Annotated in this window: 47 protein-coding genes and 12 tRNA genes; 17 read left to right on the forward strand and 42 right to left on the reverse strand. The window is 52.3% G+C overall.

The genetic code is table 11. The features are described from left to right. Both ACYP03_RS22880 and ACYP03_RS22885 read left to right on the forward strand, forming a co-directional pair. Positions 1-77: transfer RNA gene (locus ACYP03_RS22880), tRNA-Trp, on the forward strand. A 364-nt stretch (positions 78-441) separates the two neighbouring features. Further along, positions 442-1,281, forward strand: coding sequence for an endonuclease/exonuclease/phosphatase family protein (locus tag ACYP03_RS22885; protein WP_459782246.1), 840 nt, complete (start codon positions 442-444; stop codon positions 1,279-1,281). Here ACYP03_RS22885 and ACYP03_RS22890 read toward each other — a convergent pair. The 3 genes from ACYP03_RS22890 to gloB form a co-directional block, all read right to left on the reverse strand. Next, positions 1,265-1,954, reverse strand: coding sequence for a YIP1 family protein (locus tag ACYP03_RS22890; protein WP_459782247.1), 690 nt, complete (start codon positions 1,952-1,954; stop codon positions 1,265-1,267). The two genes, ACYP03_RS22885 and ACYP03_RS22890, sit on opposite strands and share 17 nt — an antisense overlap. Beyond that, entirely contained in the window at positions 1,951-3,555 is a 1,605-nt protein-coding gene (locus ACYP03_RS22895) for a LysM peptidoglycan-binding domain-containing protein (protein ID WP_248143389.1), read from the reverse strand. The genes ACYP03_RS22890 and ACYP03_RS22895 overlap by 4 nt, the downstream gene beginning before the upstream one ends. A gap of 71 nt (positions 3,556-3,626) precedes the next feature. Further along, complete coding sequence (gene gloB, locus ACYP03_RS22900; protein ID WP_248143390.1) at positions 3,627-4,385, reverse strand: hydroxyacylglutathione hydrolase; 759 nt, start codon at positions 4,383-4,385, stop codon at positions 3,627-3,629. A 39-nt stretch (positions 4,386-4,424) separates the two neighbouring features. Between gloB and ACYP03_RS22905 the strand changes: the two genes are divergently transcribed. Then, on the forward strand, positions 4,425-5,168 hold the full coding sequence (locus ACYP03_RS22905; protein ID WP_459782248.1) for a methyltransferase domain-containing protein: 744 nt from the start codon (positions 4,425-4,427) through the stop codon (positions 5,166-5,168). 11 nt (positions 5,169-5,179) lie between these two features. On the opposite strand, the gene rnhA is transcribed toward ACYP03_RS22905, so the two are convergent. Then, complete coding sequence (gene rnhA, locus ACYP03_RS22910; RefSeq protein ID WP_248143392.1) at positions 5,180-5,647, reverse strand: ribonuclease HI; 468 nt, start codon at positions 5,645-5,647, stop codon at positions 5,180-5,182. A gap of 53 nt (positions 5,648-5,700) precedes the next feature. Here rnhA and dnaQ point away from each other — a divergent pair, with 53 nt between their 5' ends. Together dnaQ and ACYP03_RS22920 are read left to right on the forward strand one after the other, a co-directional pair. Beyond that, positions 5,701-6,432 carry a DNA polymerase III subunit epsilon gene (gene dnaQ / locus ACYP03_RS22915; protein ID WP_330961932.1) on the forward strand — a complete coding sequence of 244 codons (732 nt, stop codon included), beginning with the start codon at positions 5,701-5,703 and terminating at the stop codon, positions 6,430-6,432. Positions 6,433-6,439: 7 nt separating this feature from the next. Continuing rightward, the gene (locus ACYP03_RS22920; RefSeq protein ID WP_459782249.1) at positions 6,440-7,696 is read left to right on the forward strand and encodes a TIGR03503 family protein; all 1,257 of its coding nucleotides are present in this window, start codon (positions 6,440-6,442) and stop codon (positions 7,694-7,696) included. A gap of 100 nt (positions 7,697-7,796) precedes the next feature. Here the strand turns inward: ACYP03_RS22920 and fadE are convergent, their stop codons facing one another. Then, the gene (gene fadE, locus ACYP03_RS22925) at positions 7,797-10,250 is read right to left on the reverse strand and encodes an acyl-CoA dehydrogenase FadE (RefSeq protein ID WP_248143395.1); all 2,454 of its coding nucleotides are present in this window, start codon (positions 10,248-10,250) and stop codon (positions 7,797-7,799) included. 345 nt (positions 10,251-10,595) lie between these two features. Between fadE and lpcA the strand changes: the two genes are divergently transcribed. Continuing rightward, positions 10,596-11,180: a D-sedoheptulose 7-phosphate isomerase gene (gene lpcA / locus ACYP03_RS22930; protein WP_248143396.1), complete on the forward strand. Its 585-nt coding sequence runs from the start codon at positions 10,596-10,598 to the stop codon at positions 11,178-11,180. A gap of 29 nt (positions 11,181-11,209) precedes the next feature. Next, on the forward strand, positions 11,210-12,028 hold the full coding sequence (locus ACYP03_RS22935) for a class II glutamine amidotransferase (protein ID WP_459782250.1): 819 nt from the start codon (positions 11,210-11,212) through the stop codon (positions 12,026-12,028). 77 nt (positions 12,029-12,105) lie between these two features. Here the strand turns inward: ACYP03_RS22935 and purN are convergent, their stop codons facing one another. Next, a complete protein-coding gene (gene purN, locus ACYP03_RS22940; RefSeq protein WP_248143399.1) occupies positions 12,106-12,750 on the reverse strand; it encodes a phosphoribosylglycinamide formyltransferase in 645 nt (214 codons plus the stop codon). 3 nt (positions 12,751-12,753) lie between these two features. After that, on the reverse strand, positions 12,754-13,794 hold the full coding sequence (gene purM / locus ACYP03_RS22945; RefSeq protein WP_330961928.1) for a phosphoribosylformylglycinamidine cyclo-ligase: 1,041 nt from the start codon (positions 13,792-13,794) through the stop codon (positions 12,754-12,756). Positions 13,795-13,988: 194 nt separating this feature from the next. Here purM and upp point away from each other — a divergent pair, with 194 nt between their 5' ends. After that, the gene (gene upp, locus ACYP03_RS22950) at positions 13,989-14,615 is read left to right on the forward strand and encodes a uracil phosphoribosyltransferase (RefSeq protein WP_036753143.1); all 627 of its coding nucleotides are present in this window, start codon (positions 13,989-13,991) and stop codon (positions 14,613-14,615) included. Positions 14,616-14,677: 62 nt separating this feature from the next. Here upp and ACYP03_RS22955 read toward each other — a convergent pair whose 3' ends face one another. After that, on the reverse strand, positions 14,678-15,928 hold the full coding sequence (locus tag ACYP03_RS22955) for a uracil-xanthine permease family protein (protein WP_459782251.1): 1,251 nt from the start codon (positions 15,926-15,928) through the stop codon (positions 14,678-14,680). A gap of 37 nt (positions 15,929-15,965) precedes the next feature. On the opposite strand from ACYP03_RS22955, the gene ACYP03_RS22960 reads away from it, so the two are divergent. After that, complete coding sequence (locus ACYP03_RS22960) at positions 15,966-16,205, forward strand: hypothetical protein (RefSeq protein WP_459782252.1); 240 nt, start codon at positions 15,966-15,968, stop codon at positions 16,203-16,205. A gap of 121 nt (positions 16,206-16,326) precedes the next feature. Then, complete coding sequence (locus ACYP03_RS22965; RefSeq protein ID WP_459782253.1) at positions 16,327-17,508, forward strand: DUF2066 domain-containing protein; 1,182 nt, start codon at positions 16,327-16,329, stop codon at positions 17,506-17,508. A gap of 74 nt (positions 17,509-17,582) precedes the next feature. Here the strand turns inward: ACYP03_RS22965 and ACYP03_RS22970 are convergent, their stop codons facing one another. From ACYP03_RS22970 to bepA, 4 genes are all read right to left on the reverse strand, one after another. After that, positions 17,583-18,008, reverse strand: coding sequence for a DUF2069 domain-containing protein (locus ACYP03_RS22970; RefSeq protein ID WP_248143408.1), 426 nt, complete (start codon positions 18,006-18,008; stop codon positions 17,583-17,585). Positions 18,009-18,047: 39 nt separating this feature from the next. After that, positions 18,048-18,620 (reverse strand): NAD(P)H:quinone oxidoreductase, encoded by a 573-nt coding sequence (gene wrbA, locus ACYP03_RS22975; protein ID WP_248143410.1) that lies wholly within the window; start codon positions 18,618-18,620, stop codon positions 18,048-18,050. Beyond that, positions 18,620-18,970: an arsenate reductase (glutaredoxin) gene (gene arsC, locus ACYP03_RS22980; protein WP_330961923.1), complete on the reverse strand. Its 351-nt coding sequence runs from the start codon at positions 18,968-18,970 to the stop codon at positions 18,620-18,622. The genes wrbA and arsC overlap by 1 nt, the downstream gene beginning before the upstream one ends. A gap of 144 nt (positions 18,971-19,114) precedes the next feature. Then, on the reverse strand, positions 19,115-20,575 hold the full coding sequence (gene bepA / locus ACYP03_RS22985; RefSeq protein WP_459782254.1) for a beta-barrel assembly-enhancing protease: 1,461 nt from the start codon (positions 20,573-20,575) through the stop codon (positions 19,115-19,117). A gap of 174 nt (positions 20,576-20,749) precedes the next feature. Between bepA and ACYP03_RS22990 the strand changes: the two genes are divergently transcribed. Genes ACYP03_RS22990 through ACYP03_RS23000 form a run of 3 tightly spaced genes read left to right on the forward strand, consistent with a single transcriptional unit; the run spans position 20,750 to position 22,961 of the window. Next, positions 20,750-20,977, forward strand: coding sequence for a sulfurtransferase TusA family protein (locus tag ACYP03_RS22990; RefSeq protein ID WP_248143415.1), 228 nt, complete (start codon positions 20,750-20,752; stop codon positions 20,975-20,977). A 7-nt stretch (positions 20,978-20,984) separates the two neighbouring features. Next, positions 20,985-22,052, forward strand: coding sequence for an AI-2E family transporter (locus ACYP03_RS22995; protein ID WP_248143417.1), 1,068 nt, complete (start codon positions 20,985-20,987; stop codon positions 22,050-22,052). A 27-nt stretch (positions 22,053-22,079) separates the two neighbouring features. Next, entirely contained in the window at positions 22,080-22,961 is an 882-nt protein-coding gene (locus ACYP03_RS23000; RefSeq protein ID WP_459782255.1) for a DMT family transporter, read from the forward strand. Between the two features lie 37 nt (positions 22,962-22,998). Here the strand turns inward: ACYP03_RS23000 and bcp are convergent, their stop codons facing one another. Further along, the gene (gene bcp, locus ACYP03_RS23005; RefSeq protein ID WP_330961919.1) at positions 22,999-23,475 is read right to left on the reverse strand and encodes a thioredoxin-dependent thiol peroxidase; all 477 of its coding nucleotides are present in this window, start codon (positions 23,473-23,475) and stop codon (positions 22,999-23,001) included. Positions 23,476-23,485: 10 nt separating this feature from the next. After that, positions 23,486-24,034 (reverse strand): glycine cleavage system transcriptional repressor, encoded by a 549-nt coding sequence (locus ACYP03_RS23010; protein WP_248143423.1) that lies wholly within the window; start codon positions 24,032-24,034, stop codon positions 23,486-23,488. 289 nt (positions 24,035-24,323) lie between these two features. On the opposite strand from ACYP03_RS23010, the gene dapA reads away from it, so the two are divergent. Both dapA and bamC read left to right on the forward strand, forming a co-directional pair. Then, a complete protein-coding gene (dapA, locus tag ACYP03_RS23015) occupies positions 24,324-25,220 on the forward strand; it encodes a 4-hydroxy-tetrahydrodipicolinate synthase (protein ID WP_330961918.1) in 897 nt (298 codons plus the stop codon). A gap of 17 nt (positions 25,221-25,237) precedes the next feature. Continuing rightward, entirely contained in the window at positions 25,238-26,269 is a 1,032-nt protein-coding gene (bamC, locus tag ACYP03_RS23020; RefSeq protein ID WP_459782256.1) for an outer membrane protein assembly factor BamC, read from the forward strand. Positions 26,270-26,424: 155 nt separating this feature from the next. On the opposite strand, the gene lipA is transcribed toward bamC, so the two are convergent. From lipA to leuS, 12 genes are all read right to left on the reverse strand, one after another. Continuing rightward, positions 26,425-27,396 carry a lipoyl synthase gene (gene lipA / locus ACYP03_RS23025; protein WP_248143427.1) on the reverse strand — a complete coding sequence of 324 codons (972 nt, stop codon included), beginning with the start codon at positions 27,394-27,396 and terminating at the stop codon, positions 26,425-26,427. Between the two features lie 2 nt (positions 27,397-27,398). After that, positions 27,399-28,043: a lipoyl(octanoyl) transferase LipB gene (lipB, locus tag ACYP03_RS23030; RefSeq protein ID WP_248143832.1), complete on the reverse strand. Its 645-nt coding sequence runs from the start codon at positions 28,041-28,043 to the stop codon at positions 27,399-27,401. 116 nt (positions 28,044-28,159) lie between these two features. Then, on the reverse strand, positions 28,160-28,435 hold the full coding sequence (gene ybeD, locus ACYP03_RS23035; RefSeq protein WP_248143428.1) for a DUF493 family protein YbeD: 276 nt from the start codon (positions 28,433-28,435) through the stop codon (positions 28,160-28,162). Positions 28,436-28,603: 168 nt separating this feature from the next. After that, positions 28,604-29,779 (reverse strand): serine hydrolase, encoded by a 1,176-nt coding sequence (locus tag ACYP03_RS23040; protein ID WP_248143429.1) that lies wholly within the window; start codon positions 29,777-29,779, stop codon positions 28,604-28,606. Between the two features lie 150 nt (positions 29,780-29,929). Then, positions 29,930-30,742 (reverse strand): septal ring lytic transglycosylase RlpA family protein, encoded by an 813-nt coding sequence (locus ACYP03_RS23045; RefSeq protein ID WP_248143430.1) that lies wholly within the window; start codon positions 30,740-30,742, stop codon positions 29,930-29,932. Further along, positions 30,742-31,863, reverse strand: a complete 1,122-nt coding sequence (mrdB, locus tag ACYP03_RS23050) for a peptidoglycan glycosyltransferase MrdB (protein WP_248143431.1) — start codon at positions 31,861-31,863, stop codon at positions 30,742-30,744. Before mrdB ends, ACYP03_RS23045 begins: the two co-directional genes overlap by 1 nt. Beyond that, positions 31,860-33,806, reverse strand: a complete 1,947-nt coding sequence (gene mrdA, locus ACYP03_RS23055) for a penicillin-binding protein 2 (protein WP_248143432.1) — start codon at positions 33,804-33,806, stop codon at positions 31,860-31,862. Before mrdA ends, mrdB begins: the two co-directional genes overlap by 4 nt. 6 nt (positions 33,807-33,812) lie before the next feature. Further along, positions 33,813-34,283, reverse strand: a complete 471-nt coding sequence (gene rlmH / locus ACYP03_RS23060) for a 23S rRNA (pseudouridine(1915)-N(3))-methyltransferase RlmH (RefSeq protein WP_330961916.1) — start codon at positions 34,281-34,283, stop codon at positions 33,813-33,815. Positions 34,284-34,290: 7 nt separating this feature from the next. Then, positions 34,291-34,608 (reverse strand): ribosome silencing factor, encoded by a 318-nt coding sequence (rsfS, locus tag ACYP03_RS23065; RefSeq protein WP_248143435.1) that lies wholly within the window; start codon positions 34,606-34,608, stop codon positions 34,291-34,293. 185 nt (positions 34,609-34,793) lie between these two features. Further along, positions 34,794-35,819 carry a DNA polymerase III subunit delta gene (gene holA / locus ACYP03_RS23070; RefSeq protein WP_459782257.1) on the reverse strand — a complete coding sequence of 342 codons (1,026 nt, stop codon included), beginning with the start codon at positions 35,817-35,819 and terminating at the stop codon, positions 34,794-34,796. Continuing rightward, positions 35,816-36,445, reverse strand: coding sequence for an LPS-assembly lipoprotein LptE (locus ACYP03_RS23075; RefSeq protein ID WP_459782258.1), 630 nt, complete (start codon positions 36,443-36,445; stop codon positions 35,816-35,818). Before ACYP03_RS23075 ends, holA begins: the two co-directional genes overlap by 4 nt. A gap of 82 nt (positions 36,446-36,527) precedes the next feature. Continuing rightward, positions 36,528-39,104 (reverse strand): leucine--tRNA ligase, encoded by a 2,577-nt coding sequence (gene leuS, locus ACYP03_RS23080; RefSeq protein WP_459782260.1) that lies wholly within the window; start codon positions 39,102-39,104, stop codon positions 36,528-36,530. A gap of 172 nt (positions 39,105-39,276) precedes the next feature. Here leuS and ACYP03_RS23085 point away from each other — a divergent pair, with 172 nt between their 5' ends. Beyond that, the gene (locus tag ACYP03_RS23085) at positions 39,277-39,759 is read left to right on the forward strand and encodes a zinc ribbon-containing protein (protein WP_248143438.1); all 483 of its coding nucleotides are present in this window, start codon (positions 39,277-39,279) and stop codon (positions 39,757-39,759) included. A 147-nt stretch (positions 39,760-39,906) separates the two neighbouring features. Here the strand turns inward: ACYP03_RS23085 and lnt are convergent, their stop codons facing one another. The 5 genes from lnt to miaB form a co-directional block, all read right to left on the reverse strand. Next, positions 39,907-41,466 (reverse strand): apolipoprotein N-acyltransferase, encoded by a 1,560-nt coding sequence (gene lnt / locus ACYP03_RS23090; protein ID WP_459782261.1) that lies wholly within the window; start codon positions 41,464-41,466, stop codon positions 39,907-39,909. Next, complete coding sequence (gene corC, locus ACYP03_RS23095; protein ID WP_248143440.1) at positions 41,466-42,338, reverse strand: CNNM family magnesium/cobalt transport protein CorC; 873 nt, start codon at positions 42,336-42,338, stop codon at positions 41,466-41,468. Before corC ends, lnt begins: the two co-directional genes overlap by 1 nt. A 93-nt stretch (positions 42,339-42,431) precedes the next feature. After that, positions 42,432-42,896, reverse strand: a complete 465-nt coding sequence (gene ybeY, locus ACYP03_RS23100; RefSeq protein WP_459782262.1) for an rRNA maturation RNase YbeY — start codon at positions 42,894-42,896, stop codon at positions 42,432-42,434. Positions 42,897-42,904: 8 nt separating this feature from the next. Continuing rightward, a complete protein-coding gene (locus ACYP03_RS23105; protein WP_248143834.1) occupies positions 42,905-43,969 on the reverse strand; it encodes a PhoH family protein in 1,065 nt (354 codons plus the stop codon). Between the two features lie 75 nt (positions 43,970-44,044). After that, positions 44,045-45,469 carry a tRNA (N6-isopentenyl adenosine(37)-C2)-methylthiotransferase MiaB gene (gene miaB / locus ACYP03_RS23110; protein WP_330961912.1) on the reverse strand — a complete coding sequence of 475 codons (1,425 nt, stop codon included), beginning with the start codon at positions 45,467-45,469 and terminating at the stop codon, positions 44,045-44,047. Positions 45,470-45,795: 326 nt separating this feature from the next. On the opposite strand from miaB, the gene ACYP03_RS23115 reads away from it, so the two are divergent. Then, complete coding sequence (locus tag ACYP03_RS23115; protein ID WP_459782263.1) at positions 45,796-46,956, forward strand: 2-octaprenyl-3-methyl-6-methoxy-1,4-benzoquinol hydroxylase; 1,161 nt, start codon at positions 45,796-45,798, stop codon at positions 46,954-46,956. A 168-nt stretch (positions 46,957-47,124) separates the two neighbouring features. On the opposite strand, the gene ACYP03_RS23120 is transcribed toward ACYP03_RS23115, so the two are convergent. From ACYP03_RS23120 to ACYP03_RS23170, 11 genes are all read right to left on the reverse strand, one after another. Continuing rightward, positions 47,125-47,211, reverse strand: a tRNA-Leu gene (locus ACYP03_RS23120). Between the two features lie 64 nt (positions 47,212-47,275). Further along, a tRNA-Gln gene (locus ACYP03_RS23125) sits at positions 47,276-47,350 on the reverse strand. A 30-nt stretch (positions 47,351-47,380) separates the two neighbouring features. Next, positions 47,381-47,467: transfer RNA gene (locus tag ACYP03_RS23130), tRNA-Leu, on the reverse strand. Between the two features lie 44 nt (positions 47,468-47,511). After that, a tRNA-Met gene (locus tag ACYP03_RS23135) sits at positions 47,512-47,588 on the reverse strand. A gap of 30 nt (positions 47,589-47,618) precedes the next feature. Continuing rightward, positions 47,619-47,693 (reverse strand) — tRNA-Gln (locus tag ACYP03_RS23140). Between the two features lie 27 nt (positions 47,694-47,720). Further along, a tRNA-Leu gene (locus ACYP03_RS23145) sits at positions 47,721-47,807 on the reverse strand. A 64-nt stretch (positions 47,808-47,871) separates the two neighbouring features. After that, positions 47,872-47,946: transfer RNA gene (locus tag ACYP03_RS23150), tRNA-Gln, on the reverse strand. A gap of 3 nt (positions 47,947-47,949) precedes the next feature. Next, positions 47,950-48,034: transfer RNA gene (locus ACYP03_RS23155), tRNA-Leu, on the reverse strand. A gap of 35 nt (positions 48,035-48,069) precedes the next feature. Continuing rightward, positions 48,070-48,156, reverse strand: a tRNA-Leu gene (locus ACYP03_RS23160). Positions 48,157-48,253: 97 nt separating this feature from the next. Further along, a tRNA-Gln gene (locus ACYP03_RS23165) sits at positions 48,254-48,328 on the reverse strand. Between the two features lie 3 nt (positions 48,329-48,331). Continuing rightward, positions 48,332-48,416: transfer RNA gene (locus tag ACYP03_RS23170), tRNA-Leu, on the reverse strand. Positions 48,417-48,524 lie beyond the last annotated feature (108 nt).

Below are 48,524 nucleotides of genomic sequence, written 5' to 3' on the forward strand. Positions count from 1 at the left end.
AGGGGTGTAGCTCCAATTGGCAGAGCAGCGGATTCCAAATCCGCGTGTTGGGAGTTCGAATCTCTCCACCCCTGCCACCTTCGAAAGCCTCAGCAGTTATGCTGAGGCTTTTTTGTATTTGCTGTTTGGCTGGCTAGCAAAGCAACACGCCACAGATCCGCGCTTCGTAAATTGTGCTGCTGATGACTGAGTTCTGAAAGGTAGGCGCTCATCGTGAATTCAAATTTTCAGCCTTCTTTGCTCCAAGATCTTCGGAGGAAACAGAGCCTCAGGGAGTTAATCCGTACATCTCATGGTGATAAGATGCGCAGATGATTGTGCAGGAGAAAACGCAGCGCTGTCTTTATGAGCCATTCTTGTGAAAAGAATCTTTTTCAGGTGAAACAGAGGCTGCGACGGAATCCTGTAAGCTGGATCTAGGAATAAAGAAAGGAAGAGTGAATGCTCAGACGCTTGATATTGTTGATGGGAATTGCAGCTATTTTGTCCGGAGGCGGAGCCTACTTTTCATTTCATGTGCCGCCGCAGCCGGAGTTAACTGTTGGTTCTGACATTGACCGTGCAGAGGTTCGCTGTTACGAAGCTGAGCCTGAAGCGTTCATCGATCGACAGGGTCAGTTGCAAGTGACTGTCTGGAATATTTATAAAGAGCAGCGGGAGAACTGGCGAACGGCATTAGATGCTTTCAGTGATGGAAGTGATATTGTGCTGTTGCAGGAGTCGAGTCTGACAGCTGATTTTCACCAATACCTCAGAGAGGCTCAGTGGCAGGTCGTCATGGCGAACGCCTTCTCATTCTTGGATACACAAGCCGGCGTAATGAATTTATCACGGAACCCGGCAAAAACGACGTGTGCTTATTTGGCGATGGAGCCCTGGCTGCGTTTGCCAAAATCGGCTTTACTGGCAACCTTTCCTCTTTCTGACGGGACAACTTTGACGGTCGTGAACCTGCATGGAATTAACTTTGCCTGGGGAATTGAGGAATATGAGGCGCAATTTGAAGCCTTAGCGGATGAACTGGAAAAAGCGAAGGGGCCAGTGCTGTTGGCTGGAGATTTCAATACCTGGCGACAGGAAAGAATGGATGTGCTCGCCCGGTTTGTTGAACTGCTGGGATTGCACGAAGTAACGTTAGAGCAGGATCTGAGGGTCAGAGTGTTAGGATGGCCGTTGGATCACTTATTTTATCGCGGTATGCGGCTGGAAAAAGCAGAGGCGCCTGTCACGGACGCCTCAGATCATCATCCAATCATTGCCCGCTTCAGGTTGTCAGAATAAGCAGTGGCCAGACAACCAGCACTAACAGCCAGGGCAGTGCAGCGATGACAATAGCCTTGGCGCGATCAATCCCGCACCACAAGCTGACCACAATATAGGTCAGGGCAATATACCAGGGAGCCAGCAGCGGAATACTGGATGCTAATGCAGCCCAGGGGTTATCCATGGGCAATTTCAGGAATGCATTCAGGCTGTTCAGGTCGGCCGTGTTCGGCAAAGCCTGGGTCGGGTTGAACAGGATGTTCAGATAGCTCGCGAGATCGCCAATCAGTCCGGGAAGCATGATAAAACAGCTTGCCGCCAGCCATTTCCCAAAGGTCTGAGGGGCGCTGCTGTTTTTGGTCGCCAGGTTCAGCCATAATGCCAGCAGGAGCAGGTTGGCAGTGCGGCCGAAAATGTCACTGAAAATCTCACCGGCCAGTAAGACTTCTTTCGTTAACCATTGCAGCTGACTCTCGTCAGCCAACACTGAAAGCTGGCTGCGAAGGGTTTCCTGCAACCATGCCATATCAACCTGGTTAAAATAGCTGCCCCAGAGGCCGAAAGGCGCCATGATGAGCAGTAAGTAGGGCATCAGCGCCCATTTGGGGCGCTGATGAACGGCTGTGAAACAGTCTACCGGTGAACGGAAGACATCCAGCATGGCAATGAATGGGTTTGCTGAGGGTGTCATACACTTACCTTGGTCACGTCAACAAACAGTTTGAGTTTCTGACCCGGCTGCAGATACTTTTTGTCACCGAGCTGGTTCCATTTGATCACATCGGCCAGTTTCACTTTGAACTTATCTGCAATGACGCTGAGGTTATCGCCTGAACGGACTTCGTAATACACAGTCCGGATGACGCCCCCATTTTTACTGGTTTTCCAGATATTCAGCTTCTGACCAATTTGTAGCGTAGACTTTTTGCTCAGCCCATTCCACTTCATGATCTCTTTAATACTGACTTTTTGTTTCTTCGCGATGGTCCACAGATTATCACCGGATTCAACTTTGTAAATTGTGCGATAGCCGCCCCCATGACTGACCTGAGAGCGAACTTCGCTGGTCAGGCTCGGGAATGCATTTTCGCCGTTCATCGCCACTGGGATCAGGATATATTTACCGGCACGAATACTTGAACCATCGATTTTGTTTGCCCGTTGAATCAGATCAACTGAAGTATGGTGGGTTTTCGCCAGCACACTCAGGCTGTCTCCTGATTTGATCTGATAACGGATCACTTTCATGCCCTGACGGCCGCTTTTTTCAAAAGCCTGATTGAATGTATCGACTTTATCCGCTGGTAGCAGCAGGTGGGTCTGATCATCAGGTGACGTTGCCCACTGGTTATAGGCCGGGTTCAGCGCTTTCAGCTCAGACAGAGAAATCTCTGCGTATTTCGCTGCCATTGCCAGATCCATCTGGGTCTTGGGATCGACAGTTTCAACGGCAGGTTCATTGGCAATGAAAGGAACGTCGACACCATATTTTTCCTGGTTCTTAATGATGTCAGCTACTGCCAGTAATTTCGGCACATAGCCACTGGTTTCCTGAGGTAAATCCAGTGCCCAGAAGTCAGTCGGCTTTCCGGCTTTTTTATTTTCACGAATCGCCCGGAAAACACGCCCCTCACCAGAGTTATAAGCAGCTAGTGCATGAAGCCAGTTTCCGTCGAAACGGCGATTGAGGTATGCCAGCAAATCTAATGCGGCCTCGGTAGACTGCACGACATCACGACGGCCGTCATACCACCAGTTTTGCTTCAGGCCAAACTGTCGGCCCGTTCCCGGGATAATTTGCCACAGTCCGGCCGCGCGGCCATGGGAGTATGCGAACTGGTCGAAAGAGCTTTCTACAATTGGCAGCAGGGCCAGCTCAAGGGGCATATCACGTTTTTCGACAGCTTCAGTGATGTAGTAAAGGAAAGGCTCAGCACGGGAAGAAACAATGGAGAAATGACCTGGATGTTTCAGGTACCAGTTTCGATAATAATTCACCTGCTTATTATCTGGTACATCAATACGCAACTGCATTGCAACACGCTGCCAGACGTCATCCTGTTCCTGCGGGGTGACCACGGGCACAGGTTCTTCTGCTGCGACTTGGGGTTGTGTCGATGTGACAAGCGGAGAGGCACCATCGGTGTCATTCTGTGTGATAGTCGAATGACTGTCATCTTGCGCAGTGGCTGCACTTTCTTGATTGGTTGCCACAGATTCTTGTTGTGAATTTTCTGTGATCTGACAACCCGCCAACAGCAGCGCACTTGCTAAAAAAAATCGGGATTTCATGTAACCTGCCTTTAGCCAAAATCGCAGGTGATAATACTTGGCGGAAGGTACAGGTTACAAGTGACAGTCCTTCAAAAATTGTCCTTCCATCGGCGCAGAGCGGCGAAGGTCTCGAGGTCGCTGTCATTAACCGCCTTATCTGCAACTGCTTTTTTGATACTCGGCTGGTCACAGCGCAGGAACGGATTCACTCGTTTTTCCAGCCCCATGCTGGATGGAATGGTACTGATTCCGCGCGCACGGCGCAGACTGACGTCTTCCCGGTAACGCTGCAGGTGAGGATTGTCCTGCTCGGCAACTAAGGCAAAGGCCAGATTGCTGCTGGTGTATTCGTGTGCACAAAAAACTTCAGTTTCATCGGGCAGGGCTGCTAATTTTTGTAACGAATTGTACATTTGAGCAGGCGTACCCTCAAAAAGGCGACCACACCCGGCGGAAAATAAAGTATCGCCGCAGAAAAGCTTTTCATCACCCACATATGCAATATGGCCGGCTGTATGGCCCGGGACACTTAACACCATAAAGCGCTCTCCGAATATGTCGATCTGGTCGCCATCTTCAACAGATTGCGTTAAGCCGGGGATCGCTTCGCTGCCAGGGCCTACAATATTGCAAGAAGGGAAAGCGCGTTTGAGCTCGCTGATTCCGCCGACATGATCATGATGATGGTGGGTGATCAGAATGGCCTCCAGAGTCAGTGACTCTTCGTGAAGTCGGGCCAGGACTGGCGTGGCATCCCCGGGGTCAACGACAACACAGCGGTTATCCGGCCCTTGGATCAGCCAGATGTAATTGTCGTGAAATGCAGGTATGCTCTTCATCGTTAACATAAAATTGTCTCCAGTCCTTGATGTGGTGAATCATCATTTATGAAGCCAGCCCGCACGATAAAATACATCGACACACCCTATTCCTGGTCTCAGCTGGTACAGGGAGAATGGGCGGCACAACTGCTGCAGGCCCAGCTGGACGAGTGGTGGCCGAGATTGTTTGGCTACCATTTGCTGAAACTGGGCGGCCTGAGCTGCGAACTCGTCAGTGGCCATTGTAACATCCGGCATCAGGTTTGTATTGATCGCGATAATCCGCTTCGGAATCTGGAGGCGGATCCGATGGCATTGCCGTTTCTGGAAAAATCTTTTGATGCCTGTGTCTTAGCGCATCAGCTGGATTTTTGCCGGGATCCGCACAACCTGCTGCGGGAAGTCGACCGGGTGCTGGTCGATGACGGTTACCTGTTGATCAGCGGTTATAATCCGCTCAGTCTGCATGGTTTACGGGGGCTGTTTCCCTGGAACCGGAAGCGGGCGCCATGGTCTGGCCGGATGTTCATGCCGATGCGGGTGAAAGACTGGCTGGGCGTACTGAACTATGAAGTGGTCTTTCATGAAAATCTGGCGATACTGCCGCCGACCCGGTCTCCGGCATTTTCCGCCTGGGCGGAAAGCATGCTTTCCGGCACCTTATCCGGCATCGGCGGAATGTACCTGATTGTGGCCAGAAAACGTACTTTTCCGCTCAAGCCCATTAAACCGAGCTGGAAACTGAGACGGCAGTTGACACCAATCAGTGTGAACTGCCGTACCCGGGCCAGTGAAAAGCAGTCAGGTTAAACCGAAACGAATTATCCGGCTTCCTGATAACCATGGTCATCTTTGACCGGGGATTCTGCAGCCTGTCGTGCCAGCTCGTCACAACGTTCATTCTCAGGGTGACCAGCATGGCCTTTTACCCAATGCCAGCGGACCTGGTGGCGCTGCGTTTCTTTATCCAGCTGCTGCCAGAGATCCGCATTTTTGACCGGCTTTTTGTCGGCAGTTTTCCAGCCGCGTTTTTTCCAGTTATGAATCCACTGGGTGATGCCCTGACGGACGTACTGACTGTCCGTTGTCAAATCAACGCTGCATGACTCTTTCAAACTCGCCAGTCCGACAATGGCTGCCAGCAGCTCCATCCGGTTGTTGGTTGTCATGAAAAAGCCGTCGCTCAGTTCTTTGACATGGCCTTTATACCGCAAAATTGTGCCATAACCACCCGGGCCCGGGTTGCCGAGGCAAGAACCGTCGGTGAAAATTTCTACCTGCTTGGTCATCTTTGGTAGTATTCGTCTTAAGATAAAAAACTTAGTCTGACATAACCAATACTATGAATGCCACCAATGAACGCATAATTGTATTCGATACCGAAACAACCGGTATGAATATGACCGGCCCTCACTACGAAGGGCATCGCATTGTGGAAATCGGTGCGGTGGAAATTATCAATCGTAAATTCACCGGCCGGACCTTCCATGTGTATATCAAACCCGATCGGCCGATTGATGCCGAAGCGGTTGCGGTCCACGGGATTACGGATGAATTCCTGCGTGATAAGCCAACTTACGCGGAAATTCATCACGAGTTCATGGACTTTATCCGCGGGGCGGAGCTGGTTGCTCATAACGCGCCCTTCGATATCGGGTTTATGGACTATGAATTCCGCAAGCTTGACCCGTCGATAGGGAAGACCACGGATTACTGTTCCGTAACCGATACCCTGGAAATGGCGAAAAAGATTTTCCCGGGGAAACGGAACAACCTGGACGTGCTTTGTTCGCGTTACGGGATTGATAACTCGCACCGAACGCTCCACGGGGCCTTGCTCGATGCCGAAATTCTGGCCGATGTTTATCTGATGATGACCGGCGGCCAGACGTCGCTGGCACTGCATGCAACCGGAGAAGATAGTGACAGTGGTGCAGAAAGTGGCATACGACGTCTGACCAGCGGACGGAAAACATTAAAGGTTATCCGGGCTTCTGCCGATGAACTAGAAGCGCACGAAGCGCGTTTAGATATCATTGAGAAAAAAGGCGACGTCACACTCTGGCGTCAATAGGAGAACTATGCGAAGGCTAGCGTTACTGTCTACATTGATTCCGGCGCTGCTTGGCACGCAAAGTGTTCAGGCTGCGTCTTGGCTGGATAACCGCTTCAGGGTTGATCCAACCGTCAAACAGGTGGCCTTCGTGGTGGAACGGGAAACCAAGAACCAGAATGTGGTTCTGGTGAGGCCTGACGGGGTGAAATATTACCCATGGCGGCATCCGGACAATGTGGCCTGGCACGAAGAGTCAGGTATGGACATTATTACCATTGAAAATCCAATGCCCGGCCCGTGGCAGGCTGTCGGCAGGGTCAGTCAGCACAATCAGGTTAAAGTTCTTTCAAACCTGAAACTGGATGTGGCCCCTTTGCCTGAGCGGCTTTATCAGAACGAAAGCTACAAATTCACAGCGCGGCTGACCCAGGATGGTGAGCTGCTGAAGGAACGTGATTTTCTTGACCGGGTCAAAATGTCGGTTAATTTCTACGAATATGTGGATCAGCCGGAAACGCTGGCTGAGGATTCGCTGCCGACGCCTCTGTCGCTGGGGGAGTTTGCGGATGACGGACTGGGGCTGGATGAAGCTCCGGGTGACGGGGTCTTTACCGTAGCGCTCCCGGTGGATATTCAGCCCGGCCGATATCGGGTGAAAATCACTTCCGGCAATGGCATTTTCCTGCGCACTTACGAGCAGGAGGTTCTGGTGTATCCGCCGCCGTTGTTATCTGCGTTTATTCAGGCCAGAACCGCGGAAGAATCTCATCAGCTGGTGGTGACCTCTGATGAAGGTATGATCGTACCGGGCTCGCTGTCGGCGCATGTTGAACAGGAAGCCCCGGATGGCAGTGTGACGGTCAGTCAGGATCAGGCAGAGCCAGAAGCGACAAGCCTGGAAATTACAGTGCCAAATCTGCAAAAGCCCGGGAGCTATGCCTGGTCGGGCTGGCTGTATGCCACCGATACATTCCAGCAGCGTCCGCTGGTCTTTCCGTTACAGAAGAGCCATTTTGCGATTACATCCGTCCTGCAGCTGGATAAAAATCTCGAAGAGTTTAAGGCTCGTCAGGAAGAGAAAGCGCGGCTAGAGGAAGAAAAGCGCCGGTTGGAAGAACAGATAGCGGCCAGAAGCCAGGTGTGGAAGCTGATTCTGGGCGGAAATGGTGTGATTGTACTGATTGCTGCGGTCTGGGTTCTGCTCAGAAGAAGAAGGAACAAGCCTGCTGTGCCTGAATCTGATTCAACGAAGCTGGAAATTCCACCGGACATGAAAGTGTAAGCGGGAACATTGAAGGCTTTTGGGTCACAGCAAATAAAAAGGGAAGCATTGCGCTTCCCTTTTTTGTTGATATCGTTGTTTTCATTGTGGTGTCAGCAGATTACGCTGCGTCCTCAATGTCTTTTTGCATGTCGGAAACACCGGCGATTAGACGCTGGGGATCAAAGTCATCAACGTTGATAGTGCGCAGGCGGCCTGCCTCAGCGCGGCGCAGCAGTGCGGCTTCATCTTCATTAATGGCTTTCAGTTCCAGCCCGGTTTCAGCAACCAAGTCCAGTTGCATGAACGGCAGTTTCTTGCCTGCTGCCTGACAGACACGGTCATACAGGGGTTCTGCAGCCAGAATGTCTTTCAGTGCAGCTTCCATCATACCCACCGGATTGCTCTCAATCGCTTCCAGGAACTGACCACGACCCAGACGGTCACGGGTTTCACATGGCGTTTGCAGCATCATGGCCAGCTTGTGATCCAGTTTGTCGCTTGGCTGAACGCGGGACAGGCCAAGTGGCAGGATCATGACACGTAACAGACCTGCAACGATACGGCTCGGGAAGTTACGCAGGAACTGGTCGATTGCCTGCTCAGACTGATACAGCGCGTCCTGTAAACCCCAGTGAACCAGCGGCAGATCTTCCTGCTTGCAGCCATCATCGGCATAGCGCTTCAGGGTAGCTGACGCCAGATACAGTTGGCTCAGGATGTCACCCAGACGAGCGGACAGGCGCTCTCTGCGTTTGAGTGAGCCGCCCAGCACAGCCATCGACATGTCAGACAGCAGGGCCATGTTGGCACTGTAGCGGTTCAGTTGCTGGTAGTAGCGTTTGGTTGCATCTTTGCGTGGTGCAGATGAGCCGCGACCGTCGGTCAGACCCAGCCAGAAAGAACGGACCAGATTACTGATGACAAAGCCCACGTGGCCAAACAACGCACCGTCGAAGTCGGTCAGTGCCTGACGCTGATCTTCGTTGTATGCAGCGTTCATTTCAGCCAGGACGTACGGATGGCAGCGGATCGCACCCTGACCATAGATGATCATAGAACGGGTCAGAATGTTGGCACCCTCAACCGTGATAGCAATCGGCGCGCCCTGATAACCACGAGCCAGGAAGTTGTTCGGACCCAGACAGATCCCTTTACCGCCAATGATATCCATAGCATCGATGATGCCGCGCTGGCTGCGATGGGTACAGTGATACTTCACAATCGCGGAGATCACAGATGGTTTCTCACCCAGGTCAATCCCGGAGACGGTCAGCGCACTGGCTGCATCCAGAACATAGGCGTTACCCGCAATGCGAGCCAGTGGCTCTTCAATCCCTTCCATCTTGCCGATTGGCAGTTTGAACTGACGGCGGATACGAGCGTAAGCACCTGTTGCCAGGGCGGTGGTTTTCAGGCCGCCTGTGGTGTTTGACGGCAACGTAATGCCGCGGCCAACCGACAGACATTCAACCAGCATACGCCAGCCCTGACCGGCCATGTCCTGACCACCAATGATGAAGCTCAGTGGCACGAAAATCTTGTCACCTTGTGTCGGACCATTCTGGAACGGTACGTTCAGCGGGAAGTGGCGACGGCCGATTTTCACGCCTTCCAGATCGGTTGGAATTAGTGCACAGGTGATGCCCAGCTCTTCTTCGTCACCCAGCAGATGCTCAGGGTCGTACAGTTTAAAGGCCAGACCCAGCACGGTGGCGACAGGAGCAAGCGTGATATAACGCTTGTTCCAGGTCAGTTCCATTCCCAGAACTTCTTCGCCCTGCCACTGGCCTTTTTTCACGATACCAAAGTCAGGAATTGAGCCTGCGTCAGAGCCGGCTTCAGGACTGGTCAGTGCAAAACAAGGAATTTCCTTACCGGCAGCCAGACGCGGCAGGTAATGGTTTTTCTGATCTTCAGTACCATAGTGTTGCAGCAGTTCGCCCGGACCTAAAGAGTTCGGTACACCTACGGTAGAAGACAGCACCATTGAGACACTGGACAGTTTTTGCAGGACCAGTGACTGGGCATACGCTGAAAACTCCAGACCACCATATTCTTTTTTGATGATCATGGCGAAGAATTTGTTGTCTTTCAGGTATTGCCAGATCTCAGGTGGCAGGTCAGCCAGATCATGGGTGATTTCGAAGTCGTCGACCATGCGGCAGACTTCGTTGACCGGACCGTCCAGAAACGCTTTTTCTTCAGCACTCAGGCGAGGAGCCGGAATGTCATGTAGTTTGTTCCAGTCTGGCGCACCACGGAACAGATCGGCTTCCCACCAGACTGTACCGGCATCAATCGCTTCTTTTTCAGTGCGCGACATTTCAGGCATCACACCTTTGAAGGCTTTGAGTGCTGGTTTACTCAGCAGTTTCTGACGAAGCGCCTGCAGGTTCAGCGGTAAGGCAATGATCAGGAAAGCCAGCCAGCTGTATTCGCCTGTGATATCCAGCAGTGTGCCGGCTGCCAGAGCGGCCGCAAAAACCAGGGTAAAGGTTCGCAGACCGGCCCGGTGATAAGCGAGCAGTCCGGTTATCCCCAGTAACCCCAGCAAGTACACGAGTGTAGCCATTCTATCTTCTCCTTAATCAGGAATATTCTCTTAGGGTATTTAATGTTTTATTGAATGAATAGGTAAGAGGTCATACCACTTGGTTTAAGTGTAAGATGAAGTTTGCCGAAATGTAAAAACTTTTTTTGTGATTTGAGGAGTAAGTTCGCATTGCGGTTTGATGAATAAGGCGACAAAAGGGATGAAAAAAAGGCGGGAAAACGGTTTCCTTACTGGCTTAGCAACTGATATTGGGCGTAAATCACTGGTTTTGCCGTACAGCGAGTCGACACTTCCTAGGGTTTGTAGGTAAACTGCCAGCCAGGGCATATCCTTGCATCATCAATCATTCACAGAGAAAAGCCTATGTACCAAGATCTCATTCGTTCCGAGCTGACTGAAGCGGCTGATGTACTGAATCGATTTATCAGCGATGAAAAGAATCTGGCAGATATTGAAGCGGCAGCCAAGCTGCTGGCCGAATCATTCAAGCAGGGTGGTAAAGTACTGTCATGCGGGAATGGGGGTTCACACTGTGATGCCATGCATTTTGCTGAAGAGCTGACTGGCCGTTATCGCGATAACCGTCCGGGCTATCCTGGGATTGCGATTTCAGATCCGAGTCATCTGTCTTGTGTCAGTAATGATTTTGGTTATGAATATGTCTTTTCACGTTATCTGGAAGCGGTCGGCGCAAAAGGCGACGTGTTGTTCGGTCTGTCGACCTCGGGGAATTCCGGCAATATTCTCAAAGCGATTGAAGCGGCTAAAGCGAAAGGCATGAAAGTGATTGCGCTGACGGGGAAAGACGGCGGCAAAATGGCCGGACTGGCCGATGTGGAAATTCGTGTGCCGCATTTCGGCTATGCTGATCGTATTCAGGAAGTACACATCAAGATCATTCACATTCTGATTATGCTGGTTGAAAAGGAAATGGCGGGTGCTGAGTAAATCAGCATTGTACTGAGGAAGACGGTAACATGTGTGAATTGCTTGGCATGAGTGCCAACGTGCCAACGGACATTTGCTTCAGCTTTACTGGCCTGATGCAGCGGGGTGGCCGGACCGGTCCGCATGCAGATGGCTGGGGGATCACTTTCTATGAAGGAAAGGGATTTCGTACTTTCAAAGATCCGAAGCCCAGCTGTCATTCGAAGATTGCAGAGCTGGTTCAACAGTATCCGATTAAAAGCTGCGCAGTGATCAGCCATATCCGCCAAGCCAACCGGGGCGGGGTGTGCCTGGAAAATACACATCCGTTTACTCGCGAGTTGTGGGGGCGTTACTGGACTTTTGCCCATAATGGCCAGTTGTCTGGGTATGAATCGCTGGAAACCGGTCGTTATCAGCCTGTGGGGGATACCGACAGTGAAATCGCTTTTTGCTGGTTGTTGAACCAGATTGATTCACACTTTCCTCAGCCGCCGGAAGACTGGAGCCAGATATTTCAGTTGATAGCTGAGCGCTGTGACGACCTGCGAAAGCTCGGTGTATACAACATGCTGTTGAGCGACGGAGAGTTCGTCCTGACATACTGTTCCAATAATCTTCACTGGATCACCCGAAGGGCGCCTTTCGGGAAAGCATCGCTGATTGATGAAGATGTGACGATAGATTTTCAGCAGGAAACCACACCCAATGATGTGGTGACGGTCATTGCGACCCAGCCGCTGACCAATGATGAGCGTTGGCACAAAATGGCAACCGGAGAATTTGCCGTTTTCCATTATGGGGAGCTGATCTTCAATCGGAAACTGGCAGTGCCGGAAGCGCCACCGCCATTCCCCGGCCAGAGTTAATCTGTTTTGAAACCATAAAAAAAGCGGCTGTGAAAGCCGCTTTTTTGTATCTCTTGTAACTACATCTTATGGGGCAATTATTCGTCAGCAGCGTAACCATGCTGTGCCAGACGAGCGCCATCCAGATAAGCTGCGTCATCCTGCATGACCGCCCGGCCTTCCAGGAACCACTGACAGACCAGCGGGTAAATGCGGTGTTCCTGCTGCTGTACTCGGGCCATCACTTCGTCGGCAGTATCGCCCTCGAAGATTGGGACTTTGGCTTGCAGGATGACAGGTCCGCCGTCCAGTTCTTCAGTAACGAAATGGACACTGGTACCGTGCTCGGTATCACCGGCATCCAGCGCTCGCTGGTGGGTATGCAGGCCGGTATATTTCGGCAGCAGAGACGGGTGGATGTTCAGCATCCGGCCTTCATAGTGACGGACGAATTCGCTGCTCAGGATCCGCATATAACCGGCCAAAACGACCAGATCCGGCTGATATCCGTCGATGATTTCAGCCAGTGCCCGATCGAAAGTGTCACGATCAGCATAATCTTTCGCGGCCAGATGGGCTGTTGCAATGCCGGCATTACGGGCTCGTTCCAGACCATAAGCATCAGCTTTGTTCGAAACCACGGCAGCTATGCGGCCGTGTGTGATGACATCACTTTCACAGGCATCAATAATAGCCTGCAAGTTCGAGCCGCTGCCGGAAATCAGGACAACAATGTTTTTCATTGTTTAGTTGATCTCCACCTGGGCTTCACCCTCGGCAGCCTGTGCAATGGTACCTAGCAGCCAGGCGTTTTCGCCCTCAGCGTTGAGCAGTTCGACCGCTTGTGCTGCCTGAGCCTGAGGCAGAGCAATGACCAGACCAACGCCGCAGTTGAATGTGCGGTACATTTCATGGGTTTCTACGTTACCAGCCTGCTGCAGCCAGTTGAACACTGCTGGCCATTCCCAGCTTTTACCGTCGATGACCGCTTTGGTGCCTTCTGGCAGGACGCGTGGAATGTTTTCCCAGAAACCGCCGCCGGTAATGTGCGAAATTGCGTGCAGTTCGCAGCTTTCCATCAGTTTCAGAACTGATTTGACATAAATACGGGTGGGCTCCAGCAGGTGTTCTGCCAGAGATTTGCCTTCGAGGTCTTTGCTCAAATCGGCCTGAGAGACTTCGATGATTTTACGGATCAGTGAATAACCGTTGGAGTGAGGGCCGCTGGAAGCAACAGCAATCAGGGCATCACCTGCCTGAACTTTGGTGCCGTCGATAATTTCAGACTTTTCAACCACGCCCACACAGAATCCTGCGACATCGTAATCTTCGCCGTGGTACATGCCCGGCATTTCAGCAGTCTCGCCGCCAATCAGAGCACAACCGGCCTGTACGCAACCTTCACCAATCCCGCTGACAACACTGGCTGCGGTATCGACATCCAGTTTGCCGGTGGCGTAGTAGTCGAGGAAAAACAGCGGTTCACCACCCTGTACAATCAGGTCATTGACACACATCGCGACCAGATCGATTCCAATGGTGTCATGTTTCTTCAGATCCATCGCCAGACGCAGCTTTGTACCGACACCGTCAGTCCCGGAGACCAGCACTGGCTCTTTGTATTTGGTCGGTAGTGAGCACAAGGCACCAAAACCACCCAGACCGCCCATCACTTCAGGACGTGTCGTGCGTTTGACCACCCCTTTGATTCGATCAACCAGGGCATTCCCTGCATCAATATCGACACCTGCATCTTTGTAACTTAGAGAAGAATGATTACCGCTCACAACAGATCCTCACCGGTTAAATCGTAAAATCCGCAGTATGATAACAGTAGTCAGGACGGAAAGGAAAACGTTTGCGTCAAATATTCCTGGTGACGGAAACCTGACCAGACAAGTCGCTATTTCCTACCTGTATGAGGATGGTCTAGTGTATAATGGATCGATTTTTTTGAAACTTTGTTGTGTAGGAGTCCAAGATGAAAGTCGTTGAGGTAAAACACCCGCTGGTGAAGCATAAAATTGGTCTGATGCGTGAAGGTGACATCAGCACCAAGCGTTTCCGCGAGCTGGCGACGGAAGTGGGTAGCCTGCTGACTTATGAAGCGACGTCTGACTTCGAAACAGAAACCATCACGATTGAAGGCTGGAACGGCCCGGTTCAGGTAGAACAGATCAAAGGGAAGAAAGTGACTGTTGTACCGATTCTGCGTGCAGGTCTGGGCATGATGGATGGTGTGCTGGAGCACATGCCAAGCGCCCGTATCAGTACGGTCGGTATCTATCGTGATGAAGAAACACTGGAGCCTGTCCCTTATTTCCATAAGCTGGCTTCCAACATTGATGAGCGTATGGCGCTGGTGGTTGACCCGATGCTGGCAACCGGTGGTTCTATGATTGCGACGATCGATCTGCTGAAAGAGCACGGTTGCAGCTCCATTAAGGTGCTGGTTCTGGTCGCTGCTCCTGAAGGTATCGCTGCACTGGAGAAAGCACATCCGGATGTTGAGCTGTACACCGCAGCAATTGACGAGAAGCTGAATGACAAGGGCTACATCGTTCCGGGTCTGGGTGATGCAGGTGACAAGATCTTCGGCACCAAATAATTCATCAGATGAACAAAAAAACCGGCATTGCGCCGGTTTTTTTGTTTCTGAAGCAAGAAAGTTTATGTGTCAGATGATTCTATTTGGGCGTTGTCGACAACCTTACTTTCACCCAGATCTTTTGGCAGGACCAGGTTCAGGACAATCGCAACGATACCGCACAGGCTGACGCCCTGCAGACTGAACTCGCCAATCCCGAAGGCCATGCCGCCAATCCCGAACACCAGCGTGACAGCAACAATGACCAGGTTACGGGATTTATGCAGGTCAACCTGATTTTTGATCAGGGTATTCAGGCCGACAGTCGCAATTGAGCCGAACAGCAGGATCATGATCCCGCCCATGACAGGGACAGGGATGGTCTGCAGTGTGGCACCCAGTTTACCGACAAAGGCCAGCACAATTGCGGTAACTGCACTCCAGGTCATGATGGCCGGATTGAAGGCTTTCGTCAGCATGACCGCACCAGTTACTTCAGAATATGTCGTATTCGGTGGCGCACCGACCAGAGAGGCCGCAATGGTTGCTACGCCGTCGCCGGCCATGGTGCGATGCAGGCCCGGTTTTTTCAGGTAGTCTTTACCGGTGACATTGGAAATCGCCAGCATGTCGCCGACGTGCTCAACAGCTGGTGCAATCGCAACCGGAATCATGAACAGCACGGCATTGATGTTGAATTCAGGCATGGTGAAGTTCGGCATGGCGAACCAGCTGGCTTCCTGTACCGCCGTGAAATCGACGACGCCAAAGAACAAACTGGTTCCGTAACCAGCCAGGATGCCCGCGATGATAGGGACCAGTCTGAAAATCCCATTTGCGAACACGCTGACCAGAATGGTGACCAGCAGAGAGATGCAGGCAATCCACAGCGCGGCATCACCGTTGACGATCTGGATTGAACCGTCACCGCTTTTTCCCAGGGCCATATTCACTGCGGCTGGCGCCAGGCCAAGACCAATCACCATGATGACCGGACCAACCACGACTGGAGGCAACAACTTATGGATGATGCCAACACCGCGAACTTTGATGATTGTGGCCATCAGCAGGTAAACCACACCGGCCATCATCAGACCACCGAGCGTTGCGGGAATACCCCAGGCTTGCACACCGTAAAGAATGGGAGCGATAAAAGCAAAAGAGGAGGCAAGGAAGATAGGAACGCTGCGTTTCGTGATGACTTGAAAAAGAAGAGTACCAATACCGGCACCAAAGAGGGCAACATTGGGGTCCAGACCGGTTAACAGCGGGACCAGAACCAGAGCGCCAAATGCTACAAACAGCATTTGTACCCCTTGTAATATCTGCATCATTGTCACAATTCTCCCTTGGTATAAAAAAAATCGCGCAATGCTAGCACAAGAGCAAACGTTTCCCCAGTGTTCCGGCACATTAATTTATGATCTTGTCATTGATGGCGCAGGGCGTGTGAATTCACCCGAACAAGCTGCGATTTTCTGCTGTGTTTCAGGAGATAAAATTGCGGTTTGGTTTGAAGCGGCTGTTGGCAGACATGCCGTTTTTTGTTCAGAACGCCAACGTCTGCCCGTTTTTGGTATTTTTTTATGGCAAATAACGTTATTTGTCTGAGCCTGAGGTATAGTTAGGCCTGTCAGCGAGTCTGGCCATGGAATGGCAGGCTGCGATGGATAAAAACGAATTACGGGATGTCTGACATCCTTGGCTAACACTGAAATTCTACGAGTGATTTATGTGGCGTTTTGCTTTTTTCTTTGGAGCGCTGATGGCGTTGCCGCTTCAGGCTGCAACGGTTGAAACTTTATATCAGGCGCAGGTTTCCCTGCCGGATACAGACAGCCAGACGGCTCAGACTGCAAGAGCAACAGCTTTGCAGCAGGTGTTGGTGAAGGTCTCAGGCCAGAGCAATATTGCCGACAATGAAGTGATTCAGAAAGCACTGGAAAATAACAGCGCTTACGTCAGTCAATTGGGCCGCGGCAGCGTGAATGGCCAGCCGATGCTGGATGTCAGCTTCGATCGCGAGAAAATCCGTACGCTGCTGACTCAGGCGAATGCGACCTTCTGGTCAGAACAGCGTCCGACCATTCTGGTCTGGCTGATTGAGGACAAGAGCCGTGATCGCACAATTGTGTTCGATCAGTCCGGGAATGCACTGCAAAGTCCCCTGAATCAGGCGGCTGCACTGCGGGGCTTGCCACTATTGCTGCCGATTGGAGATTTTGAAGATGTGACGGCAATCAGTGTACCGGATCTCTGGGGCGGATTTGCACAGCCAATTGCGAAGGCGAGTTCCCGTTACCAGCCTGATGCTGTGATGGTTGTTCGCGTGAAGGGTAGTGGTGAGAAAACACAGCTCAACTGGCAGCTGTTCCCGGATTCTCCGGCAGCGATGCTGGACGGGAAAGCAGAGCCGGTTGAGGGGCGTATCAGCGGCCCGGCGGCAATCCAGGAGATGATGAATACGGTGGCCGATAATCTGGCTGCGCGGTATGCCATTCAGCTGGGTGGGGCAACTGAGGGTGGATTTGCGATTGAAGTGGCAAATATCCGTCATGTCGAAGATTTCTTCCAGCTGGAATCGTTGCTGAAAACGATGAGCTCAGTGGCTGAAGTGAACGCGACCCATCTGCAGGGCGACCGGGTTCGTTTTTCAATCCGGTTGCTGAGTAACGAGCAGGCGTTTGCCCGTGAGCTGAGTATGGAACCTCGTCTTCAGTCGCAGCCGGTGACTTCTTTGGTGCGTGAGCTGCCAGCAGAGGGTTCATCAGCCGGTGCAGCACCCGAAGGTATCATTGTTCCGACATCCCGTGAGGGTTCGGCCTCTGAGCCGCTGCCTCAGCTCGATGTGTCTGCCACCCGCAGTTCAGTGGCATCCGGAATCGGCCAGTATTACTGGAATCCCAATGCCTGAACGCAGACAGCAGTTAAATGATTGAAAAAAGAACCCCGGCCAGACAGCCGGGGTTCTTTTTTACTTAACGACAATTATTTATCGCCGTGAGCTTCGCGCTCTTCACGTTCGACCTGAGACAGTTTCTTCAGCTTGTTGCCGAGTTCCCGTCCGCGTGCCCGGGCAAACAGAATGTTGCCGAAGAAAGCAGCAATGGTCAGTCCCAGTTCGACCAGAGCCAGCCAGCGCTCACCGCCATCGACCCACAACAGAGTCAGGGCATGAAGGAAGTAAAACATCAGGATGAAGTTGGCCCAGGCGTGCGTGTAAGGTTTCCCCTCCAGAATCCCTTTCATCGGCAACAGCAAGGGCAGTATCCACATCCCAGCAACAACATAGTTGTTCAGGTGCGGGTGCGGGGAAATCACGCTTTGCCAGAGTGCAACCCATAGCAGCAGTGACAGGTTCGCGGTCAGCGCAAAGTAGCGCAGATTCTGGGTCGAGGGGCTCATTGGTTTCATGATCAAATCCTTTCGCTGCGATTTCACGCAGGACGTCACTTATTGCAACTTAAGGGCTGTCTGTGCCAGCCTTTTTCCTAATGCCTGTGCCAGAGCGGCTTCATCTTCAGTCAGACCGCCCTGCTGATTCAGGTGAGATGCCCCGTAAGGGGTACCTCCGGATTGTGTCGTATGCAGGAGCGGCTCAGAGTAGGGCAGACCCAGCACCAGCATGCCATGATGCAGCAGTGGCAGTAACATTGACTGTAACGTTGTTTCCTGCCCGCCATGCATGGAAGATGACGCTGTAAACACACAGGCTGGTTTGCCAATCAGGCTGCCGGACAGCCATTGTGCACTGGTGCTGTCGATAAAGTGCTTCAGTGGTGCAGCCATGTTGCCAAAGCGCACCGGACTCCCTAAAGCCAGCCCCTGACAGGTATCGAGATCGGCCTGAGTGACAAAAGGGTCACCGTCAGAGACAGCTTCCTGCTCACCGCTTGCCCGGATATCCGGCACGGTGCGCAGGATGGCTTCACAGCCAGCGACTTGTCCGATCCCCCGGGCGATCTGGCGTGCCAGCTGCCGGGTGCTGCCGTGCCTGCTGTAGTACAGCACCAGAACAGGCAGCATTACAGAATATCCAGCACTTGTTCCGGCGGACGGCCCAGCGCGGCTTTGTCACCATTGACGACAATCGGGCGTTCAATCAGTTTCGGGTTGGCTGCCATAGCGTCCAGCAGAGCCTGCTCCGACACGGACGCATCGCCAAGGTTCAGGGACTGATAAATATCTTCTTTTGTCCGCATCATCTGACGGGCAGAGTCAAAGCCAAGTTTACGTTGCAGTTCTGCGAGTTGGGTTGCAGACGGGGTTTCTTCCAGATACTTGATGATTTCCGGTTCAATCCCTTTACTTTCCAGCAGGTTCAGCGTTTCACGGCTCTTGGAGCAGCGTGGATTGTGATAAATCGTGATAGACATAGTTTCTCCTGAGAGCATCAGAATGGTCATGCCCGCCGGATTCGGCGGGCTAAATGACTGATATTGTAGTGGACTGTCCGGCAACAGGAAAAGAGAATCCCCTGAGTCTGTTAGCCGGATCTGCTTTGTGAGGGTCGGACGGGGCTACAAATCGGCAAATCGGGCCCGCGCCAGGCGTAACTGGTCGATACGGGCATCGTATCGGGCCTGATCCAGTGAGCCGACTTCCACGATCTGGCTGGCCTGAATGTAGTTCTGGATTGCTTTTTCCCAGTCGCCGCGGAGGGCCATCACTTCGGCCCGCGCAGCCAGCTCACCATCCCGGCGGCCGGTTCCGGCATAGGCTTCGGCCAGCATGTTCCAGCCGTTGATATCATCAGGGTTGTCGTAGGTAAATCGGCTGAGTAATGTCAGACAATCTTTTGCCCGCCCGGCTTTCAGAAGCGTATGCGCCAGATTCAGCCTCAGCACTGCATTGGCTGGGTTGGATTTCAGTGCCTGTTGCAGTCGGTTGATGGCATTGTCGTAGCGTTTCAGGAACAGATCCAGGTCGGTTGCTGAATCGATGAAGAAACGGTTGCCGGGTTCTGCTTTGAGCAAAGGCATCAGCAATGCTTCTGCTTCTTTGTATTTGCCGCTGTCCATCAGTACCAGCGCTTTTCCGTAGTCGACGGCCATTTTTTCGGCCCCATGGGCTTTTTTGTCTTTGCGTTCAAACCAGTCCAGCGCATTCCGGCTGTCGAGGTTGGCATAGCGTGCAATCACTCTGGCCTGTGCCAGCAGATAGTTTTCGGAAATCTGAACCCGGTGCGGCGGATATTGCGCAGCACGGTTGCGGGTATCTGCGATACGGGATTCCGGCAGCGGGTGAGTCAGCAGCATGGCAGGCGGGGTGCTGGCATAGCGGTACTGATCGGCCAGACGACCAAAAAAGGTTGGCATAGCCTGAACGTCGAAACCCGATTTTGCCAGAGTCGCGATACCAATCCGGTCAGCTTCCATTTCATTGCTGCGGGTATAGTTGATCTGCCCCTGCACCGAAGCCGCGGTGGTGGCCTGGATGGCTGCAATACCGGCCTCCGGTGAGGCAATGGCTAACATCAGGGAACCAATCAGTGCGGCCATCGTCGCCGGTGATTTCTTCGCCTGATCTTCCATGCTCCGTGCCAGATGGCGCTGGGTGATGTGGGCGATTTCGTGTGCCATGACTGAGGCCAGTTCACTCTCACTCTGGGCATGAAGGAAAAGACCGGAGTGCAGCGCGACGTGGCCGCCAAAGAAAGCAAAGGCGTTCACTTCGCGGTTCTGGATCAGGAAAAACTCAAAGGGGGTGCGTACATCCTGTGCATTGGCAACCAACTTATGCCCCAGATCCTGCACGTATTCAGAGAGCAGCGGGTCATTGATAATCGGCTTGCTGGCCCGCAGCATGCGCATGTAGGCATCGCCGTATTCCAGTTCTTTTTCGATGGTCAGTGTTGAGGCCGCAGTGGTTCCGATCTCAGGAAGATCTTCCGGAGACGCTTCTGCCTGAGTTATTGTCGGGGCTGAACTCAGCAGTGCACAGAGCAGCAGGCAAACTGGCTTTTTGGTCAATCGAAGCATAGAAATGATGGTCGCCTTCATTACAGGTTGTTGTTATTTCGATTATGAAGCCGATAGCAGTCAAATAATCGATGTATTAACTGATATGACAACAAAATATCCAGGCTGTTTCTTTCTTGTCGCCATCATGTTATTTACAATAACCTGTTGGATAATAACCGCCAGTGCACAAGAATGGAAATACCCAAGCTGGATTTAACTGATGCCCGCTGTCCGCTGGCGTTACTGATTGCGAAACGGGCCTGCCATGGACTGGATGTCGGATACTCCCTGGACATTCATGTTTGTGACACGGGCGCCCGGCAGGATATACCCCGCTATCTGCGGCATCAGGGCTTTGACGTCCGGGTGCAGTCAGATGACCCACAATTACTTGTGATTACCGTTACTAAAAGGTTGTGACGCTTTTATGCTGGAAATGATAAGTCGCTGGTATCAGCGCAGGTTTTCTGACCCTCACGCGGTCAGTCTGGTGGCGATTCTCTTGGTGGGCTTCATCACCATTTATTTTTTCGGCAACCTGATCGCGCCTTTACTGGTCGCTATCGTACTGGCTTATTTACTTGAGTGGCCGGTCATGTATCTGACCCGGCTCCGGGTTCCCCGTACCTTAGCGGTTACGCTGGTCCTGTTGCTGTTTACCAGTCTGATGGTGATGGCGGTCTTTGGCCTGATCCCGATGATCTGGCATCAGATCAGCAATCTGCTTTCAGATGTTCCCAGCATGTTTAATGATCTGCAGCGTTATGTCTCCAGCCTGCCAGAACGATATCCTGAACTGGTTCAGCCGGAGCAGATCACCACAGTGATGAACAGTATGCGAACCAAAGTGCTGGGGATGGGGGAAACCGCTCTGAAAGGTTCGGTGGCCTCGTTGCTGAGCCTGGCGACGCTGGCAGTCTATTTGATTTTGGTGCCGCTGCTGGTCTTCTTCCTGCTGAAAGATAAAGATGAAATGCTCAGTACACTGGGCCGGCTGTTACCGAGAAACCGTCGTCTCGCCAGTAAAGTCGGCGAGGAGATGAACGAGCAAATCTCAAACTATATTCGCGGTAAAGTTACGGAAATCATTATCGTCGGTGTTGCCAGCTATATTACGTTTGCTCTGCTTGACCTGCGTTACTCTCTGCTGCTGGCGGTATTGGTGGGGCTTTCCGTTCTGATCCCTTATATCGGTGCTGCGGCCGTGACGGTGCCTGTTGCCATGGTTGGTTTGTTTCAGTGGGGGCTGACACCGGATTTCTGGTGGCTGCTGGTGGCGTACGGCATTATTCAGGCACTGGACGGGAATGTCCTGGTTCCGGTGCTGTTTTCAGAAGCGGTGAACCTCCATCCGGTCGCGATTATTGTATCGGTGCTGGTTTTTGGTGGCTTATGGGGTTTCTGGGGTGTCTTTTTCGCGATCCCATTGGCTACACTGGTAAAAGCGGTCTGGCATGCTCTGCCAGCCACTGACCATGCTGAAGATACGCCATAACTGACGATTAAATCACGGGAGGGGAGCATGCCGATACCTTTCAGAGTATTGATGTTCACCTCCCTGGCCATGCTTGCTTTTGCGGCCAACTCTCTTCTCAACAGAATTGCTCTGTCTGAAACTGACATCGATCCCGCGAGTTTTACCCTGATCCGGTTAGCATCGGGTGCGGTTTTGCTGTGGTTGCTTCATGCGCTGAAAACACCGGCACATACACTCAGCGCCAGACCGGCAGGCAGCTGGATCTCTGCTTTTTCTCTGTTTATCTATGCAGCCGGTTTCTCTTTTGCCTATCTGAGCCTGACGGCGGCAACCGGTGCATTGCTGTTATTTGCCGCAGTTCAGATCACCATGATGGCCGTCGCGTTATGGCGCGGAGAAAGAATGACAATCTGGCAATTGGCGGGCTTTGTGCTGGCACTGGCTGGTCTGGTCGTCCTTTTGCTCCCCGGCGTATCTGCGCCTTCCTGGCAGGGGGCAATCCTCATGCTGACGGCCGGAGGCGCATGGGGAATCTATACCCTCAGAGGAAAAGGGGCGAAAGACCCCCTGCAAATTACGGCTGGAAATTTTCTGCGGGCGGTGCCGATGGCTGTAGTTTGTTGTCTGATTGCCGGGGGGACGCATCTTGATCGGCTTGGCGTGATATATGCCATCCTGTCTGGTGGAATTGCATCCGGTGTCGGATATGCCGTCTGGTACAGTGTTCTGCCTCTGCTGACAGCAATGAGTGCGGCAACCGTTCAGCTCAGTGTGCCTGTGCTGGCTGCAATGGGCGGGGTTATTTTTCTGTCGGAGTCAGTGAGCTCCCGGCTGTTGATTGCCTCAGCAGCAATATTAGGCGGTATTGCGGTGGTGTTGTGGTTTAAGCCTGTCCCGCAACCCGAACAAAACCGGGGCAGGCAATGAAAAAGACCGCATCATGCGGCCTTGTGACAGACAGAAATCAAATGGAATTGTTTTCTTTCAGGTAGTTCAGCACGACTTCGTGGTGATCTTTGGTCTTAAACTTATTGAAGACATGTTCAATCACACCGTCTTCGTTGATCAGGAAGCTGATGCGATGGAGGCCATCGTAGATTTTCCCCATGAATTTCTTCTCGCCCCAGACACCGAATTGCTCAGCAACAGCATGGTCTTCGTCTGACAGCAGGGTAAAATTCAGCTTGTCGCGCTCGATAAATTTCGGCAGACGTTTCACCGGATCAATGCTGATTCCCAGAACCACCACATTATGCGCATCAAGCTCGGTTTTGCTGTCGCGTAATCCGCAAGCCTGGACGGTGCAGCCCGGTGTCATGGCTTTGGGATAGAAATAAGCGAGAACCTTTTTCCCTTTGAAATCGTTCAGGCTGACAGGTGCACCATTCTGATCCAGAAGCGTGAATTCAGGTGCGGGAGTTCCTGCAGTCAGGGTTTGCATGTGTTGTTCCTTATTTTTCTTTCGGATTATGGCCGGTAAATGTCACTGTGCCCGTGACTTGTACGGTCTGGCACAAATCTTCAAATTCTTCCTGTAAAGACATCAGGTTGCAACCTTCCGGCAGGTTGGTACTCAGTTGCAGGGTCAGTTGGTCTTCCCCGCTGTTGTCATCTTCTTCCTGAGAATGGGCACTGAGCGCCGAGATGTCTATCTGGCGTGTGGCACAGAAATGGGTGAACTTCTCAATGAGTCCCGGGGCATCGTTTCCCTCGACATGGAATTCAGCCGTATAAGGGTAAAAACGGTGTTCGTGCCGGGTTGTCCGCTTCATCATGGTCAGCAAATCGAGTTGCTGGGCCCGCATTGGGAGCGTTGCCTCGACCCGCGAAATAGACGCGGCCGTACCTGACAAAAGCAGGATAAAAGTGAATTCGCTGCCGAAAATCGCCAGCCTGCTGTCTTCAATATTGCAACCGCTCAGGGAGATATGCCGGGTGATTTCATCGGTAATGCCCGGCCGGTCAGTGCCAATCGCGGTAATAACGAGGTAGTGTTCCATACAGTTTCACATTGATGACATTCATGCTTGCATGGTAGCACAGCAAACTTATCTCCTGCCATGAAGTTACAGGGACAAATGATGATATGGTGAGGAAAGATATATTTTGTTGCGTAATGCGCTGCAACTGGCGTAACTCACTGGTTTAATCGACTTTTGACAGGGGATCACAGGCTGGGCAATGAAGGATACATTCTGGCCATCTATGACAGCTATTTTACATTCTGCTCGCTTGTGTTTACTGTCACTGAAAAGTACCATGAGAAATCAATAAAAAAGGGAGATCGACATGTTTACTGGTAGCATGGTAGCGCTAGTTACGCCCTTGGATGAAGTCGGTGAAGTAGATTACGCCAGCCTGAAATCCTTGGTTGAATATCATATTGCAGCAGGCACAGATGCTCTGGTTGCTGTAGGAACCACAGGCGAGTCCGCCACGCTGACTGTGGAAGAGCACGTGAAAGTGGTGCTGAAGACAGTCGATTTTGCTCAGGGCCGTATCCCTGTCATTGCCGGTACAGGCGCCAATGCCACCCATGAAGCCATCACTTTCAGTAAACTTTTCTCCGGTACGGGTGTTGCCGCTTGCCTGACAGTGACTCCTTACTATAACAAACCGACGCAGGAAGGCTTGTATCAGCACTTCAAGGCGATTTCTGAAGCCACAGACCTGCCGCAAATTCTGTACAACGTACCGGGTCGTACTTCTGTCGATATGCTGCCGGAAACTGTGGCACGCCTGTCTAAGCTGGATAACATCATCGGAATTAAAGATGCGACCGGCGATTTGTCCCGTGTAGCAAAAACTCGGGAACTTTGCGGCGAAGATTTCCTCCAATTCAGCGGTGATGATGCAACAGGTCTGGAATTTGTCGCGCTTGGCGGACATGGCGTCATTTCAGTGACGGCAAATATTGCTGCTCAGGATATGGCAACGATGTTCCGACTGGCACTGAATGGCGAGATTGAAGCTGCGAAAGCCATTGACGCGAAATTAATGCCATTGCACAAGAACCTGTTTGTTGAGTCCAATCCCATTCCGGTGAAATGGGCAGCACACAAAATGGGGCTGATCCAGCACGGTACATTACGTCTGCCGTTGACGCCGCTGAGCAAAGAGGCTGAACCTGTTGTGTTGCAAGCGTTGAAAGATGCGAAACTGCTGCCTTCACTGGCCACCGCATAGGAACGTAAGAGCTCTACATGAATGTGAATTACAGGCTGGCAGTTACGGCTGTCATGGTCGCTATACTGGCTGGCTGTTCGGGTGGTGCTGAGCGCCGCCGTCAGGCAAATCAGGACTTTAATTATCTGGAAACTGTACCGCTCAGCAGCTGGAACAGCCCGAGCAGCGGTGCGGCGACGGTGTCTGGCGAGTATGCCATTCCGGCTGCCGGCTATTCTGGCGCCATTGGTAAAGCGGTCGATATCCGTCCACCGCAACAGGTACTCGCGCTCATTCCGGGCGCCAGAACTGTCCATAATTCCGATGGTACAGTGAGCCTGCAACTGGTTAAAGCTGAAGAATTGAATGAACTCTGGACCCTGACCAAACGTCTCGGGAAAGAGCGGAATATTCCATTTGATGTTGATACCGCGCAGACCCTGGAAACCAGTTGGGTTCAGTGGAACAATGAGGATGAAGACACTGAAATCAGCAGCCGGTACCGGATTACCCGTTCCAGCGAGAATGGCCAGAACCTGTATACCATTAAACTGCTGGACTGGCGTGAAGCGGGTGTCGACAAGACGGTGAGTCTCGGGAATCAGGAACGTTACAGTATTCTGATGACGAATCTGGTCATGGCGAAGTACGACGCATATGAGCGTGAGAAAGCCCGTGTGCGGGCGCAGGAACTGGTCAAGCAAATCCCAATCAGTATGGGCCGTGATCGCAGCGATTTACCTGTGATTATTGCGCGTGCGCCTTACAATGTTTTCTGGGAACGCTTGCCAAGCCTCCTGCAGGCGCTGGGTTTCACCGTTGATGGCAGAAACCGTTCTCAGGGAACAGTTGACGTTTCTTTCCGTTCACCGGGTGATGATTTCTGGACCGAACTCGGTATTCAGCCGCTTCAGCTGTCGAATCGTGATTATGATTTGCAGCTGGGTGATCTGGGGAACCGGACCTCAATTACCGTCACAGATGAAGATGGTAAGCCGATCACTGAGGAAGCGCTGGAAAGTTTAGCGCTGGTACTGGCAGCTGTGATTGATAAAGAGAATCAGCGCTGACAGTGCAGCGAACAGTACAGTTACAGAACTGAGTTCAAAAATAAAAACGCTTCGGTATGTCACAGACTCCGAAGCGTTTTTTTATGGGATCCAACTGGGGACGAAGCACGGGAATCAGAGGCGTCATGTCACCATACGATTCCCGACTTGTGTGATTATTTCACTTCTTCGCCTTTTGCCTGCAGGTCGGCATGGTAAGACGAGCGGACAAATGGACCACAGGCCGCATGGGTAAAGCCCAGCTCCAGTGCGATTTCTTTGAGCTCATCAAACTCTGATGGCGGCACATAACGTTCAACAGGCAAGTGGTGGCGGCTTGGAGCAAGGTACTGACCTAAGGTCAGCATCGTCACGCCGTGTGCACGCAGATCCTTGAGGACTTCAATGATCTCTTCTTTGGTTTCACCCAGACCCATCATCAGGCCGGATTTTGTCGGAACGTTCGGATGCATTTCACCGAATTTCTTCAGCAGATCCAGCGACCACTGGTAGTTCGCACCCGGACGGGCCTTGCGGTATAAGCGTGGCGCAGTTTCCAGGTTATGGTTGAAGACATCCGGCGGATTATCACGCAGGATTTCCAGCGCACGATCCATCCGGCCACGGAAATCAGGGACCAGGGTTTCGATCTTGATTTCAGGGCTCTTCACGCGAATTTCACGGATACAGTCAGCAAAGTGCTGTGCACCGCCGTCACGCAGATCATCGCGGTCAACGGATGTGACAACCACGTAGCGCAGCTTCATATCAGCGATGGTCTGAGCCAAATGAACCGGCTCTTCGGCACTTGGCGGCAGCGGACGGCCATGGGCAACGTCACAGAACGGGCATCGACGGGTACAGATGGCACCCAGAATCATGAAGGTGGCCGTACCGTGACTGAAGCATTCTGCCAGGTTCGGGCAGGATGCCTCTTCACAGACCGAGTGCAGGTTGTTCTTACGCATCGCGTCCTTGATGTCCCGGATACGTTGGGTATCCGCCGGCAGTTTGATTTTCATCCACTCCGGTTTACGCAGCATTTCACGGGGTTTTTCTTCCGCTTCCATGTTACGTACTGGGATCAGGGCCATTTTGTCGGCGTCACGATATTTGACACCTGGTTCTATTACGATCGGTTTGCTCATGATTAATTGCTTTCCGTTATCCACTCTATGCTCTGGTAATCGAGCAAATTCACTAACTCATCGACAAGTATAGGTTGCACATCAGCCAGTTCTGTAGGGCCATTGAACATAGCCAGCTGAGTCATTTCCATACCCGCATAGCCACAGGGATTGATGCGCATGAAAGGCGATAAATCCATGTTGACGTTGAGGGCCAGGCCATGAAAAGAACAGCCGCGACGGATACGTAGACCGAGTGAGCAGATTTTTTTGCCGTCGACATAGACACCAGGGGCGTCCGGACGGGCATTAGAGGTTACCCCGAAACGGGATAGCGTGTTGATTACTGTGTTTTCAATGTGCGTGACCAGCTCACGGACGCCCAGTTTGAGGCGGCGCAGATCGAGCAGAAGATACATCATTTGCTGCCCCGGGCCATGATAGGTCACTTGTCCACCGCGATCACTCTGAAAAATAGGGATATCACCAGGATTCAGCACGTGCTCGGCTTTGCCGGCCTGGCCCTGAGTAAAAACGGGAAGGTGCTCAACCAGCCAGATCTCATCGACGGTGTCGTCATCGCGATCGGCGGTAAAATCATGCATGGCCTCATAAGTGACAGAATAGTCTTTCAGGCCCAGGTTGCGGACAATGAGATTTCTTTGCACATTCACACCCATGTTGTCTGTCGGGATCTGCTGCGATTCAGAAGATACCAATAATGGTGCATTATAAAACTTGGCGGCTGAAATTTCAGCCGCCAATTGCTCGGTAGGACCAGGTCTCAGAGGACGACACGGACAATCTCGATCTCGCCCAGTTCCTTATAAAGCGTTTCAACCTGCTCAATGTGAGTCGCTGTGATTGTAATTGAAACGGCACTGTAAGTGCCTTTGCCGCTTGGTTTCACCAACGGCGTGTAGTCACCCGGCGCATGGCGTTGAATCACTTCTACCACCAGGTCCGGCAGTTCAGGCTTATTAAAGCCCATTACCTTGTAGGTAAACTGACAAGGGAACTCGAGTAAATCTTTAAGTTTTGGCTGTTCTTGCTGTTGCATGCTGAACTCCCGGAAATGTATGCGGTGTATCACAATTAAGGGCAGCATATTAATGGCTCGCCGTCCATAACACAAGTCATGCAAAGGGAACGGAACAGTACAAACGATGCCATCATCGGGTTAAAAAGAAAAAGGACAGCGAGGCTGTCCTTTTTCATGCGGAAGCGATTAGCTCAGCCAGCCCTTAAACAACAAGACGATATAATCAATCAGACGGCTGAAAATGCCTCCCTGATTGACATCGTTCAGGGCCAGCAGCGGGTATTCAGCAACATCGTCATCGCCCAGGCGGTAGTACAGTTTACCGACAACATCGCCTTTGTGGATTGGCGCTTTCAACTCTTTTTCCAGCACAAAGTTGGCTTTCAGATCTTTGACCGAACCACGCGGCAGCGTGACGAAAGTATCCTGACTGACACCCAGTGAGACTTCATCCGTGTCACCCATCCAGACTTTTTCAGTCACGAAGGTCTCGTTGGCTTTATGCGGAGAAACGGTTTCGAAAAAGCGGAAACCGTAGTTCAGCAGCTTTTTACTTTCAGCTTTACGGGCGTTGGCATTTTTGGTGCCCATCACAACAGCGATCAGACGCATCTGACCTTCGGTTGCGGTACTGACCAGGCTGTATCCTGCGTTATCCGTATGGCCGGTTTTCAGACCGTCCACATTGAGGCTCTTGTCCCACAGCAGGCTGTTTCGGTTGAACTGCTCAATGCCGTTATAGCGGAAAGATTTTTCCTTATAGATTGCGAACTCGTCCGGCACGTCACGGATCAGGCCCTGTGCCAGCAGCGCCATGTCATAAGGGGTGGTGAACAGATTGGCATTATCCAGGCCGTGTACGTTGGCAAAATGGGTGGAATCCATCCCCAGTGTTTTTGCCCAGCCGTTCATCAAATCGACAAAAGAGTCTTCAGAGCCGGCGACATGTTCGGCCATGGCAACACAAGCATCATTGCCTGACTGAATGATGATACCGCGGTTGAGGTCAGACACTTTGACTTCACTGCCAACCTCAATAAACATTTTGGATGAGCCAGGGAAGTTTTTCGCCCAGGCATTTTTACTGACCACAACAGTATCATCCATAGAGATGTTACCGCGTTTGATTTCCTGACCGATGACATAACTGGTCATCATTTTGGTCAGGCTCGCAGGCGGCAGCTTCTGGTATTCATTTTGTCCGGCCAGAATTTTGCCTGAATGGTAATCCATCAGGACATAACCTTTAGCGGCTATCTGCGGGGCTTCTGGAACAACGGCTGGTGCCGCTGTCGCGGAAAGGCTTGTCATCAAAACGGCAGAGGCTGTGACAGAGCGAAAAAATGCAGCAGATTTATTCATGATAGTTGTTACTTGGATTGCGGATAACAAAATTGGAACCACTATATCAGATTGAGTCCTGATAAACAGTTCTCAACCCGACGATATCAGGGCCCACACAAGAATCTTATGAAATTTTTACATACTTTTGTCAGACTTCAGGTTGGCAAATTAGTTCAACTCGCGCAACTCGGATACCACAAAAGCTTCCGGGAACTGTGATGCTCTGGCTTGATCACGTAAATGTTCAGCCTCCTGTGAGTCCAGATAGGGCCCCAGGCGCAGCCGGTATACCGCTGCGGATTTCGCTTTTTTCAGTTCCACCTGAGTATTGAATTCAGTTTTGAGCTTCTGAGCTGCAGCCTGTGCTTTGCTCAGATCGCTGAATGCCGCGAGCTGAACGAAAAACCATCTCGGGTTGGCACTTTGCCACTCTGCCTTGTCTGGCTTGGGCATCTGAATCAGTTCAATGCTGACCGGTGCAGTGCCATGACCAATCACGTCCAGTTTGGTCGCGGCAGCCATACTGAGGTCGATAATTCGTCCTTCGTGGAATGGACCGCGGTCGTTCACCCGGACGATGGCGGTTTTGCCGTTATTTCTGTTGGTGACTCTGACATAGCTCGGCAACGGCAGGGTTTTATGGGCCGCCGTCATGGAATACATATCGTAAATTTCGCCGTTCGAGGTTTGATGGCCGTGAAATTTTTTGCCGTACCAGGAGGCCAGTCCCTCCTGCGTGAAAGGCTGATCAGACGGCAAAATCGTGTAATGCTGACCATTGAGATTGTAATTCACATTACCGGCCAGACTTTTAGCTTCATATCTTGGCTGGGCATCTTCAATATGATCCAGTGTCGGAGAGCTGTCCGGTGCACGGTCTTCTTTGATTTGATACCGATCTGAAGTCGATGTGGTGCTACACCCGGCCAGCAGCAGGGTGAAGCACAGAGAGAAAATGAACGATTGAGAAGCAATGCGCATCAGTTCGCCTTAGACAGCATTTTTCTGTGAGTGTGGATAGACATCAGGATACCAAAGCCCGCCATCAGGGTGACCATTGAGGTGCCGCCGTAACTGACCAGGGGCAGGGGAACACCAACAACGGGCAGCAAGCCACTGACCATCCCGATATTGACGAAAACATAAACGAAGAAACTCAGGACAATACTGCCTGCCATCATGCGGCCAAAGGCCGTTTGTGCCCGGCTCGCCAGCAGAAGTCCGCGGCCGATGATGAAAATATAGAGAGCCAGCAGGCCGACCACGCCAGCCAGTCCCCATTCTTCAGCGATCACGGCAAAGATAAAGTCGGTATGACGCTCCGGCAGAAATTCCAGCTGTGACTGAGTGCCGTGCAGCCAGCCCTTGCCGGTAATACCACCGGAACCAATGGCAATTTTCGACTGGATGATGTGGTAGCCGGCACCTAGCGGATCTGATTCAGGATTGAACAGCGTCAGGACCCGGGTTCGCTGATAATCATGCATCAGGAAAAACCAGAGCAGCGGGATGAAGGCAGCCACGAGCAACCCGGCAAAAATGATAATGCGCCAGCTGATCCCGGACAGAAACAGGACGAAGACCCCGGAGGCCGCGATCAGGATTGAGGTTCCCAGATCGGGCTGCTTGGCAATCAGAATCGTGGGCACGAAAATCATGAGTGTGGCGATTACGATATTCTTCAGGCTGGGGGGCAGCGGATGATTCCCGATAAACCGGGCCACCATCAGCGGTACCGCCAGTTTAATCAGCTCTGAGGGCTGGAAACGCACCACACCGAGATCCAGCCAGCGTTGCGCGCCTTTGGAAATTTCCCCGAACAGCAGGACGCCAAGCAGTAAGAGCAGGCCGACACCGAACAGGTAAGGTGCCCAGGCTTCGTAGTGTCGGGGCGCGATTTGAGCCAGGATAAACATAATGGCCAGTGACAACAGCATCCGGACCGCCTGACGCTCCATCATAGCCAGATTCTGGCCGCTGGCGCTGTACATGACCACCAGAGCAAAACCCATCACGGTCAGGATCCCCAGTAACAGCGGCACATCGATATGCAGCCGGTCACTCAGGGTTGTTTTACTGCCTGCGGCAGCCATGATACTCATCGGGTTACCTCGGCAAGTGTTGATTTGTTGGTGTCATGTTCATCACTGTGATCCAGTAACATGTGATCGAAGATCTGCCGTGCGACCGGGCCACCGTTACTGGAACCGCCACCGGCGTTTTCCAGTACCATTGCAACCACAACCTGTGGATCATCAAAAGGTGCGAAAGCGGTAAACAGCGCGTGATCCCGCAGATGTTCTTCCAGCTCTTCGGCGTTATATTCTTCATCTTCAGCCAGACCAAAGACCTGTGCGGAGCCTGACTTACCGCCAGCTTTATATTGCGCGCCATAGAAAGCACGCCGTGCCGTTCCCCGGTTGCCGAAAAGCACCCGGTACATGCCGTCTTTTGCTACTCTCCAGTACTTTGGCTCTACGCCGGTCACCGGCGGGAAGATCTCATATTTGGCCGGTGTTTCGCCTTCAGGCCCGATGATATCTTTCAGCAGATGGGGGGCCCGGACTACGCCATTGTTCACCAGAACCGTAGTGGCTTTCGCGATCTGCAACGGGGTTGCCGTCCAGTAGCCCTGACCGATACCGACTGGAATGGTGTCGCCCTGATACCAGGGCTGACGGAAACGCGCCTGTTTCCACTCCCGGGTGGGCATGTTGGCTTTACTTTCCTCGAAAATATCAATACCGGTATATTCCCCGTAACCAAATTTGCTCATCCAGGAAGACAGACGGTCAATCCCCATGTCGTAGGCAATCTGGTAGAAAAAGGTATCAACAGATTCTTCAATGGCTTTGTGAATGGTCACCTTTCCGTGTCCCCAACGCAGCCAGTCGCGGAATGGCCGGCTCTTGGAGTTCGGAATTTTCCAGAACCCGGGATCATTACGTGTGGTACTGGTAGTAATCACCCCTTCAGACAAGGCTGCAACGGCAATTGCAGGTTTTACGGTTGAAGCTGGCGGATAAATACCGAGGGTGACACGGTTCACCAGCGGTCTGTCCCTGTCATCCAGCAAGTCCCGGTACGCTTTGCCGGAAATACCATGGACAAAGAGGTTAGGGTCATAACTCGGGCTGGAAACCATCGCCAGAACGGAGGAATCTTTCGGATCCAGGACGACGACAGAACCGCGTTTGGGCTTGATAAATTCTTCGCCGGTTTCCGGATCGACTTTTTTCTCGGTCAGCAATTGCTTCACATAAAGCTGCAGCTCGATATCCAGATTCAGGCGGATATCTTTACCGGGGACGGGCGGGACATATTTCAAAGTCCGGATGATACGGCCCCGGCTGTTCACTTCCACTTCCTGATAACCGGATGTGCCGTGCAGCATCTCTTCATAGTATTTTTCAATACCGAGTTTGCCGATATCCCGGGTTGCCTTGTAGTTGTTCAGGTGGCCCTGGCGATCCAGCATCTCCAAATCACGGTCATTGATTTTAGCAACGTAGCCGAGGACGTGGGTGAGGGCGTCACCATAAGGGTAATAACGCTTCAGATAGGCTTTCACCTCAACACCGGGGAAACGGTGCTGATTCACAGAAAACAGCGCGACTTCTTTTTCAGTCAGCTGATTGCGCAGCGGAACAGAGTTGAAACGGCGCGTACGGCGGCGTTCTTTTTCAAAACGTTCGATTTCTTCATCTGTGATGCCCAGCAAGGCTCTGAGCCGTTCCAGGGTATCATCCAGCATCGGAACCTTTTCTGTCACGACTTCCAGAGAGTAAACCGGCCGGTTTTCAGCTAACAGAACACCGTTACGGTCGTAGATCATTCCGCGGTTCGGGGCGACCGGCACAACCTTGATGCGGTTATCGTTGGAGCGAGTCTTGTAGTCCTCAAACTCGCTGACCTGAATGTGATAAAGGTTACCGACCAGGACACCAATCAGGACAAGAATACCGGCGAAGGAAAAAATAGCTCGCCGGAAAAACAGCGATGATTCTGCCTGATGGTCACGGATTTGAAGTCGCTTCTTGCGCATGCCGTTTTATTCCCTGTGGTATGGATGATTAGCCGTGATACTCCATGCCCGGTACAAGCTTTCCGCCATGACGATACGCACCAGAGGATGTGGCAGGGTTAACGGAGAGAGTGACCAGCTTTGCTCGGCCGCAGCTTTACAGGCTGGCGCCAGACCTTCAGGCCCGCCAATCAGGATAGAGACATCGCGCCCGTCCAGCTTCCAGCTTTCCAGCTGTCCGGCCAGTTGCTCGGTATCCCAGCGTTTACCGGGAATATCCAGCGTGACGATGCGGTTCCCTTTGGCTACTGCGGCCAGCATGGCTTCGCCTTCTTTTTGAAGAATACGGGCAATATCAGCATTTTTGCCCCGTTTTCCGGCTGAAATCTCAATCAGTTCCAGCGGCATGTCTTTTGGAAATCGGCGGCGATATTCTTCAAAACCGGTTTCTACCCACTTCGGCATTTTGGTGCCGACGGCGATCAGTTGTAACTTCATCCGTCAATCAGCCCCAGAGCTTTTCCAATTGATAAAGCTGTCGGGCATCTTCCTGCATGATATGCAGCATCACGCTTCCCATATCAACGACAATCCATTCGCCGTCTTCTTCACCACTGATGCCAAACGGGGGAAAATCGATCAGCTTGGAGGCTTTGTTGACATTGTCAGCAATTGAAGCGACGTGTCGGTTCGAGGTGCCGGTGCAAACGACCATGAGATCTGTAATGCTGGATTTGCCGCGGACATCCAGAGTGACGATGTCCTGCGCTTTCATGTCATCAATTTTATCAATGATAAAGTCGTGTAGTTCTTGTACCTGCAAAAGGGGCTCCCTCATTTCAGTTTGCATTCCGGGTGAACAGGCTCTGTTTGTTAGAGTCGGATGAGCCGATCGGGTTCACATTTTAACGCCGGAGTATAGCATGCTCAATCGGTGCTGCTGCTTGCGTGACCAGCAGAGGTCGGTTTTTTTGAGCAGCAGCCAGATTTAACAATATTTTGCCTTCGTCAAAGCAAAGGCAAGTTCTTGTTCATCCCGCACATCAGTGCACACAGGGTACTTAAACCGGGCCAGACATGGCTGTTGAAGTCTGTTTTCACCTGGCGTTCCAGCTGGGTGAGCTGGTGCAGTGCCTGTAATAACATCGGTAACGTCAGGCGGTGGAGGGCGCCGACATAAAGCTCGCGCCGGTTTTGCCAGACCCGGAAGTTTTCAAAGATCCGGTTCAGCGGAACCCCTTGCCGCCCCATTTCCTGCATCCGGTACAGCTGAGTCAGTTCCCGCTGCAGCGTCCGCAGAATGATGATGGCTTCGACACCTTCAGCTTCGAGCTGGCGGAGGATCCGCTGGCTGCGTTTGGCCTGCCCGGCCAGCAGAGCGTCCAGTAACTGAAACGGCGTGTAGTGGTTGTGCCGGCTCAGGGCATCCTGAATACGAGGAACCGTCAGCGTGTTGTCCGGATAGATCAGGGTCAGTTTGTACAGGCTTTGCGTCAGTGCTAACAGGTTCCCCTCATGCCATTGGGCGAGCAGTTGGATCGACTCGGCGTCTGCGTTCAGTCCAAGCTGCTGGCATCGCTGCTGAATAAACCGGGGTAACTGTCGGGCATCCGGCGTATTACAGGGGACGTAAATTCCCTGCGCAGCCAGCGCTTTGAACCAGGCAGTGGATTCCTGTTTTTTGTTCAGACGGGGACCAAATACCAGTAACAGAATATCCGGGTGCAGTGCATCAATCACCGTTTGCAGTGATTTGGCCTGATTGGCATTGAGGCCATTTTCCGGCAGGGTCAGCTCAATGATCTGACGTGAAGAGAACAGGCTCAGTGCCTGGCAGTTATCCAGAACTTCATGCCAGTCGAGCTGATTATCAATGGTGTAGCTGTGCCGTTCCAGAAAGCCTTCCGCTTTGGCTTGTTGTCTGAGGCGGTCTGAGGTCTCCTGCAATAAGAGCGGCTCGTTGCCAGACAGCAGGTAAGCGGCTGATAACCCTTGTTTCAGCCGCTCACTCAGTTGTTCCGGGTAGATCCTCATTGTGCAACAGTGCCTTTGGTCTCAAAAAGCTGCTCTGCGGCCTGTTTGTCGGCATCTGTTTCCGTTTCAATCGTGGACACGCCCTGTTCGTTTTCAGTCCCGGTGTCCAGCTGATTGAGATCAGCGGTCAGACGGGCAAGCTGGCGCATGATCTGGCGGGCGGCTTGCTGGCGCATTTCATCCAGCAGCATGTCACGTTCTACGGACTTTGCCAGTGCGGTCAGCGGGTTGTCCAGAAAGCTGCGGTTCACCCTGGTGGTAAAACGCTTTGCGCCTTTTTCCGGTATAACCACCTGATAGTTCACGGTATAGGTCAGTTCGTATTCGGCAGCCCGGCTGTTCTGATAGAGCGACAGAGTACGTTCGCCCTGGGATTCGTTGAGCAGATGCAGGTTTGGAACCTGCGCCGATGGCGGCACTGCTTCAATACCGTGTAATTTGAATTGGGATTTCACCATACGGGTCAATGGCCCGTATTGATCAAAACTGGTCAGAGACAGGCGGGCAATGTCGTCGGGCAGCATGTAGTTCCCACGCAGGTGGAATCCGCAGGCTGTTGTCGTCAGCGCGAGAACCATGACAATGACCAGACGAAAGCGGGACAGTAGAGATGAAGCTGTGCTCACCGTGTCTACTCCTTGTTCAGCAAATACAGAGGTAAAAAGAGAAAACGCCTTCCCGGGGGAAGGCGTTGTTCGTTAGCCTGAATTAGTTGGCAACGATGTTCAGCAACTTGCCCGGCACGTAAATCACCTTACGAATTGTTTTATCGTCGGTGAATTTCGAGACGTTCTCGTCAGACAAGGCCATAGCCTCAACCTGATCTTTGTCAGCATCGGCAGCAACCGTCAGTTTGGCACGCAGCTTGCCGTTGACCTGAACAATGATCAGTTTCTCATCTTCGACCATGGCTTTCTCGTCAGCGACGGGCCACTGAGCCTGATCAACATCAGTTTCACCCAGCGCTTTCCACAGCTCAAAGCTGATGTGCGGGGTAATTGGGTACAGCATACGAACCACTGCTTTCAGTGCTTCGTCCAGCAGGGCGCGGTCTTGCGCAGACGCTTGCGTCGCCTTACCCAGCTTGTTCATCAGCTCCATAATCGCAGCAATTGCCGTATTGAAGGTCTGACGACGGCCAATGTCATCGCTCACTTTGGCGATGGTCTTATGAACGTCACGACGCAGGGCTTTCTGATCAGCGTTCAGTGCCTGGGCATCCAGAACTTCGACCGCACCTTTGGCCGTATGTTCATAAACCAGTTTCCAGACACGTTTCAGGAAGCGGTTCGCACCTTCAACGCCGGATTCCTGCCATTCCAGTGTCATATCTGCCGGAGAAGCAAACATCATGAACAGACGCACGGTGTCTGCACCGTACTTATTAACCATTTCCTGCGGGTCGATACCATTGTTTTTCGACTTGGACATCTTGGTCATGCCGGAATGCACCAGCTCGTTACCATCCACATCGGTCGCTTTGGTGATACGGCCTTTCTCGTCGCGATCCAGCGTCACTTCGGTTGGGGATACCCAAACTTTGGCGCCTTTGTCATTGGTATAGTAGAAGGCATCAGCCAGTACCATGCCCTGACACAGCAGTTGCTTGAACGGCTCGTCGCTGGTCACCATACCGCTGTCGCGCAGCAGTTTGTGGAAGAAACGGGAATACAGCAGGTGCATACAGGCGTGTTCAATACCACCGATGTACTGGTCGACCGGCAGCCAGTAGTTGGCGGCATCGGAGTCCAGCATTTCATCCGCTTGTGGCGAACAGTAACGCGCGTAGTACCAGGACGACTCCATAAAGGTGTCGAAGGTATCTGTTTCACGCAGCGCAGGTGCACCGTTGAAGGTGGTTTCTGCCCAGCTCTTGTCTGCTTTGATCGGGCTGGTCACGCCGTCCATCACGACATCTTCCGGCAGGATCACCGGCAGCTGATCGGCTGGGACCGGATGCACTTGACCGTCTTCGGTCGTTACCATCGGGATTGGTGCACCCCAGTAGCGCTGACGGGATACGCCCCAGTCACGCAGACGGAAGTTCACGGTTTTCTTGCCTTTGCCTTCCGCTTCCAGTTTGGCGGCGATGGCATCGAATGCTGACTGGAAGTCCAGACCATCGAATTCACCCGAGTCGAACAGGACACCTTTCTCGGTGTATGCAGCTTCACTGATATCCAGCTCGCTGCCGTCAGCAGGCTTGATCACAGGAACAATGTCCAGGCCATACTTGGTCGCGAACTCGAAGTCACGCTGATCGTGGGCAGGTACAGCCATCACGGCACCTGTGCCGTAATCCATCAGAACAAAGTTAGCCACGTAAACCGGGACGCGGCGGCCGTTCAGCGGATGAATGGCATAAAGGCCGGTCGCCATGCCTTTTTTCTCCATGGTGGCCAGTTCAGCTTCAGCAACCTTGGTGTTTTTGCATTCGTCGATGAATGCGGCCAGTTCAGGTTTGTTTTGTGCCGCCAGCTCTGCCAGCGGGTGACCCGCAGCGATACCGACGTAAGTGACGCCCATCAGGGTATCCGGACGGGTGGTGTACACTTCCAGTGGTGCGTTCTGGCCTTCAACCTCAAAAGACAGCTCAACCCCTTCGGAGCGGCCGATCCAGTTGCGCTGCATGGTTTTCACCATCTCAGGCCAGCCTTCCAGGTTCTCCAGATCGTCCAGCAGCTCCTGCGCGTAGGCGGTGATCTTGATGAACCACTGAGGGATCTCTTTTTGCTCTACAGGCGTATCACAACGCCAGCAGCAGCCGTCTTCAACCTGTTCGTTTGCCAGAACGGTCTGGTCGTTCGGACACCAGTTGACCGAGGACGTTTTCTTATAAACCAGGCCTTTGTTGTACAGCTTGGTGAAGAATTCCTGTTCCCAGCGGTAGTATTCCGGCGTACAGGTGGCAAATTCACGGTTCCAGTCGTAACCGAAGCCCAGCAGTTTCAGCTGGTTCTTCATGTAGTCGATGTTTTCGTATGTCCATGGTGCCGGAGCCGTGTTGTTTTTCACTGCGGCGTTTTCAGCAGGCAGGCCGAAAGCATCCCAGCCGATTGGCTGCATGACATTTTTGCCCTGCAGGCGCTGATAACGGGAGATGACATCACCGATGGTGTAGTTACGAACGTGACCCATGTGAAGTCGTCCGCTTGGATAAGGGAACATAGAGAGACAGTAGAACTTCTCTTTATTCGGGTCTTCACTTACAACAAAGGTCTTATTGTTGTCCCAATGTTCTTGAACTTGCTGTTCAATGTCCTGAGGACGGTATTGTTCTTGCATCGATGACATCCGGGATTTTTGTGAGTTGAATACAAACACAGTCAAAATAATCGACATAGAATAACTAAAGGTAAAGGGAGCAACAATAGCTGAGGCCGAATCGGTGTGCTTATTCTTGTGATATTTCAGACAAGGCAGACCCGAGTTGGCGGATTAGCCTGGGAGAACTGAGATGGTGAAACAAAAAGCTGCGTATGAATCGATGCTGGAAGACATTACGGAAACACTGAAACACAGTCCGGAAGAGTTAAAACACTGGATCGATACCAGCGAGAAATATCGGGAAGCCGCCAGTGACATGACGAAAGATGAACTGGCGTTGATCCGGGAGTATTTCAAACGGGATCTGAAGGAGTTCGGCCAGAATGTGCAGGAAAGTCCGGAGCCGTTTTCAGAAAGCCCGTTCTATAAGCTGGTATCTGAAACGATCTGGAGCGGTCTGGCAGAAGTGACTGACAAGACTCAGCTGGAATGGGTTGAAGTGATGGATGATCTCAAGCACCGGGGCGTGTATAAGGCCGGTGAAGTAGTCGGGCTGGGGAATCTGGTCTGTGAGAAGTGCGGTCACCATGAGCAGTATACCCATGTCCGTATTATTGAGCCCTGCGTGCAATGCGGAGGCACCCAGTTCACCCGCCAGCCACTGGCACCTTAGTCTTTGGCACTGCAGGTGCAGATTCCAGGTGCAGGTGGCTCTCTCCCGGTCATCAATAACTGAGCTTCAAACACCGAACATCTGGCATTGGGTGAAAAACAAAAGAGGGCCAGAGCCCTCTTTGTGATTTCGAGGTGAGGATGGGGATCAGTGTACCCCTTCCTGCGGATTGGTATCTCTGAAATCTCCCCGACGCCGTTTCACGAGCAACCAGGACAGGGTGACGGACCATAACAGATAGAGATAGAGAGGCCAGCTGCCCAGCGAGGTAAAAGGTGTCATTCCTTTGGTCGGAGTAACGGTGGCACGCAGGACGCCGGTTTCAAACTGCGGCAGCTCCGCAATAATCTTGCCCTGGTAGTCGACCACGGCTGTGACACCGGTATTGGTGGCTCTCAGTAAAGGCTTTCCGGTTTCCAGTGCGCGCATCTGGGCGATTTCCATGTGCTGGTGCGGGCCGATAGAACGACCAAACCAGGCATCATTGGATAACGTCAGCAGCATGTCTGTACCTGAACCGACGTTCTGGCGCACCTGCTCGCTGAACGCAATCTCATAGCAGAGCGCTGGCGCTAGTGCATAACCGTTAGCCTCCAGATTCTGCTGGATAAAGCTACCCCGGCTGAACGAGGACATCGGCAGGTTGAAAAACGGTGCCAACGGGCGCAGCAAGTCCCCGAAGGGCACAAACTCGCCAAACGGTAGCAAATGATGTTTGCTGTACCGGCTCGCCGTATCGTAGTGGTATGCGCCGTCGCGATTGACGCCCAGCGTCAGGATATTGTTGTAATACTCACCTTCACCGGTTCTGTCCAGCACTCCGGTGATCACCGCACTCTGATTCATCCGGGCCGCTTCATCGAGACGACTCAGGAAAGTGCCGACCTGCTGCTCCAGCGCCGGTATAGCGGCTTCCGGCCAGACAATAATATCGGCATCCCAGTTTTCACGGGTCAGATCCAGATATTTCATCAGCGTGGGCCAGCGTTGATCCGGCTGCCATTTCAGGGCCTGCGGAATGTTGCCCTGCACCAGAGCGACTTTCACCGGCTTATACGGATCAGGCTGAACCCAGTCAATTCCTTTGGCCTGATAAACCAGCAACAGGAGCAGCGCGGGTATCATCAGTGGTTTCCAGTTGCGGTAGTAACCGGCCGCAACCAGAGCACCGCAGCCGAGAACCAGCGCAAGTGTCAGACCTTCAACACCCAGTATTGGTGCAAAACTGGCAAATGGTCCGTGAATCTGGCCGTAACCCAGCCATAACCATGGAAAGCCTGTGAACAGCCAGCCACGTAACCAGTCAAGTACTAACCAGAGCACCGGGCCGATGAGCATCAGCTGGTGGAAAGGGCGGCCCTGGCCGAACCGGGCAAGGAGTGCACCAAACAGTGCAGGGTAGATCGCCAGATAGCCGATTAGCAGGACCATCAGGAAGAGTCCGGCGGCAATGGGCATCCCGCCAAAGTCGGCAATGCTGACGTGAACCCACCAGACACCACTGCCAAACAGGCCCAAACCCCATGCCAAACCCGTCTGGAAAGCGGTTTTCGGACGTTGGTTTTGCAGCAGGGTAAAGAAAATAATGAGGGAGAGCGGAGCAAGGAACCAGAACTTATAAGGGGCGAAAGACAGGGTCGCCAGCGCACCGGCCGGGACGGCCAAAAGCAGCCGTCCCCAAAGGTTTAGATTGTCGATTCGTCTCATCAGGGCGTCATCGTTGGTTGATGTGCCTCCTGCGGCACCGTCACTTGTAACTGAATGATCCGGCGGCTGTCCGCGGCGGTAACTTTGAACGAATAACCTTCCAGTTCAACCACTTCACCCCGGCTTGGCAGGTGACCAAAACTGGTCATGACCAGACCACCGATGGTATCGATGTCGTTGACGCTGAAGTTGGTCTGGAACAGTTTGTTGAAGTCATCAATCGTCGTCAGTGCCTTCACATTCCAGGTGTGCTTACTCAGCTGACGGATTTCCTGCTCTTCTTCGTCATCGAATTCGTCCTCGATTTCACCGACGATTTGTTCCAGAATATCCTCAATGGTGATCAAACCGGAAACACCACCAAATTCATCGACCACAATGGCCATGTGGTAGCGTTCTTCCCGAAATTCTTTCAGCAGGCGATCAACCCGCTTGCTTTCCGGCACAACAACAGCCGGGCGCAGGATAACGTCGAGGTCAAACGGCTCACTGTCCGGACGCAGATACTGCAACAGGTCTTTGGCCAGCAGAATACCTTCAACGTGGTCTTTGTCATCGCTGATAACCGGATAGCGTGAGTGCTGGGCATCAACAATGATATCAATCAGGTCTTCAACCTTCTGAGAACGTTCAATGGTGACCATTTGCGAGCGGGGGATCATGATGTCGCGAACTCGCATTTCGGAGATCTGCATCACGCCTTCCAGCATGTCGCGGGTATCGTGATCGATCAGGGCATTCTCTTCGGAATCACGGATCACGCTGACCAGCTCTTCCTTATTTTGAGGCTCTCCCTGAAAGAGCTGTCCAATACGTTCAAAGAAGGTCTTTCGACTCGGACCGTCAGAATTTTGGGGGTTATCGTCGTTCATTGCTTTCTATTCAAATAGGTGGCCTGAGCCACGGAAAGCCGGTTCCTGAAAAGCAACCGACTGTATTTCTGGCGATGACGGCCAGGGCTGATGTTAGTATTGGTCAGCCTCGTAAGGATTGGCAAACCCTAAACCTTGCATAATTTCGGTTTCCAGAGCTTCCATTTCTTCGGCTTCGTCATCTTCAATATGGTCATAACCTAGCAGATGAAGCGAGCCGTGTACAACCATATGTGCCCAGTGCGCGAGCAGGGGTTTATTCTGCTCCTCAGCTTCTTTTTCAACGACCTGGCGACAGATAATCAGATCGCCCAGCAGTTCCAGCTCAACACCCGGCGGGGCTTCGAATGGAAATGACAGCACATTGGTTGGCTTGTCTTTCCCCCGGTAGTCCCGGTTCAGGGTCTGACTTTCAGCTTCATCGACCAGCCGGACAGTGACTTCAGCATCCGCCTGAAACGGCGTCACGGCGGCTTCCAGCCAGCGCTGGAAGTCGGTTACCGCTGGCATGCCACTTTCATCAGCAGTGGCAAGCTGTAAATCCAGATAAACTGACATCTGTGTGATTATTCCGTTTCAGAGCTGACCTGACGCGCTTCCTGTTGTTCACGGCGACGCTGTTCAGCCAGTTTACGTTGTTTCTGATCTTCGGTTTCCCAGACTTCGTACGCTTGAACAATTCGGGCGACAACCGGGTGGCGAACCACGTCGGTGGCCTGGAAGAAGTTAAAGCTGATCTCATCAACATCGGCCAGAACTTCAATGGCATGACGAAGACCGGAGCGGGCACCGCGCGGTAAGTCAATCTGAGTGACGTCGCCGGTGATGACTGCACGGGAGTTAAAACCAATCCGGGTCAGGAACATTTTCATCTGTTCGACCGTGGTATTCTGGCTTTCATCCAGGATGATAAAGGCATCGTTCAGTGTGCGGCCGCGCATATAGGCCAGCGGGGCAACTTCAATGACATTGCGTTCGATCAGCTTTTCGACGCGTTCGAAACCCAGCATTTCAAACAGGGCATCGTAGAGCGGGCGCAGATAAGGGTCGACTTTCTGGCTCAGATCCCCCGGCAGGAACCCCAGCTTTTCACCAGCTTCAACCGCTGGGCGGGTCAGCAGGATCCGACGGATTTCCTGACGTTCCAGTGCATCAACGGCAGCTGCAACAGCCAGATAGGTTTTCCCCGTACCAGCCGGTCCCACACCAAAGGTAATATCATGGCCGACCATGTTGGCAATGTACTGGGCCTGATTTGGGGTACGCGGTTTAATCACCCCTTTTTTGGTCTTGATGTGAATTTCTTTGCCGTAAGGGATGCTTGAACTGACATCCTGTTCCAGAACGCCGGATTCTTTAATGGCCAGATGAATTTGTTCCGGTTCAATATCCGGGATCACATTGCGCACCGGGGCGGTGTCAACATACAGATCTTTCAGGATATTCGCTGTAGCTTCGGCCGTATGTGGCTGACCGACGATACTGAAACTGTGGCTGCGGTGATTGATTTCAACGCCGAGGCGGCGTTCCAGTTGCTTGATGTTGTCGTCGAATGGACCGCAAAGGCTGGCCAGGCGGTGGTTATCGGCGGGTTCGAGATTCAGTTCAACAGTAATAATTTTGCTCAAGATTTGCCTCTCAATAGGCCGCCCACTGTGACGGGCGGCCGGTATAACTGGGCATGGGCAGATATTTCTGTCCTCTTATTAAGGAGTATAAACGCCCACACCCAATTCATCTTCTTTACGGGTTTTCTCCATGACCTCACTCGGAGACATGGCAATACGCAGGTTCATGTCAGCCTCAGTGCGGACCAGTTCACCACGCAGGGAATTGTTGAATACGTCCGTGATTTTGACATCGACAAACTGACCGATCAAATCCACAGAGCCTTCAAAGTTCACGACCCGGTTGTTTTCGGTACGGCCGCGCAGTTCCATAATGTTTTTCTTTGATGGACCTTCAACCAGAATGCGCTGCTCTGTATCCAGCATCTGACGTGAGTAACGCATGGCCTGGGTATTGATCTGCTGCTGCAGTTCATACAGGCGCTGTTTCTTCACATCTTCAGGCAGATCACACGGGTAATCTGCAGCCGGGGTTCCCGGACGAGGGGAATAAATGAAGCTGAAGCTCATGTCGAAATCAATTTCGCGGATCAGCTTCATCGTGTCCTGGAAATCCTGATCGGATTCGCCCGGGAACGCCACGATAAAGTCTGAACTGATGGTGATTTCAGGACGGGCCTGACGTAGTTTACGGATTTTTGATTTGTACTCAATGGCCGTATGCGGGCGCTTCATCATCGCCAGAATCCGGTCTGAGCCGCTCTGTACCGGCAGGTGCAGGAAGCTGACCACTTCCGGCGTGTCTTTGTAGACCTCAATGATGTCGTCCGTAAACTCAATCGGGTGGCTGGTGGTGTAACGAATCCGGTCAATGCCGTCGATAGCGGCAACCAGGCGCAACAATTCAGCAAAAGAAGCGATTTCACCATCATGAGTTGCACCACGGAAGGCGTTCACGTTCTGGCCCAGCAGGTTGACTTCACGAACGCCCTGCTCAGCCAGTTGTGCGATTTCGAACAATACATCGTCCAGTGGACGGCTGACTTCTTCACCACGAGTGTAAGGAACAACACAGAAAGTACAGTATTTTGAGCAGCCTTCCATGATGGAAACGAATGCTGTCGGACCTTCTGCCCGTGGTTCTGGCAGGCTGTCGAATTTCTCAATCTCAGGGAAAGAGATATCCATGACCGGCGCTTCAGAAGACTGCGACTGAGAAATCATTTCCGGCAGACGGTGCAGTGTCTGAGGGCCAAAAATGACGTCTACGTAAGGAGCACGTTCACGAATGGAATCCCCTTCCTGAGTCGCTACACAGCCACCGACACCAATCACCAGACCCGGTTTTTTGTCTTTCAGTGTTTTCCAGCGGCCAAGCTGATGGAAAACTTTTTCCTGAGCTTTTTCACGGATCGAGCAGGTGTTCAGCAGCAGTACATCTGCTTCTTCTGGTTCTTCTGTTAATTCATAACCGCCATTAGCGTTGAGAAGATCGGCCATTTTGGATGAATCGTATTCGTTCATCTGACAGCCCCAGGTTTTGATAAGCAGTTTCTTCGCCATGTCTAACTCTTCACTCGTAGTGTTAATTCGGTGCATTTTCTGCTGCTGATGCAGCGTCGGCCGGGAGTTGAAGGGCCTAAAATCCCTCTACTGTGGGCCAGCTTAAATTGCAAGCCGCGTATTGTACTGCTTTCGACACGGCCTGACCAGATCATCAATGCTGATTATAAAACCGGCAGGCGGTGTGTTTAGAAACGTAGACAGTCCGGCAGAGATCAAGCTTCAGGGACAAAGCGGATTGAATTGACTGCGGACTTCAGCTTGAAGGTGGTCAACTTGCGGAAAGCCGTTAGAATGTCGGCATTGCAATGAATTGAGATACCAGCATGGAACAGTTTGATGTAGTGATCGCCGGCGGCGGTATGGTTGGTGCAGCAGCGGCACTGGGAATGGCCCGTCAGGGGCGGAAAGTGGCGGTGATTGAGGGGGAGCGCCCCGCACCTTTCAATGAAAGCCAGGCGATGGATCTGCGGGTCTCTGCAATCTCGGCCCAGTCGGTGAAACTCCTGAAGCGACTGAATGCCTGGGACAGTATTTGCGCGATGCGGCTTTGCCCGTTCAGACGGCTGGAAACCTGGGAACATCCGGAGTGCCGGACCCGGTTCAATGCCGCGGATCTGGGACTGCCAGAGCTGGGTTTTATGGTCGAAAATCGTCTGATTCAGCTGGGGCTGTGGCAGGCTTTTGAAAGTCTGCCGAATCTGACACTGATTTGCCCGGCACGGCTTGCCCATTTTGAGCGTCATGAAGCGGGTTATCAAGTGACGCTGGATAACGGTCAGGTACTGCAATCCCGTTGGCTGGTTGGTGCGGATGGTGCAAACTCCCGTGTGCGCCAGCAGGCCAACATTGGGATCACCGCCTGGGATTACCGCCAGCATTGTATGCTGATCAATGTGGAAACTGAGTTGCCGCAGCAGGATATCACCTGGCAGCAGTTCACGCCGCAGGGTCCTCGTTCTTTCCTGCCATTGCCCGGCCATCAGGGATCGCTGGTCTGGTATGACAGCCCGGCCCGGATCAAACAGTTATCGGCGATGACACCGGCTCAACTGGAAACAGAAATTCTCAGGACGTTTCCGGCTGAACTGGGGCTAATGAAAGTGCTGAACCGAGGCAGTTTCCCGCTGACCCGGCGTCATGCGCAGTCCTATTATTCGGATGGCATCGTCTTGCTCGGTGATGCCGCACATACCATTAATCCATTGGCAGGGCAGGGCGTGAACCTGGGGTTCAAAGATGTGGAGGTTTTGCTGGATGAAATGGCTAACGGCGGCCAGTACTGGTTTGAAACTCAGGTGCTTAAGCGTTACGAACAACGGCGTCGTCCGGATAACCTGCTGATGCAAACGGGGATGGATGTGTTCTATACAGCTTTCAGTAATGATCTGAAACCTGTTGTGATGTTGCGGAATCTGGGACTCAAGCTGGCCGAACACACGGGGCCACTGAAGCACCAAGTGCTGAAATATGCATTAGGGTTGTAATTCAGGAAATGACAAATGCGAAAGCCACCTGTGTGTGGCTTTTTCTTTGTCTGATTCTGACAAAGGGGGGGGCAACAGAGACAAAAAAACCAGCTTTCGCTGGTTGATTGCATGGATATGACAGGGAAGCCTATCCGGATTTTAATAACTTTCTGTATGAGAGAAAGTTGGTGCGGAGGGAGAGACTTGAACTCTCACGTCCTTGCGGACACTAGCACCTGAAGCTAGCGCGTCTACCAATTCCGCCACCACCGCACGTGGTATTTACCTGTCTGAGCAGGAAAGATATCGAGATGGTAAAGCTCGGTACCTTGAATAATGGCAGGGCTACCTGGATTCGAACCAGGGGATGACGGGATCAAAACCCGTTGCCTTACCGCTTGGCGATAGCCCTAGAGTGCAACTTATTTACAAAGAAGTCAATTGGTGCGGAGGGAGAGACTTGAACTCTCACGCCCTTGCGGGCACTAGCACCTGAAGCTAGCGCGTCTACCAATTCCGCCACCACCGCGTGTATTGACTCTTTTTTCCATTTACACCTGGTAGGGGAGTAAATGGTGGCTACGACGGGATTCGAACCTGTGACCCCATCATTATGAGTGATGTGCTCTAACCAACTGAGCTACGTAGCCAATTTACAAACGTAAAAAACGTTTTGTAAATGGCAGGGCTACCTGGATTCGAACCAGGGGATGACGGGATCAAAACCCGTTGCCTTACCGCTTGGCGATAGCCCTGCTGATGATCTGAATCAGATCGAAAGTTGGTGCGGAGGGAGAGACTTGAACTCTCACGTCCTTGCGGACACTAGCACCTGAAGCTAGCGCGTCTACCAATTCCGCCACCACCGCACGTGGTATTTACCTGCTTGAGCAGGAAAGATATCGAGATGGTAAAGCTCGGTACCTTCAAATATGGCAGGGCTACCTGGATTCGAACCAGGGGATGACGGGATCAAAACCCGTTGCCTTACCGCTTGGCGATAGCCCTAAATGGTGCGGAAGGAGAGACTTGAACTCTCACACCTTGCGGCGCCAGAACCTAAATCTGGTGCGTCTACCAATTCCGCCACTTCCGCAAATTGTTGGATGTCTGAGACATCAGAAAAGTCATTGGTGCGGAGGGAGAGACTTGAACTCTCACGTCCTTGCGGACACTAGCACCTGAAGCTAGCGCGTCTACCAATTCCGCCACCACCGCATTGTGTGACTTTTCATCCAGATACATATTCTGTATCTGCTTCCGGCATTCACCGGAGAAGACACCGAGCTGGTAATACTCGTTATCTTTAAACAGATGGCAGGGCTACCTGGATTCGAACCAGGGGATGACGGGATCAAAACCCGTTGCCTTACCGCTTGGCGATAGCCCTATATGGTGCGGAAAGAGAGACTTGAACTCTCACACCTTGCGGCGCCAGAACCTAAATCTGGTGCGTCTACCAATTCCGCCATTTCCGCATATTGTTTGCCTTTACAAGGCCGGATGTCATTGGTGCGGAGGGAGAGACTTGAACTCTCACGTCCTTGCGGACACTAGCACCTGAAGCTAGCGCGTCTACCAATTCC

It is taken from the genome of Photobacterium sp. R1, assembly GCF_054600795.1.

Excerpts from the sequence above, each read along its gene's own strand:
- lnt (WP_459782261.1), bottom strand. The coding sequence starts at position 41,466 with ATGAGACGAATCGACAATCTAAACCTTTGGGGACGGCTGCTTTTGGCC.
- ACYP03_RS22970 (WP_248143408.1), bottom strand. The coding sequence starts at position 18,008 with ATGAAACCAATGAGCCCCTCGACCCAGAATCTGCGCTACTTTGCGCTG.
- wrbA (WP_248143410.1), bottom strand. The coding sequence starts at position 18,620 with ATGCTGCCTGTTCTGGTGCTGTACTACAGCAGGCACGGCAGCACCCGG.
- purN (WP_248143399.1), bottom strand. The coding sequence starts at position 12,750 with ATGAAAAACATTGTTGTCCTGATTTCCGGCAGCGGCTCGAACTTGCAG.
- ybeY (WP_459782262.1), bottom strand. The coding sequence starts at position 42,896 with ATGTCAGTTTATCTGGATTTACAGCTTGCCACTGCTGATGAAAGTGGC.
- ACYP03_RS22885 (WP_459782246.1), top strand. The coding sequence starts at position 442 with ATGCTCAGACGCTTGATATTGTTGATGGGAATTGCAGCTATTTTGTCC.
- lpcA (WP_248143396.1), top strand. The coding sequence starts at position 10,596 with ATGTACCAAGATCTCATTCGTTCCGAGCTGACTGAAGCGGCTGATGTA.
- bcp (WP_330961919.1), bottom strand. The coding sequence starts at position 23,475 with ATGCAAACCCTGACTGCAGGAACTCCCGCACCTGAATTCACGCTTCTG.
- ACYP03_RS22920 (WP_459782249.1), top strand. The coding sequence starts at position 6,440 with ATGCGAAGGCTAGCGTTACTGTCTACATTGATTCCGGCGCTGCTTGGC.
- upp (WP_036753143.1), top strand. The coding sequence starts at position 13,989 with ATGAAAGTCGTTGAGGTAAAACACCCGCTGGTGAAGCATAAAATTGGT.
- ACYP03_RS23045 (WP_248143430.1), bottom strand. The coding sequence starts at position 30,742 with ATGCGCATTGCTTCTCAATCGTTCATTTTCTCTCTGTGCTTCACCCTG.
- ACYP03_RS22890 (WP_459782247.1), bottom strand. The coding sequence starts at position 1,954 with ATGACACCCTCAGCAAACCCATTCATTGCCATGCTGGATGTCTTCCGT.
- rlmH (WP_330961916.1), bottom strand. The coding sequence starts at position 34,283 with ATGAAGTTACAACTGATCGCCGTCGGCACCAAAATGCCGAAGTGGGTA.
- ACYP03_RS23040 (WP_248143429.1), bottom strand. The coding sequence starts at position 29,779 with ATGAATAAATCTGCTGCATTTTTTCGCTCTGTCACAGCCTCTGCCGTT.
- rnhA (WP_248143392.1), bottom strand. The coding sequence starts at position 5,647 with ATGACCAAGCAGGTAGAAATTTTCACCGACGGTTCTTGCCTCGGCAAC.
- leuS (WP_459782260.1), bottom strand. The coding sequence starts at position 39,104 with ATGCAAGAACAATACCGTCCTCAGGACATTGAACAGCAAGTTCAAGAA.
- ACYP03_RS22905 (WP_459782248.1), top strand. The coding sequence starts at position 4,425 with ATGAAGCCAGCCCGCACGATAAAATACATCGACACACCCTATTCCTGG.
- dapA (WP_330961918.1), top strand. The coding sequence starts at position 24,324 with ATGTTTACTGGTAGCATGGTAGCGCTAGTTACGCCCTTGGATGAAGTC.
- miaB (WP_330961912.1), bottom strand. The coding sequence starts at position 45,469 with ATGGCGAAGAAACTGCTTATCAAAACCTGGGGCTGTCAGATGAACGAA.
- corC (WP_248143440.1), bottom strand. The coding sequence starts at position 42,338 with ATGAACGACGATAACCCCCAAAATTCTGACGGTCCGAGTCGAAAGACC.
- ACYP03_RS23000 (WP_459782255.1), top strand. The coding sequence starts at position 22,080 with ATGCCGATACCTTTCAGAGTATTGATGTTCACCTCCCTGGCCATGCTT.
- ACYP03_RS22955 (WP_459782251.1), bottom strand. The coding sequence starts at position 15,928 with ATGATGCAGATATTACAAGGGGTACAAATGCTGTTTGTAGCATTTGGC.
- ACYP03_RS22965 (WP_459782253.1), top strand. The coding sequence starts at position 16,327 with ATGTGGCGTTTTGCTTTTTTCTTTGGAGCGCTGATGGCGTTGCCGCTT.
- ACYP03_RS22895 (WP_248143389.1), bottom strand. The coding sequence starts at position 3,555 with ATGAAATCCCGATTTTTTTTAGCAAGTGCGCTGCTGTTGGCGGGTTGT.
- ACYP03_RS22990 (WP_248143415.1), top strand. The coding sequence starts at position 20,750 with ATGGAAATACCCAAGCTGGATTTAACTGATGCCCGCTGTCCGCTGGCG.
- ACYP03_RS22995 (WP_248143417.1), top strand. The coding sequence starts at position 20,985 with ATGCTGGAAATGATAAGTCGCTGGTATCAGCGCAGGTTTTCTGACCCT.
- mrdB (WP_248143431.1), bottom strand. The coding sequence starts at position 31,863 with ATGAGTATCATGGCTGCCGCAGGCAGTAAAACAACCCTGAGTGACCGG.
- mrdA (WP_248143432.1), bottom strand. The coding sequence starts at position 33,806 with ATGCGCAAGAAGCGACTTCAAATCCGTGACCATCAGGCAGAATCATCG.
- ybeD (WP_248143428.1), bottom strand. The coding sequence starts at position 28,435 with ATGCAACAGCAAGAACAGCCAAAACTTAAAGATTTACTCGAGTTCCCT.
- holA (WP_459782257.1), bottom strand. The coding sequence starts at position 35,819 with ATGAGGATCTACCCGGAACAACTGAGTGAGCGGCTGAAACAAGGGTTA.
- ACYP03_RS22960 (WP_459782252.1), top strand. The coding sequence starts at position 15,966 with ATGCTAGCACAAGAGCAAACGTTTCCCCAGTGTTCCGGCACATTAATT.
- ACYP03_RS23115 (WP_459782263.1), top strand. The coding sequence starts at position 45,796 with ATGGAACAGTTTGATGTAGTGATCGCCGGCGGCGGTATGGTTGGTGCA.
- ACYP03_RS22935 (WP_459782250.1), top strand. The coding sequence starts at position 11,210 with ATGTGTGAATTGCTTGGCATGAGTGCCAACGTGCCAACGGACATTTGC.
- fadE (WP_248143395.1), bottom strand. The coding sequence starts at position 10,250 with ATGGCTACACTCGTGTACTTGCTGGGGTTACTGGGGATAACCGGACTG.
- bepA (WP_459782254.1), bottom strand. The coding sequence starts at position 20,575 with ATGCTTCGATTGACCAAAAAGCCAGTTTGCCTGCTGCTCTGTGCACTG.
- lipA (WP_248143427.1), bottom strand. The coding sequence starts at position 27,396 with ATGAGCAAACCGATCGTAATAGAACCAGGTGTCAAATATCGTGACGCC.
- ACYP03_RS23085 (WP_248143438.1), top strand. The coding sequence starts at position 39,277 with ATGGTGAAACAAAAAGCTGCGTATGAATCGATGCTGGAAGACATTACG.
- ACYP03_RS23010 (WP_248143423.1), bottom strand. The coding sequence starts at position 24,034 with ATGGAACACTACCTCGTTATTACCGCGATTGGCACTGACCGGCCGGGC.
- arsC (WP_330961923.1), bottom strand. The coding sequence starts at position 18,970 with ATGTCTATCACGATTTATCACAATCCACGCTGCTCCAAGAGCCGTGAA.
- bamC (WP_459782256.1), top strand. The coding sequence starts at position 25,238 with ATGAATGTGAATTACAGGCTGGCAGTTACGGCTGTCATGGTCGCTATA.
- gloB (WP_248143390.1), bottom strand. The coding sequence starts at position 4,385 with ATGTTAACGATGAAGAGCATACCTGCATTTCACGACAATTACATCTGG.
- dnaQ (WP_330961932.1), top strand. The coding sequence starts at position 5,701 with ATGAATGCCACCAATGAACGCATAATTGTATTCGATACCGAAACAACC.